This is a genomic window from Limosilactobacillus fastidiosus (assembly GCF_014145505.1).
Lineage (GTDB): Bacteria > Bacillota > Bacilli > Lactobacillales > Lactobacillaceae > Limosilactobacillus > Limosilactobacillus fastidiosus.
In genome coordinates this window covers 1-54,583 of the sequence record NZ_JACIUZ010000026.1, presented here as the reverse complement: position 1 = coordinate 54,583, position 54,583 = coordinate 1, and the positions used below count along the sequence as shown (strand labels likewise).

General features: G+C 38.7%; 61 protein-coding genes and 1 CRISPR repeat array. Of the genes, 2 read left to right on the top strand and 59 right to left on the bottom strand.

Annotated elements, in window-relative coordinates; genetic code table 11:
• Window positions 1–93: 93 nt before the first annotated feature.
• Window positions 94–1,425, top strand: a complete 1,332-nt coding sequence (locus tag H5R64_RS03470; RefSeq protein WP_182582845.1) for an ISL3 family transposase — start codon at window positions 94–96, stop codon at window positions 1,423–1,425.
• 266 nt (window positions 1,426–1,691) lie between these two features.
• Window positions 1,692–2,943: direct repeats of the CRISPR family, unit length 28 nt; unit sequence GGATCACCCCCATATATATGGGGAATAC.
• Window positions 2,944–2,972: 29 nt separating this feature from the next.
• Here the strand turns inward: H5R64_RS03470 and cas2e are convergent.
• From cas2e to rpsJ, 58 genes are all read right to left on the bottom strand, one after another.
• Window positions 2,973–3,839 carry a type I-E CRISPR-associated endoribonuclease Cas2e gene (gene cas2e, locus H5R64_RS03465; protein WP_182582843.1) on the bottom strand — a complete coding sequence of 289 codons (867 nt, stop codon included), beginning with the start codon at window positions 3,837–3,839 and terminating at the stop codon, window positions 2,973–2,975.
• The gene (gene cas1e / locus H5R64_RS03460; protein ID WP_182582841.1) at window positions 3,836–4,774 is read right to left on the bottom strand and encodes a type I-E CRISPR-associated endonuclease Cas1e; all 939 of its coding nucleotides are present in this window, start codon (window positions 4,772–4,774) and stop codon (window positions 3,836–3,838) included. Before cas1e ends, cas2e begins: the two co-directional genes overlap by 4 nt.
• Window positions 4,774–5,406: a type I-E CRISPR-associated protein Cas6/Cse3/CasE gene (gene cas6e / locus H5R64_RS03455; protein WP_182582839.1), complete on the bottom strand. Its 633-nt coding sequence runs from the start codon at window positions 5,404–5,406 to the stop codon at window positions 4,774–4,776. The genes cas1e and cas6e overlap by 1 nt, the downstream gene beginning before the upstream one ends.
• Before the next feature lie 11 nt (window positions 5,407–5,417).
• Complete coding sequence (gene cas5e, locus H5R64_RS03450) at window positions 5,418–6,119, bottom strand: type I-E CRISPR-associated protein Cas5/CasD (protein WP_325064702.1); 702 nt, start codon at window positions 6,117–6,119, stop codon at window positions 5,418–5,420.
• Window positions 6,097–7,188 carry a type I-E CRISPR-associated protein Cas7/Cse4/CasC gene (cas7e, locus tag H5R64_RS03445; protein WP_182582837.1) on the bottom strand — a complete coding sequence of 364 codons (1,092 nt, stop codon included), beginning with the start codon at window positions 7,186–7,188 and terminating at the stop codon, window positions 6,097–6,099. Before cas7e ends, cas5e begins: the two co-directional genes overlap by 23 nt.
• 11 nt (window positions 7,189–7,199) lie before the next feature.
• Window positions 7,200–7,784 (bottom strand): type I-E CRISPR-associated protein Cse2/CasB, encoded by a 585-nt coding sequence (gene casB / locus H5R64_RS03440; protein WP_182582835.1) that lies wholly within the window; start codon window positions 7,782–7,784, stop codon window positions 7,200–7,202.
• Window positions 7,785–7,797: 13 nt separating this feature from the next.
• Window positions 7,798–9,510, bottom strand: coding sequence for a type I-E CRISPR-associated protein Cse1/CasA (locus tag H5R64_RS03435; protein ID WP_231797914.1), 1,713 nt, complete (start codon window positions 9,508–9,510; stop codon window positions 7,798–7,800).
• A complete protein-coding gene (gene cas3 / locus H5R64_RS03430) occupies window positions 9,503–12,220 on the bottom strand; it encodes a CRISPR-associated helicase Cas3' (RefSeq protein WP_182582832.1) in 2,718 nt (905 codons plus the stop codon). The genes H5R64_RS03435 and cas3 overlap by 8 nt, the downstream gene beginning before the upstream one ends.
• A gap of 148 nt (window positions 12,221–12,368) precedes the next feature.
• Window positions 12,369–13,028 carry a type II toxin-antitoxin system PemK/MazF family toxin gene (locus H5R64_RS03425; protein ID WP_182582830.1) on the bottom strand — a complete coding sequence of 220 codons (660 nt, stop codon included), beginning with the start codon at window positions 13,026–13,028 and terminating at the stop codon, window positions 12,369–12,371.
• Window positions 13,029–13,633: 605 nt separating this feature from the next.
• A complete protein-coding gene (locus tag H5R64_RS03420) occupies window positions 13,634–14,785 on the bottom strand; it encodes a hypothetical protein (RefSeq protein WP_231797913.1) in 1,152 nt (383 codons plus the stop codon).
• 74 nt (window positions 14,786–14,859) lie between these two features.
• A complete protein-coding gene (locus tag H5R64_RS08610; RefSeq protein WP_231797912.1) occupies window positions 14,860–15,264 on the bottom strand; it encodes a hypothetical protein in 405 nt (134 codons plus the stop codon).
• 610 nt (window positions 15,265–15,874) lie between these two features.
• Window positions 15,875–17,245, bottom strand: a complete 1,371-nt coding sequence (rlmD, locus tag H5R64_RS03415) for a 23S rRNA (uracil(1939)-C(5))-methyltransferase RlmD (protein WP_182582828.1) — start codon at window positions 17,243–17,245, stop codon at window positions 15,875–15,877.
• A 95-nt stretch (window positions 17,246–17,340) separates the two neighbouring features.
• Entirely contained in the window at window positions 17,341–18,354 is a 1,014-nt protein-coding gene (locus H5R64_RS03410; RefSeq protein ID WP_182582826.1) for a diacylglycerol kinase, read from the bottom strand.
• Between the two features lie 15 nt (window positions 18,355–18,369).
• The gene (gatB, locus tag H5R64_RS03405; protein ID WP_182580911.1) at window positions 18,370–19,794 is read right to left on the bottom strand and encodes an Asp-tRNA(Asn)/Glu-tRNA(Gln) amidotransferase subunit GatB; all 1,425 of its coding nucleotides are present in this window, start codon (window positions 19,792–19,794) and stop codon (window positions 18,370–18,372) included.
• Between the two features lies 1 nt (window position 19,795).
• Window positions 19,796–21,268, bottom strand: a complete 1,473-nt coding sequence (gene gatA / locus H5R64_RS03400; RefSeq protein ID WP_182582824.1) for an Asp-tRNA(Asn)/Glu-tRNA(Gln) amidotransferase subunit GatA — start codon at window positions 21,266–21,268, stop codon at window positions 19,796–19,798.
• Window positions 21,268–21,585, bottom strand: coding sequence for an Asp-tRNA(Asn)/Glu-tRNA(Gln) amidotransferase subunit GatC (gatC, locus tag H5R64_RS03395; RefSeq protein ID WP_182580909.1), 318 nt, complete (start codon window positions 21,583–21,585; stop codon window positions 21,268–21,270). The genes gatA and gatC overlap by 1 nt, the downstream gene beginning before the upstream one ends.
• A 360-nt stretch (window positions 21,586–21,945) precedes the next feature.
• Window positions 21,946–23,061 (bottom strand): CamS family sex pheromone protein, encoded by a 1,116-nt coding sequence (locus tag H5R64_RS03390; protein ID WP_182582821.1) that lies wholly within the window; start codon window positions 23,059–23,061, stop codon window positions 21,946–21,948.
• Window positions 23,062–23,064: 3 nt separating this feature from the next.
• A complete protein-coding gene (gene ligA / locus H5R64_RS03385) occupies window positions 23,065–25,107 on the bottom strand; it encodes an NAD-dependent DNA ligase LigA (protein ID WP_182582820.1) in 2,043 nt (680 codons plus the stop codon).
• Between the two features lie 19 nt (window positions 25,108–25,126).
• Window positions 25,127–27,412 (bottom strand): DNA helicase PcrA, encoded by a 2,286-nt coding sequence (gene pcrA / locus H5R64_RS03380; protein WP_182582818.1) that lies wholly within the window; start codon window positions 27,410–27,412, stop codon window positions 25,127–25,129.
• A 135-nt stretch (window positions 27,413–27,547) separates the two neighbouring features.
• Window positions 27,548–28,735 (bottom strand): ATP-grasp domain-containing protein, encoded by a 1,188-nt coding sequence (locus tag H5R64_RS03375; RefSeq protein WP_182582816.1) that lies wholly within the window; start codon window positions 28,733–28,735, stop codon window positions 27,548–27,550.
• 24 nt (window positions 28,736–28,759) lie between these two features.
• Window positions 28,760–29,335, bottom strand: coding sequence for a xanthine phosphoribosyltransferase (locus H5R64_RS03370; protein WP_182582814.1), 576 nt, complete (start codon window positions 29,333–29,335; stop codon window positions 28,760–28,762).
• Between the two features lie 16 nt (window positions 29,336–29,351).
• A complete protein-coding gene (locus H5R64_RS03365) occupies window positions 29,352–29,987 on the bottom strand; it encodes a glycoside hydrolase family 73 protein (RefSeq protein ID WP_445666908.1) in 636 nt (211 codons plus the stop codon).
• 135 nt (window positions 29,988–30,122) lie between these two features.
• Window positions 30,123–30,896, bottom strand: a complete 774-nt coding sequence (locus tag H5R64_RS03360) for a (S)-acetoin forming diacetyl reductase (protein WP_182580902.1) — start codon at window positions 30,894–30,896, stop codon at window positions 30,123–30,125.
• Window positions 30,897–31,046: 150 nt separating this feature from the next.
• Window positions 31,047–31,448 (bottom strand): 30S ribosomal protein S9, encoded by a 402-nt coding sequence (gene rpsI / locus H5R64_RS03355; RefSeq protein WP_056974559.1) that lies wholly within the window; start codon window positions 31,446–31,448, stop codon window positions 31,047–31,049.
• A gap of 7 nt (window positions 31,449–31,455) precedes the next feature.
• Window positions 31,456–31,899, bottom strand: a complete 444-nt coding sequence (rplM, locus tag H5R64_RS03350; protein ID WP_182580901.1) for a 50S ribosomal protein L13 — start codon at window positions 31,897–31,899, stop codon at window positions 31,456–31,458.
• 105 nt (window positions 31,900–32,004) lie between these two features.
• Window positions 32,005–32,775, bottom strand: a complete 771-nt coding sequence (gene truA / locus H5R64_RS03345) for a tRNA pseudouridine(38-40) synthase TruA (protein WP_182582812.1) — start codon at window positions 32,773–32,775, stop codon at window positions 32,005–32,007.
• A gap of 18 nt (window positions 32,776–32,793) precedes the next feature.
• On the bottom strand, window positions 32,794–33,594 hold the full coding sequence (locus H5R64_RS03340; RefSeq protein WP_182582809.1) for an energy-coupling factor transporter transmembrane component T family protein: 801 nt from the start codon (window positions 33,592–33,594) through the stop codon (window positions 32,794–32,796).
• Complete coding sequence (locus tag H5R64_RS03335) at window positions 33,587–34,450, bottom strand: ATP-binding cassette domain-containing protein (RefSeq protein ID WP_182582807.1); 864 nt, start codon at window positions 34,448–34,450, stop codon at window positions 33,587–33,589. Before H5R64_RS03335 ends, H5R64_RS03340 begins: the two co-directional genes overlap by 8 nt.
• A complete protein-coding gene (locus tag H5R64_RS03330; RefSeq protein WP_182582805.1) occupies window positions 34,426–35,253 on the bottom strand; it encodes an energy-coupling factor transporter ATPase in 828 nt (275 codons plus the stop codon). The genes H5R64_RS03335 and H5R64_RS03330 overlap by 25 nt, the downstream gene beginning before the upstream one ends.
• A gap of 201 nt (window positions 35,254–35,454) precedes the next feature.
• Entirely contained in the window at window positions 35,455–35,838 is a 384-nt protein-coding gene (gene rplQ / locus H5R64_RS03325) for a 50S ribosomal protein L17 (RefSeq protein WP_003716678.1), read from the bottom strand.
• 34 nt (window positions 35,839–35,872) lie between these two features.
• Window positions 35,873–36,817 carry a DNA-directed RNA polymerase subunit alpha gene (locus H5R64_RS03320; RefSeq protein WP_182580895.1) on the bottom strand — a complete coding sequence of 315 codons (945 nt, stop codon included), beginning with the start codon at window positions 36,815–36,817 and terminating at the stop codon, window positions 35,873–35,875.
• 82 nt (window positions 36,818–36,899) lie between these two features.
• Window positions 36,900–37,289 carry a 30S ribosomal protein S11 gene (rpsK, locus tag H5R64_RS03315; protein WP_003716676.1) on the bottom strand — a complete coding sequence of 130 codons (390 nt, stop codon included), beginning with the start codon at window positions 37,287–37,289 and terminating at the stop codon, window positions 36,900–36,902.
• Window positions 37,290–37,323: 34 nt separating this feature from the next.
• Window positions 37,324–37,689 (bottom strand): 30S ribosomal protein S13, encoded by a 366-nt coding sequence (gene rpsM / locus H5R64_RS03310; RefSeq protein ID WP_003716675.1) that lies wholly within the window; start codon window positions 37,687–37,689, stop codon window positions 37,324–37,326.
• 31 nt (window positions 37,690–37,720) lie between these two features.
• Window positions 37,721–37,840: a 50S ribosomal protein L36 gene (rpmJ, locus tag H5R64_RS03305; protein WP_003714521.1), complete on the bottom strand. Its 120-nt coding sequence runs from the start codon at window positions 37,838–37,840 to the stop codon at window positions 37,721–37,723.
• 35 nt (window positions 37,841–37,875) lie between these two features.
• Complete coding sequence (gene infA, locus H5R64_RS03300; RefSeq protein WP_040530804.1) at window positions 37,876–38,094, bottom strand: translation initiation factor IF-1; 219 nt, start codon at window positions 38,092–38,094, stop codon at window positions 37,876–37,878.
• Between the two features lie 129 nt (window positions 38,095–38,223).
• The gene (locus tag H5R64_RS03295; RefSeq protein WP_308184654.1) at window positions 38,224–38,874 is read right to left on the bottom strand and encodes an adenylate kinase; all 651 of its coding nucleotides are present in this window, start codon (window positions 38,872–38,874) and stop codon (window positions 38,224–38,226) included.
• Between the two features lie 5 nt (window positions 38,875–38,879).
• Window positions 38,880–40,202, bottom strand: a complete 1,323-nt coding sequence (gene secY, locus H5R64_RS03290) for a preprotein translocase subunit SecY (protein ID WP_182582803.1) — start codon at window positions 40,200–40,202, stop codon at window positions 38,880–38,882.
• Window positions 40,203–40,637: a 50S ribosomal protein L15 gene (gene rplO / locus H5R64_RS03285; RefSeq protein ID WP_182582801.1), complete on the bottom strand. Its 435-nt coding sequence runs from the start codon at window positions 40,635–40,637 to the stop codon at window positions 40,203–40,205.
• Window positions 40,638–40,669: 32 nt separating this feature from the next.
• Window positions 40,670–40,852: a 50S ribosomal protein L30 gene (rpmD, locus tag H5R64_RS03280; RefSeq protein WP_003716670.1), complete on the bottom strand. Its 183-nt coding sequence runs from the start codon at window positions 40,850–40,852 to the stop codon at window positions 40,670–40,672.
• 14 nt (window positions 40,853–40,866) lie between these two features.
• On the bottom strand, window positions 40,867–41,376 hold the full coding sequence (gene rpsE / locus H5R64_RS03275) for a 30S ribosomal protein S5 (RefSeq protein ID WP_003716669.1): 510 nt from the start codon (window positions 41,374–41,376) through the stop codon (window positions 40,867–40,869).
• A gap of 22 nt (window positions 41,377–41,398) precedes the next feature.
• Window positions 41,399–41,755 (bottom strand): 50S ribosomal protein L18, encoded by a 357-nt coding sequence (rplR, locus tag H5R64_RS03270; protein ID WP_182580891.1) that lies wholly within the window; start codon window positions 41,753–41,755, stop codon window positions 41,399–41,401.
• 64 nt (window positions 41,756–41,819) lie between these two features.
• Window positions 41,820–42,356, bottom strand: coding sequence for a 50S ribosomal protein L6 (gene rplF, locus H5R64_RS03265; RefSeq protein ID WP_182580890.1), 537 nt, complete (start codon window positions 42,354–42,356; stop codon window positions 41,820–41,822).
• A gap of 29 nt (window positions 42,357–42,385) precedes the next feature.
• A complete protein-coding gene (rpsH, locus tag H5R64_RS03260; protein ID WP_182580889.1) occupies window positions 42,386–42,784 on the bottom strand; it encodes a 30S ribosomal protein S8 in 399 nt (132 codons plus the stop codon).
• 31 nt (window positions 42,785–42,815) lie between these two features.
• A complete protein-coding gene (locus H5R64_RS03255) occupies window positions 42,816–43,001 on the bottom strand; it encodes a type Z 30S ribosomal protein S14 (RefSeq protein WP_003716665.1) in 186 nt (61 codons plus the stop codon).
• Between the two features lie 15 nt (window positions 43,002–43,016).
• Window positions 43,017–43,559: a 50S ribosomal protein L5 gene (rplE, locus tag H5R64_RS03250; RefSeq protein WP_182580888.1), complete on the bottom strand. Its 543-nt coding sequence runs from the start codon at window positions 43,557–43,559 to the stop codon at window positions 43,017–43,019.
• Between the two features lie 30 nt (window positions 43,560–43,589).
• Window positions 43,590–43,898, bottom strand: coding sequence for a 50S ribosomal protein L24 (gene rplX, locus H5R64_RS03245; RefSeq protein ID WP_182582799.1), 309 nt, complete (start codon window positions 43,896–43,898; stop codon window positions 43,590–43,592).
• A 34-nt stretch (window positions 43,899–43,932) separates the two neighbouring features.
• The gene (gene rplN / locus H5R64_RS03240; protein WP_003716662.1) at window positions 43,933–44,301 is read right to left on the bottom strand and encodes a 50S ribosomal protein L14; all 369 of its coding nucleotides are present in this window, start codon (window positions 44,299–44,301) and stop codon (window positions 43,933–43,935) included.
• Window positions 44,302–44,365: 64 nt separating this feature from the next.
• Window positions 44,366–44,632 (bottom strand): 30S ribosomal protein S17, encoded by a 267-nt coding sequence (rpsQ, locus tag H5R64_RS03235; RefSeq protein ID WP_182582797.1) that lies wholly within the window; start codon window positions 44,630–44,632, stop codon window positions 44,366–44,368.
• A 25-nt stretch (window positions 44,633–44,657) separates the two neighbouring features.
• Window positions 44,658–44,864: a 50S ribosomal protein L29 gene (rpmC, locus tag H5R64_RS03230; RefSeq protein WP_003716660.1), complete on the bottom strand. Its 207-nt coding sequence runs from the start codon at window positions 44,862–44,864 to the stop codon at window positions 44,658–44,660.
• The gene (rplP, locus tag H5R64_RS03225) at window positions 44,854–45,288 is read right to left on the bottom strand and encodes a 50S ribosomal protein L16 (RefSeq protein WP_003716659.1); all 435 of its coding nucleotides are present in this window, start codon (window positions 45,286–45,288) and stop codon (window positions 44,854–44,856) included. The genes rpmC and rplP overlap by 11 nt, the downstream gene beginning before the upstream one ends.
• A gap of 2 nt (window positions 45,289–45,290) precedes the next feature.
• Window positions 45,291–45,950 (bottom strand): 30S ribosomal protein S3, encoded by a 660-nt coding sequence (rpsC, locus tag H5R64_RS03220; RefSeq protein ID WP_003716658.1) that lies wholly within the window; start codon window positions 45,948–45,950, stop codon window positions 45,291–45,293.
• A 12-nt stretch (window positions 45,951–45,962) separates the two neighbouring features.
• Window positions 45,963–46,310: a 50S ribosomal protein L22 gene (gene rplV, locus H5R64_RS03215; RefSeq protein WP_003664558.1), complete on the bottom strand. Its 348-nt coding sequence runs from the start codon at window positions 46,308–46,310 to the stop codon at window positions 45,963–45,965.
• A gap of 18 nt (window positions 46,311–46,328) precedes the next feature.
• Window positions 46,329–46,604, bottom strand: coding sequence for a 30S ribosomal protein S19 (gene rpsS / locus H5R64_RS03210; RefSeq protein WP_003716656.1), 276 nt, complete (start codon window positions 46,602–46,604; stop codon window positions 46,329–46,331).
• Between the two features lie 40 nt (window positions 46,605–46,644).
• A complete protein-coding gene (rplB, locus tag H5R64_RS03205; protein ID WP_182580887.1) occupies window positions 46,645–47,490 on the bottom strand; it encodes a 50S ribosomal protein L2 in 846 nt (281 codons plus the stop codon).
• A gap of 25 nt (window positions 47,491–47,515) precedes the next feature.
• Window positions 47,516–47,809: a 50S ribosomal protein L23 gene (gene rplW, locus H5R64_RS03200; RefSeq protein WP_003716654.1), complete on the bottom strand. Its 294-nt coding sequence runs from the start codon at window positions 47,807–47,809 to the stop codon at window positions 47,516–47,518.
• The gene (gene rplD, locus H5R64_RS03195; RefSeq protein ID WP_182580886.1) at window positions 47,809–48,432 is read right to left on the bottom strand and encodes a 50S ribosomal protein L4; all 624 of its coding nucleotides are present in this window, start codon (window positions 48,430–48,432) and stop codon (window positions 47,809–47,811) included. Before rplD ends, rplW begins: the two co-directional genes overlap by 1 nt.
• Window positions 48,433–48,454: 22 nt before the next feature.
• Window positions 48,455–49,117 carry a 50S ribosomal protein L3 gene (gene rplC / locus H5R64_RS03190; protein ID WP_182580885.1) on the bottom strand — a complete coding sequence of 221 codons (663 nt, stop codon included), beginning with the start codon at window positions 49,115–49,117 and terminating at the stop codon, window positions 48,455–48,457.
• Between the two features lie 43 nt (window positions 49,118–49,160).
• On the bottom strand, window positions 49,161–49,469 hold the full coding sequence (gene rpsJ / locus H5R64_RS03185; RefSeq protein ID WP_003716651.1) for a 30S ribosomal protein S10: 309 nt from the start codon (window positions 49,467–49,469) through the stop codon (window positions 49,161–49,163).
• A gap of 342 nt (window positions 49,470–49,811) precedes the next feature.
• Here rpsJ and H5R64_RS03180 point away from each other — a divergent pair, with 342 nt between their 5' ends.
• Window positions 49,812–52,700 (top strand): YfhO family protein, encoded by a 2,889-nt coding sequence (locus tag H5R64_RS03180; RefSeq protein WP_182582795.1) that lies wholly within the window; start codon window positions 49,812–49,814, stop codon window positions 52,698–52,700.
• Window positions 52,701–52,751: 51 nt separating this feature from the next.
• On the opposite strand, the gene H5R64_RS03175 is transcribed toward H5R64_RS03180, so the two are convergent.
• Complete coding sequence (locus tag H5R64_RS03175; protein ID WP_182582793.1) at window positions 52,752–54,077, bottom strand: uracil-xanthine permease family protein; 1,326 nt, start codon at window positions 54,075–54,077, stop codon at window positions 52,752–52,754.
• Window positions 54,078–54,583 lie beyond the last annotated feature (506 nt).

The following is a 54,583-nucleotide window of genomic DNA, read 5'->3' as shown; positions in this document are numbered from 1 at the left end:
ATTTAACATCGGTACTTATTTTTGTTTAAATTTAAAATAAAAAACGAAAGATGGCTCAGAACCCCGTCTTCGTTTAAGAAAGGACCATCTTTCATGAATTATTCTACCAAAATTGCTTTAGGAATTAAAGATTCTCACCTTGAATTGGATACAGCACATTTTAAAGATGCGATTGAAGATCAAGGCAACCAGATAATTGTTCACCTTGTCCAGTCTTATCCCTTACATTGCCCACGTTGCGGTCAATTAATGCTCAAGAATGGCTTTAAGCTGGTCAAAATATTGGGCCCCAGCTTGCACTATGAGCCGACCATTTGGTCAATTCGTAAACAAAAATACCTTTGTAAGCCATCACCGGACTGTCCACAAACGATTACCAAGGTGGCCAGAGTTAAAGACGTTAAGTATCGCCACCATATCAGTCAGGCCATTAACCTGCGAATTATGATGCAGCTAACCGCTAATGAATCGCAAACTGATATTGCTAAGGAACTCGGTATCTCTGATTGGACGGTCAGACGAGTGATCTTGAACCTCGACCAATCCTTCAAGCCTAACTACCACTGGCTACCACGACACATCGCTTTTGATGACTTTAAGTCTGGTCGCTTTGCGCCCAGTGGCATGAGTATGCTCTTAATGAACATTGAAAATCACCGCACTTTAGACATTATTTTGTCACGACGAAGTCGCTACTTACGTAATTACTTTCTGCGTTACGACCACTCGGCTCGTTTAGCAGTTCAGACCGTTACGGTTGACCTGTACACACCTTACCGTCATCTTATTCATGAATTGTTTCCGCATGCCATTATCATTGCCGACCACTTTCACGTGGTCGCACAAGCGTATCGGGCCTTGAATCAAATTCGTATCAAGGCTATGAATAGCGCCGGGAAAGGAACCCATCAGTGGCGAGCCCTTAAACACTTCTGGAAACTAATTTTAACCCCGGCAGGACTGCTTAAATATGATAACTATTGGTCACGACGCAATTTTGGTTACGCTCAACTTACCGACGTTGAAGTGGTCCATCGCTTACTATCTTTCAATGAGGATTTAAGTCAAACATATCGCTATTATCAGGAGCTAATTCTAGCTGTCAGTCATCGTGATCAAGGTGAATTGAACCAATTACTCAGCCAGAAGTGGACTACGCTACCCTGGCCACTCCAAAAGGTTCAACGAACCTTGCGCATTCATAAATTAGAGATTATTAATAGCTTCAAATATCAAACCTATACTAATGGTCCAGTAGAAGGGACAAATAACAAGATTAAAGTTATTAAACGAACCGCTTATGGTTTTCGTAACTTCTACAATTTTCGGGCTCGTATCCTGCTCGCCCTACCTAATTCATATATTGCCATCAACTGGAACCATAAAAGAACAGCTCATGCCAATTTCCAGACACGAGCTGCTTAAAAACTTATTCTATTTTCTTATCAGTACTTCTTGACGAAGAGCCAGTATAAAACATCAGCATGACTATCTTATTGATAATCATGCTGGTGTTTTAGGAACTTTGTAACATTCCTTTAAATAACATAAGTTAAATCCTTTGAGTCAGGCTCATCCCCACATACGTGAGGAATACAGAATCTTAGATGTTTGCTATGGCTCTCGGATGGGATCACCCCATATACATAGGGAATACTACATCGGTATCTAGCAAGACACTATATTGACCGGGATCACCCCCACATACATGGGGAATACACATCCTTAGTTGGATTAATCTTTGGTACCTTGGGATCACCCCCATATATATGGGGAATACTTTGGCGCTGTAGGCGAGAAAATAATACTTATAGGATCACCCCCATATATATGGGGAATACGGATTGATTCTGAATTTAGATAATCTACTTAAAGGATCACCCCCATATATATGGGGAATACCTATGTAGTGAACTATGACAACCAAGACCAATAGGATCACCCCCATATATATGGGGAATACTACCACCACCAGAATCACCGCCAGTGTTGTCTTGGGATCACCCCCATATATATGGGGAATACTTACCACCGTAATCAGGCTCTAGAGTGTAAGTGGGATCACCCCCATATATATGGGGAATACCTTATATAACAAATTTGACAACGCGTACGATGAGGATCACCCCCATATATATGGGGAATACTCCTTTTGATCTTGACGATAAGTCGTCCGTAACGGGATCACCCCCATATATATGGGGAATACGTTAAAGTATACCGGGTTAGATGTTCGTAAATAGGATCACCTCCATATATATGGGGAATACTTTGAAAATAAAAAATTTGGATTTACTGAATTAAGGATCACCCCCATATATATGGGGAATACTAAAATGTAGTCGACTGTGATATCGCCAACTTGGGATCACCCCCATATATATGGGGAATACTAAAATGTAGTCGACTGTGATATCGCCAACTTGGGATCACCCCCATATATATGGGGAATACCTTATATAACAAATTTGACAACGCGTACGATGAGGATCACCCCCATATATATGGGGAATACCGTTCTCGGTAATTCCCGAATAGCGATTAAAAGGGATCACCCCCATATATATGGGGAATACGGTTTCACTTTCACTCATTGCGCCATGTCCATGGGATCACCCCCATATATATGGGGAATACTTAGAAATTGCTAACCAAGATTTACAAGGATTAGGATCACCCCCATATATATGGGGAATACTGATTCAACGGGACAATCGTTCCCCACAACAAAGGATCACCCCCATATATATGGGGAATACTACCACCTACCCGGGCATAGCCGAAACAACGTAAGGATCACCCCCATATATATGGGGAATACTTATATACATTTATTCTACAAAGTCAATCTTAAGGATCACCCCCATATATATGGGGAATACGACTTTTTCTATTAAATTAACTTACAGCTATTAGGATCACCCCCATATATATGGGGAATACACTAAAAGATCCTTGCTAATAGAGTAATTCTAAATGGTAAATCCATATTTTTCAATGAGTTTCTTTGTTAATTCCATAGTAGCTTTTGCATCGGACAAAGAATTATGAGGATGCTCATTAATAATATTATACTGATTTAGAATTGTTGATAAGTGATAGTTATCACTAAATTTATTGACTTTCTTAACGTAAGGTAGCAAATCGATCATTTTATTATTTAACTGAATTAATCTATTCTTAACAATCGCAGTCCGTAAAAAACGTTCGTCAAAGGTAAGATTGTACCCCACGACTGGCATATCACTAATAAAGCTTTTTAAATCAATTATTGCATCTTTTATAAGTACACCTTTAGTATTTAAAAGATGGTCATTAAGTCCGGTTACTCTAGAGATATCCTCTGGTAACTTGTTGCCTTTTTCTAGCTTCACTAACCGGTAGAAAGTTTCAAAGTCCTTGTTCATCTTTACTGCACCAATAGAGATGATTTGATTATGAGAAGGAGTTAATCCTGTAGTTTCTATATCTAAAGATATAAATTGATGCTGTTTCTTACGGGGAATGATTCGAGCTTTGTGGTAACGATAGGCATTACTAAACCCTCTTCTTCTATTATCTTGCGATTTAAATAATGACTCCATTAATGGAATCCCATCAGAATCAATAATTTCTCTGTCACTCCGAGTAGTACGAAATATGTAGCCTAACTCATTATTAGTATTGTAAACAAGAGTTGCTTCGCCTTGACCGATATTCTTATTGATACGTTCCCATAAGTGTTCACGCACACGAGCATTAACATTACCAACATAAACCCCACTCTGGATCTCTTGACACCACTTAGTTAAATCACCACGTAATGACGCAGGTACTTTAGTAAGTGTAATTACTATCACAGTTGATCATCCCCGTGATATTGTACCCCAAACTTTTGTAGTCCCTTTCGATCATCCCATAAATGCATAGTATCAGCACTTATTTGATCATCAATATCTAGAATGTATTTTAAGTCTTGAACCATCTGAGTCAAAATTTTTCCGTTTGAAAAAGCATCTCTCATCTTTCTCCTGGTCCAATCAGCAATATCTTGGTTACCATGCTCTGCAGTCATCTGAAAGGCAACGGGGATTGAGTACTTTGCTTTATACAAATCTGCAAAATCATAGACGAACGATAAATCATGTCCAGTATGAACAAATCCCAATCCGGGAGATGCACCTAATGCAACAATGACACTACAACTTAGACCATATAGAGCTTGATGAGCAGCAGTCAGGGCCTTATTAATTGGTGTTGAAGCTTCAAAATTACTAACTTTGTATTCTCTTCGCTCCCAAGGAATATTGAATTTTTTAGACTGTTCTAAGTACACTCTACGGATACGTGCTCCCTCTTTACCTCGTAATTGCTGCATGGTCATTTTTGAAACATCTTCATTAGGAAAACGCATCTGATACATTTTTCGAGCAACTGCAACTCGTGTCCGACGATTAGAGACCAATTTAGCCTGCTGTTCCAGAAATCTAGATGAATGACTAAGTGACCGACCATGAGCATATTGGCGAACACCATGCTCGCCAACCCATACAACAGCCATTCCTGAATCACCAATTAGTTCCATAGCACGATGAGTGATATCTACCCCTGGACCAAGCATTAAAACATTTACCATCGCTGATGGGATAAAGACTGTGCCTCGTTGATCAGTCACTGTCACTGCGCTATCCTGACGATTAATTCTTGAATGTTCTAAATACAAGAAAGAAACACGGTCCTGAACCCGACCTAACTCATTTATTTCAGCTTTTGGCGCTCCATAATTATTTTTCATTATCTTATTCCAATCGGGATAACTGTAAGCATCCCCATACCATAAGCCTTTTCACGACCAATTCCATGTATCAACGTGTGGTTTATTTTCTCTGCATCTGTAACTTGAAGAACACCTTCGAAAGTTACCTGACTTAAACGAATACGTCGATGATGATATAGTACTAACCACTCGCGATTAACGATGTCGAAGTTTAACATCCCATTACCATTTTTCACAATACTAAAGCCCGCCAGGTTTGTTCTATCAAGTAACCACTTTTTCTGTTGTTCTACCGTAATATGCGGATAAACCTTATCATTAGTTCGATAAGTGGGATTTGCCGTCAAACGAAAACGCATTATCTCATTATTTTTAATCTGTTCTAAAAAAGGCTGATAATTTTTAGTTACTGCAGTGCCAGCAACACCATAGCGTTCTAACCTATCTAAATTTGGCTTATCAGAACTAACGATAAGCAAGAAACGTTTATCATGAAGGCGATCAATTCTCCAAAGATGCCGTAGTCTTTTACCTTGGTCAATTTCGATTGGAAAACTGTTTTCTACCCAATTATGATAAGCCCCTAAGTGCGTTAAATCCTTTACTTTTTGACGATTTTGATCATCAATCTCTACTCTTGATAAATACATAGCAACCTTCCTTAAATGTTCGCCATAATATCATGCTCAGTATTCTGATAAGATTTATTTAGTAATTTAACACGAATACTAGCAACAGACCGATAAACATGCCAACGGTGATTTTCATCAAAACTACCAATATTATCCTTAACAAAAGAGGTAAAATGACTTTTAACCAAATTAGCATCTGTTATTAATTCAGCAGAGTAGTAATCTTGGTGTACCCTTCTTTGATACCATTTAGCCGCTTGCCAAGGATAAGTCTTTAAAACAGATACGGGATCTGAATTTTCAAAGACTTGAGTATGTAATGGCCCTGCAGGTACATTTACTCTTCTACCTAAAAATAATTGAAATTTAGGATGGTGTAAGGCATTTTCAATTGTCATTATTTGCTGGTCATCACCACTAATAGCAGTTATAAAAACCGCATCTTGTAAGTAATCCTTGTACGAGAGACTTCGTTTATTATGTTTCTGATCATACTGAATAGTTTGAAAATCGGTTAATATTCTACCAGGCTGATCAATTCGTACTGCTATTATTAGCCGATTTAGTTGCAAAATTCGTGGATCATCTCGACGATAACCCAAAGCAGCAGCAATCATTCCTAACACAGCACTTTTAGAAGGATAATGATAACTAGTCCGTCGACTAAATGTTGCCTCGTTTCCATATGACTGCAATGGAGCTGCTAATTTAATCGTTAGTGTTCTCATCATCAACCCTCGTTTCAATAGTTTGGCTGATTTTCTTTAACATATCATTAATATTTTCAACCTGATTATTTAACTTAGAACCACAATTAGTTAGTACATAAGTAGCAAGGGGGGCATCAACAAATTTTTGTGTTTTTTGATATTCACTTTCCAAATTATCAACAGAGATTTGAATATAGCCGTTCCGAGATTTAACTGGTTCTTCAAAAGCAGAAACTAAATTAACCGGCGTATCTTCCCTAATAGTTACCATTACATATTGGGGCACCGTTCTATTCGCAAAACTATTCTGTTTACCAGTTGGCATTGACATGACAAAATCTTGAATAAACAACTGTAATCCCTTAATAGCAATTTCAGAATTACCTAGGTTGCGGATTAATTCGTTAACATTTACATTTGCATAACGATATAAAGTAGCAGAATCATATTCAATCGTTCCAATCATTGCTGAACCCGATTCATCGTTTTCCTTTGCATCATCAACCGCTGTATAGTAATCAAATTCCGGTACTATCTCATGAGTTGAAATAGCGTGGGCTACTTGACAAGAAGCATCAACATTTAAGGATGGATCATCAGCAACCATTCGTCCAAACAATGCCATATCTAATGAATGATCGCCCTGGAGAACCGTTTTAATCGCCTTAGAATCCAATTCATCATTAGATAATGCATATTTAGCTAATTTCTCAATTTGCCCTTTACTTACCATTAACAAAGCCTTGGTCCGGTTAGTCTTCTTATCTAACTTAATTTTAGCTTTACTTAGCACTTTTACTGCTATATCCAGTGCATCTTCTTCTGACAAATCACTATTTTGATTTTGCAGTGCCTTCGCCAATAATAATGGCACTCTGGTAGTTCTAATTCCTTCTAGCCATTCAGCATTCTCACTTTGCTTATTAAATTCCATTCTGATGGCTCGTTTCCAGCTTTGTGATGATACTCGCGATCGCGTTACCCCTCCATATATCGCAGTCTTTGGTGCTCCAGTATCATCTCTATTAATGTTTGACGAAGGAACAGATTGCAAAATATTGATGTCGACATATAAATTTTTAGAGTTCATAATTATTCTCCTCATTTTTCTGTAGTTTTCTTAGAATTCCAATAATATTGTTGACCCCACTTCAAGCAAACTTGACGTGATGAATCAGCACTTAGCTGAAAATAATAAAGATCTTGGGCAAGCTGGGCAAAATCAATTAACTCTGATCCAACATTCGCTTTGAGAATAGAAACTAAATGATAAATAGCATAAATAACACTACTTGAGTTTCCGTTCCCTAAGATAGTTTGCACTCGACGATCAAGTGCTTTTTTTATAGACTCATCTGCTCGAAGTGTAGATAGCACCTTAAATAGTTGCTGTCCCTGTTGATTTTCTCCATCTGGTTCGTAGGTTAAATGATCATTAGCCTGTTGGTAAATCGCAAAACAACGTAACGCCGCAAAAATAGCGTTTTCTGCATATGTTGGTTGGCCATTATGCGAGAGCTCTTCTTCGGTTAGGTTTGATAACATCAAAGGCCAAACAACTGACGCATTCTTGTTCATCATATTTCTGGAATTTCGTAACGCTGCTAAAACAGCTTTATTCGGCTGCCTATCTGTCCATATTTGATGAATAACACGAGCGGTCACCTGCTTAATTCGAGATTCCATATACAAACTCCTCCTATTTTAATGCTTTAACTAGTGATGATTTAAAAATACGGTATTGAACAAAAATATTGTTTTCTGTCCCATCCTCATTTTGTTTACCGCGTATTTCCTGTGGCGTTGCTTTCCTCATTAAATCATCGCTTACTCCTAATGAGATTTGTTTTAAAATACGTTTCCATTCATTCACCTGTTGATCACGATCATCATGATTAGTCAGTTGAGATAGCCACTCGTTAAATGGTCTATTTAATTGATTATAGAACTCAGCAGAAATTCTATTAGCAAAGGAGCCTGCATCGGCAACTCCTCGCAATTTACCAGCATTATTGGCAAAGTGCCAAACATACGCTCCAACCTTTTCAGTAAGTTCTATAGTATCTTCAATTCGACGTGGCCAGTAATTACGTTGCAATGAATTATCATCAAATAATACATCTGCATTAATCTGCATATCATCATAAAACTCAGCAGCAGGTGATTGTGATGTAGCATTACCATCATTAATTAAACCAACTGTCATTAAGTGAATCTTATCATTTAACCTTATGAATTTATTATGTTTTAACAACTTTAACCAGGTTACAATACCAGGCTCTAAATCGTCATTATTACTAATGGCAACATACTGTCCAAAATTCCGCCACATTGCTTTACCAAGTGAGTTTAGCCACCTTAAATTTGGCTTAGCTCCCTCACCCTTCTTTCCTGGTTTCCAGGTAGTCATTGGTTCAAGAAACGCATCTTGATTATCGAGTTTTGGCAACCCTGCACTAAAGATAATCGGTCGTTCACCATCCCATTCAATATGTATAATCCGTGACCAAACCGTATATAGCTGTGCTAAGTTTGTAGGAAATTGATTATTTTTCCGAAAGTGTACATATTCGTTAACAGATACTTCCCAGACAGGTTCTTGATTAATTAAGTCATCATCAAATAATTCTTTTTGAGGGACAAGTATCATATTTAACATTAGGGTATCGAACAAATTTTTGCCAACTGCAAAAACTGGATTCAGTCCATATAGCCATCCTCTCGAAACGCTAAATTTATCTTCAGATTTAACCTTAGTTTTATCTGTTACGGCAGTAAAATTTTGATAAGTAATTAACCACCGTGCTAAAGAATCTAATGAAATGTCGTTTTTATGTGCTGGAGAATTTGGTGAAAAGATATCTGGCTTATTATTACTTTCTGAAATTGTCCGATTAATCTGTTTGACGGCTACAGTTCCTTTACCTTTTTCAACACTCTTATTAGTTGGTACTAAATCGTCATATTGTTCCTTAGTAACTTGATAAAAGGGATTATCCTTATTTAGCAGATCAAACTTATCCTGATGATTATTTAAATACATGATTACTGCCTGAGAAAACTGCTTTGACTGATAAAGAATCTTCCAGGTACTCAGTAGCTCATCCTTAATCTGCTGTTCGTCTTCCGAAAAAGAATCATCATCAAAGGATACTGGACACATTGTCTTATCATCTATCTGTAGCCAATGGTATGGTTGATCATAAGCATCATAGCGTGAATAAACCGTTGTTAGAATAGCTAATAAGAACCGTAAAATAGCTAAATCTTGTGATCTCATTTCTCCGGCTAGTCTCTGGTATTGAGTAGCCTTTTCAAAGACTTGATTTAGTGAAACTGTTTGTTCCTGATTTTTCTCGTCAATAACTTTAATCCAAGGATCAGTTACGAGGTTAAATTGTTGTTCACTCATCTTGTTCATCCTTTTCATACATTAATCCTAGTTTTTTCGAATAATGAATTTTCCAGCCATTAAACTTAGCCTCAAAATGGCGGTCCAGCGGCAAAGCGATTGCTCCCTTAAGCCAAATGCTATCCTGCCAATTATGGTAGTATCGTTCTGTTAGCTGTTCGAGTCTATCAATTGACTTTGAAATATTAGGAGTAATTGCATTTGGTAATCTAATTAACTGTTGAGCAATAATATCCTCATCCACATCGTTTATGTTCCGGCCATCTAATAAATAATCCCCATCAGAAGCATGTTGTAATATCACCACTTCAATAGATTCCTTGATGTCCCGAACCGCAGCTTCTGCGCTAGCATCATCCTCAATATTTTGTTGAGAACGATCTAACCACCCATGAAGACTAGCTTTTGGATAAGGTGCTTCAATTTGATACACCTGCGCTTTTCGTTGCTCCTGTTTTTCGTAATTTTTTAATTCAACATATGGCTTTGTAATTTCAGCTATTTTTTGATCGTTCTCGGATTCATATACTTTCTGAACTAATGGTGATATATCCGTCGGTAATTGTATTTTGCTTGGTAAAAAATAATCAGTTTTCATTAACAAATACTTCGCATAAATCGACTCATTAGCGTCACCGTAATCACCAAAAGAATGAATACCTAAAATATAAGTAGTGGGTTCCGATAGTTGGCTAGGGCGAGTTATGTTATGCCGATGTAATCTTCCCATACGCTGTAATATCAAGTCCATTGGCGCTACATCTGTAAATAGGACATCAAAATCAATATCTAAAGATTGTTCAAGAACTTGAGTCCCAATAACTATCATTTTATCTGGTCGATTAGCATTTTTACCAATATTACTTTGTAATTTATCTTCCAATTTTGTTCTGTCTGGGGCCAGAAACGAAGAATGTAATGTAAGTGTCGGAATGTTTTCCGGAATAAGTTGTGATAATTTCTGGGCACGCTTAACAGTATTAACAATAATACCGGCAACTCCTCCGTTTTCAATGGACTCAACTACTTTACTTATTAATTCGTCATCGTCAACATCCAAGCGGACAATTTTATTTTTGTGTGGATTATTAGTTTTAGGAAATTCATCAAATTGGTGAACTGTTTTACCATCGAGATAAGTAAGCAATGGATATGATTGATTATCTTGCCACTTACCATCGCCTATCTTATGGCCATATTTTCCACGATAATAGGCAGCCATTAATGCCGCTCGTCTTTCCTTAGGTAAAGTAGCAGATAAAGCAATAACTGGAATGTGATAAGCGCCTAACCATTGAAGAGTTCTTTTTAAATATGAATTCATATATGAGTCGTACGCGTGAATTTCATCAATAATAACCACTTTACCACTTAAACCTAGGTGACGAAGAAAAAGGTGTTTCTGCTTAAGACTCATTAAGAGCACGTGATCGATTGTTCCAATAGTAAAATCAGCAAGCATTGATTTTTTACCGGAAAACCAGCTATTAATTACTACAGATTGTTGATCACCAACGTTTTCCGCACGTGGTAGATTTTTGTTCTCCTGATTAAACTGCGCTTTACCGTGCATTAATTTGATCGGTAAACTAGTGTTTTCTTCTTTGACAAGATCACCAACCCAATCATCGACTCGGCTAAACATTGCATTGCTAGTTGCTTGAGTTGGCAAGCCCATGAATACACCAGAAGTACCACTAGTTAATGATAATTGTTCAGCTGCTGTAAGGGCAATTTCAGTTTTACCAATTCCCATGGGGGCTTCGATAATAATCAGTCCAGGATCTGTAATTTTACCAATCACTTGTGACATTAACCGTTGGACACTTCGCGGTTTAAAGCCCCACCGTTTTTCATAATGCTCATCAATATTTATCACTGGTATTGGTGTCCAATGACCACTAATATCCCACGTCATAATTGCATTTTGAAATCTCTGTTTTAAATTAATATCGTCAATTGACTGATCTAGTCGAATCAGTGGGAACATTGGCCGAGATAGATCATTATTGAGAAATTCACTAGAAGCGATCCAGTCAGCCATGATCAATAAACCAGTCAGTAAAACAGCCTGTTCCTGATTAATTTTTGGAACATCTTGGAGTTGATTATAATCTGATTGTGATAAGCCATATTGAATAAGTTCTTTATGGACTTTTTCCCAATTATTTTGCACACTAGTATCATTATCAGATTGAAAATAATTGCTTGTATAATCGTATATTTGATCCTCATAATCAAAAAATTTCTCTGCTGGTTTCCCATGGTGAGCTCCAATAATCGAACCAATCGAGTCATTAAGCCCAAAGTTTTCCAATAACGTTTCTCCAGCGATTGCGTGTGGAGAATAGCGGCGTGAAGATGGTCTATAATCACTTAATTTAGTAAATCCATTACGAAGCAATTTTTCCATTAACTCATCATCTAATTGAAGATCACGGTTATAAGATGGCTTAGTTTGAAAAGCCGGTGTTGCTTTACCGATATCATGGAAGTATCCAATAAATTTAACTAGTTTCTGTGTGTCATCAGTAGATAAATTTTGCTGAATCACTGATTTTTGACTGTCATCCAGCCAAATATTATATAACCAATTAATAACGTTTTTAGCGTCCATTAAATGAGCCACTAATGGCAACCACAGTTCCTGGCCATCATTATTTTCCTTTTTAGCCCATAACGATTTAGCTCGATTAGATAATATTTTCATAAAGCTCGACTCCTGATAATTTTAAAGATAAAGGACGCCATTAGCTGTACAACTAATGGCGCCAAGGACTCAAGGTCCACGTAAAATTAAATTAAGGAGTCAAGCTCCCAGTACTTGTATTTTTACATAAATCGATATTCATGTCAATTTATTTATTCAAGTATAGTTTCATTAGTTCATGACTTATTTGTGCCATTTGCGCATTCGATAAACGAATCTTACCAGATGGATCATATTTATTTAACCGTTCTATACGTAGTTTACTTATGGTTGTAATGTCACTCAATCTGACATATGATTGCTTATTATATCTCTCGTAAAGTTTCACAACTTGATCAAGTTCTTGAATAGCTTTATCTATATTGTTAGAAGACTCAAAGTTCTGGTTACTAGTAGATTCTTTTGCTAATTTACTTAGCCTATCTTTCATATTTCCCAGCAAGATAGTAGTTTGATTAAAAATTTCACTTCCTAGAGAAAAGCGATTACTTTTTTGCTTAGAAGTTAATGGTAATACTGTTAAAGTTCTTTTTTGAGGAGCATCATGTTTATCAAGAACAATAGCAAAATGAATATTACTAAATTCACTTCCTAAATTGACACCAAAATTAACTCTTATAACTGTTCCTCTCTTAAAGGAGTAATATCTTTTAGGATTATGTCCCTTAGCTTCTTTCTCATAAGAATAAGATGTATTATCCAACCAACTAGGTAAAAACTGAAATTTTTGTTTATAATGATATGATGTTGGAACAGCAATATTTTTAAAGCGATCACAAGCCTGATCGATACGAGCATTTTTATTCAAGGAATTCCCTCATTTCTTAAATTCTAATAAATCATTACCATATAAGTACTTACCCTCATTTAGATGAGGAATACATATCTTCTTCTTAAAGTACGGGATCACCCTAATTTACATCAGGACTTTCTTATAGTACATTTATTATTTTAACATAGTTAATTGTAAAATTTAGGTATAACTATTAAATTAGCCTTCAATAATTCTAAAATGTTCTACAATTATTAGGCGAGGAAGCCTAGTAATTATAAATAACTGAGTGAATTAAATACTAACGGCTCATCATAATCAAAACTACTCTAAAGGATTTCTATTAAACAGTATCAGCTTTCAATAATTGAATCGACGAATTGCGATAAAATAGAATTTTACGTCTCTTATACCAACAAGGACGGATTGGGGACAACGAATTTAACTTAAAACAAATACGTCAAGAAAGCGAGAATGAAATGTGAATTCTTATAGTTTCTACACACTACACAAAACATAAAGACACATAATTTTATATTTATATAATACCTCGAATTTTTAAGTTACAATATCTCAGCTACGGGACGATTATGCAATTAAACCACATGATTTAATCTTTCTCCCTTTATTTTCCATCTCTCTTATTCACCATACAAGAATCGTTCTTTTATTATGTTTCTCACTATCTGTTCTGCAGTCAAATGAGGTTCGGGAGTATCCCTATTTCCATTTCTAATATCTAAAATACTTTGTTTATTTATAATTCCTTTATTCTCTAAACGATGTAAGAAATCATCGATATCTACCGTTGAAATTACATCATCTGCATAATCTACACCTACAACTTTTAGCTCACAATCATCAACTGACTTTATCATTACCCTATTAAAATTATGTTCACATAAATAACTGTAAATATTTTTAATGTTTTCGATATTTTTTGTAAGAAATTGCGTTAACGCTAAATTATACAGTGCAGTTATATTTATCATATAATTTCGTGCATACCTAGAAAATTCATTATTACCATTTTTCTGCAAATAAATTCTATCTGATTCATGTTTTTTTCTTATTACTTTATTATCTTTACAAATATCTATAACATTTAAATAGTATTCGACTCTATTTTCATTAAGATTTTCAACCATTTCGTTTATTATTTGCCTAGCTGTATGATTTCGTGGGTGTTGATCATAATTTCTAAGATTATAACAAAGTCTATACCCTAAATTAGTATCATAAATGTAAGTACAAATTCTTTTCCAACTCTCTTGAAACTCAGGCATATTATGTTTTAACCACTCTTCCTCAAGATAATCTAAGAACCTTTTTCCATCAACAAGAAATGCTCCTGCCACTGTATTTGGATTATTAGTATCATCATTAGATATAAAATTACTAATTAAATTTTTATATGAATAAGCAACTCTGTCATACATTTCATCTATATTCTCAAAAGTTCCTCTAATATTTTGAAATACCTTCATTTCTTTTCTATCTTCACTAGTAATATTTATTCTTCTACCATCCTCAGCATAATAAATATTCTTCTTAAACTTATATACTCTCTTAATCTCTTCTTTTATGTCGCCAGTTAAATTGTCCTTATCGTCATTAAAAATGTAGTCATCATATTTATCTTCAAAATTTTCTGGTAATTTTCTTCCTGTTTCTGCCTTATATTCTTCTAAGAAAGGATCAATTTTTAACTCTGTAGCATAGTTAACATCAATTAAATTAACCGTACTTTTCCAATCGTCACCTTCTGTTTTTTTACTATCTTCAATTGCCATATCACTAAAAATCTTACTCAATAATTGTTGTTGATTATTATCATCTGTGAATTCAAAACCAGCATTACAAAACCCTACATAATCGATTTTTCGATCTTTAAAGTAGGGTAATATACACCTCTCAAATATAAGCTTCTTACTTTGAGCTGTAGCTTTTGAAGAAAATAAATCGTAATCATCAAGGATAACAATTGAACTTTCTTTATTAATTTTAAAATCTTTACCATAACATCTGCAACTAAGAATAAATCACCCGATTCACTATCTGCCGCATCAACTATATTAGTAACCTCACCGTTTACCATAAAGCAGCGTGCTGAAGCTAATATTTTTTCATTACTATCTTCATTCATAATCTTGATATTTAGTACCGAGTTATATACACCACTATTAAACTCTACTGAGTTAAAATCTTTATTTTCCAAACTTAAATATGGTAATTCTTCTTTTATATATTTATCTGTAACTTTTACATCCATAAAACTCACTTATCCTTTTTAAATATCTTTTAGTAATGCAATCAGACTCTTAAAAATTCCAAAAGCATATCGATTTTCCACAAAAAAATTGACATTGCAATATGCAATTTTGTTTGGCTCGTTTCTCCTACTGTTCAAATAATTTAGAAGTGAATGAACCTTAAATCTTACCTAAAAAAAGGAAATTCAAGTATTATCTAAACTTTACATCATAATAAATATTTATATAACCTATTCTATATAATAACGCCAATTAAAAAAGCACTCCTCGTCTTAAACACATCAGTACTTTTCCTATGTTACGCACTATTAAGCAACGTAACGCCATTACTGGCAAAATTTTTTATTCATGTTAACCTTACCATTTTTCTATTATTTTTCCGGCACTGCCACACTCTCTACAGTTCGCCACTAACCAATCATTCGTCATTACGTTTCTTATTCTTGGGTAGCTATCGCATGGAGCATCACTAGCAGTCTCTTCGTCGCTTTAGCTCCTTGACAGTACTGTGATACTCTCCGCAGTTCGCGTCTTTCGAATCATTTCGTCTCAAGTTCCTCATTCTTCGGACATTATTGCGGGGAGCGTTCCTAAGCTTTCACGCTCCTGCTAGTCACGTTCAAGCAAAGTAACGCTCTCCACATGCGTCGTCTGTGGGAACTGATCCACCGGCTGAATTGGCTTAGTAACATGATAACCTTGTTCACCGAAACGTTGAATATCACGGACTAAGGTAGCCGGATTACAACTAACATAAATAACCTTCTTGGGCGCCATTTTGCCAGTGGCTTCAATTAACGATTCAGCAAGGCCTTTCCGTGGTGGATCAACGATCACAACATCTGGCTTCAACCCTGCTGCCTGCCATTTAGCAAATTGTTCTTCTGCCTTGCCGACAACAAACTTAGCGTTCTTGATGCCATTCCGTTTAGCATTATGCTTAGCGTCATCAATTGCCGCTGGAACGATTTCCACCCCGTAAACCTGCTTAGCGTGCTTAGCCACGGCAAGTGAGATTGTCCCAATTCCACAATAAGCGTCAATGACAGTTTGACTGCCATCTAAGCCAGCATTATCGATTGCTGTTTGGTATAAGCGCTCTGTTTGTTGTGGGTTAACCTGATAGAAGGATAATGGCGAAATTGCAAAGTCAATGCCAAGAAGCTGATCATGGATTTCATCGGCCCCCCACAAAGTCTTGTTTTTCTCACCAAGGAGACGGTTGGTCTTCTTATCGTTAATGTTTTGCACGATGCTCTTTACTTCGGGAACACCAGCAACAATTCCTTCCACAATCTGTTTTTCCATTGGTAGACGCTTGGTATTAGTTACTAACACCACCATCACTTCATGACTATAGTAACCCCGACGAACCATCACCGTCCGGATAACACCTTTTCCTGTTCGTTCATCATAGGGCTGGATGTGGTATTTCCGTAATAAGTCCCGAACAACGACAATTGCTTGGTCAATCTTGGGATCTTGAATATAGAAATCTTCAATGGGTACGAGATTATGACTTCCCCGTTTGTAAAAACCGGTCTCTAACTTTCCATGTATTGTTTTTACTGGTACCTGAGCCTTATTTCGATAATGGTATGGCTGCTCCATTCCCATCGTTGGCAATACCTTAATGTCGTCCAAGTGAGCCTTTTCTAATAATTCTGCAATTTGGTGTTGCTTGAACTTTAATTGAGCATCATATTTCAAGTGACCAAGCGGAGCAATCCCCGTTTGAATGTACTTCTTATTCTTAACATCAACTCGATCCGGACTTTTTGTTTGCCAATCCATTACCCGCCCCCAGGCAAAGTGACTAGCCACCTTTGTAATCCGCACCGTAATCTCCTCACCGGGCAAAGCATTGGGGACAAATACCGGAAAATCGTCAATCTTAACGACCCCGTTACCTTCATAAGTCAAATCAACTACCTTGGCAGGGTATTCTTCGTTTTTATGTACTGGAATGTTTAATTTCAAGCTTATTCCTCCATATATTTCACGTTACAAACTTCCACTATTATAGCAAAAGAAACGGCTAACTTCCCATTTTAGGATGCTAGCCGTTTAATTATTTAATTTTGCTCTTTTTCTTGATCCTGAATGTCATCAATACTTTTTACGAAGTCTTTTTCAACTCGCTTAAAATCATCAGACACCGTGATTGCATCATCAGGAATCTCATCTAAATTAGCAACAACTTCGATATGCTGCTTCAAATCATGGAATTCCATTGGTGCATCACCACCATATTCACCATCAAGGTTAACCATCAAGCGTTCATCCTTATTTAACGGAATTACTTCAATATCAGTTGCTTTAGCATAGATAATCCGTGGATCGTCCAAGTGCTTTCCTTGTAATGCTTTTGCCATCAAACTCAGCATATCGATCATGTTACTCTTCTTCACAATGATCATGGTAAACTTTCCGTCATCAAGAGAAGCATCGGGAACAATTTGTTCAAACCCACCAACTGAGTTTGTCAAAGCAATCATAAACATCGTTGCATTCCCCCGATATTCCTGATCGTCATACTTAATTTGCATTTCGATTGGCTTAATTCGTGGAATTAATTCGGCACCCTTGGCAAAATAAGCAGCGTAGCCAAAGAGTGATTTCATTTGGGACGGAACTTCATAGGTAAGTTCCGTCATCGTTCCTCCAGCAGCGATGTTCATGAAGTAATTCTTACCAGCCTTACCAACATCAATCTTGAATTTCTTATTCTTCTTCAAAATTAACTTAGCTGCCGCAATTGGATCATCACGTGGGATCCGTAACGCCCGTGCATAATCATTTGTTGTTCCAGCCGGGATAATCGCTAAGGTTGGTCGGTGTTTGAGCCCAGCAATTCCGTTAATTACTTCGTTGAGAGTCCCATCCCCACCAGCAGCAACAATCAAGTCAAAGCCATCCTTTGCTGCTCGGGTAGCTTCGTTTTTAGCAGAGTCCGGTGCAGGGGTAGTAGCGAATGCACTAGTTTCATAACCTGCTTTTTCATAGATTGAAAGAATATCTACAAGATCACTGCGGAACGTTTCACGACCAGATGTAGGATTATAAATTATCCGAGCACGTTTTCGCATGGTCATCCCTCCAAACTACTTAGCGTTCAATGACTTCATCAACAACTTCGTAACAACTTGTGGGTTAGCCTTCCCACGAGTTTGCTTCATGATTTGTCCCATCAGGTAACCAACAGCCCGATCCTTACCATTCTTAAAGTCTTCAATCGACTGTTCATTATTTGCTAGAACATCATCAACGATTGGTTGTAATTGAGCAGGATCAGATAATTGAACCAAGCCATGTTCCTTAGCATAGGCTTGTGGTTCCTCACCATCAAGGATTCCTTTGAAGACTTTCTTAGCCATCTTGGACGAAATAGTACCGTCTTCAATCAACTTAACCATTCCGGCAAGGTTAGCTGGAGTTAACTTAGTATCTGGCAAGTCAACCTGCTTATCATTCAAGTATGAGTTAACATCGTTCATCAAGTAGTTAGCAACCCGCTTTGGATCGCCACCGTCCTTAACAGCTTCTTCAAAGAAGTCGGACATTTCCTTAGTCTGAGTCAAAACCATGGCATCGTAATCGGTCAAGCCAAGATCGTTAACATAATGAGCACGACGTTCACCTGGCATTTCAGGCATCTCAGAATTAATTTCATCGATCCACTCTTGCTCAATATTCAAATCTGGAATATCTGGTTCTGGGAAGTAACGGTAATCATCGGAGCCTTCCTTAGTCCGCATTGAGATTGTTTCACCAGTTGCTTCATCGTAACGCCGTGTTTCTTGGGCAATGTGACCACCTGAAAGAAGAACGTTTTGGTGCCGCTTTTGTTCAAATTCCAATGCTTTCCGTACGTAGTTGAAGGAGTTGATGTTCTTCATTTCAGTCTTGGTACCAAACTTATCAGAACCAACAGGCCGGATAGAAATGTTAGTATCGACACGCATCGACCCTTCTTCCATCTTTACATCAGAAATTCCAGTAAATTGGATCCGTTGACGAAGAGCTTCCAAGTAGGCAACTGCTTCTTCAGGAGAAGCAATATCAGGCTTAGAAACAATTTCGATCAAAGGTGTTCCTTGACGGTTCAAGTCAACATATGAGTACTTACTGGTGTGAGTGTTCTTACCAGCATCTTCTTCAATGTGCATTTCCTTGATCCCAATCTTTTTCTTTTTCCCATCAACTTCAATTTCAATCCACCCATCATGAGCGATTGGCGTTTCAGATTGAGTAATTTGGTAAGCCTTGGGGTTATCTGGATAAAAATAGTTCTTACGGTCAAAGTGCATGTGGCGGGCAATTTGAGCGTGAAGTGCTAGTCCAGCCATGATTCCATCTCGGACAACACCCTTGTTCAAAGTTGGCAGAACACCAGGGTATCCCCAATCAATCACGTTAGTATTTCTGTTAGGTTGGTCACCGTATTCTACTGGTGATGGACTGTAAATTTTAGAATTCGTCTTCAATTCGACGTGGACTTCTAGCCCAATCGTTGTTTCAAAGTTCATCTTAGTTTTGACCTCCTAACTTAGGTGCCTTCTTGTGGGCATCAGTTGTTTGTTCAAAGACATAAGCAGTGTTATAAACCGTTTGTTCATCAAATGGCTTCCCAATAATTTGTAAACCAACAGGCATGCCGTTCTTAGAAGAGAAGCCTGCTGGGATAGACATTGCAGGAAGACCCGCCATGTTTACAGGAACAGTTAAAACATCATTCATGTACATCGTCTGTGGATCATTAATCTCAGCACCAATCTTAAATGCAGTTGAAGCACCAGTAGCACCAAGAATAACGTCATAATCCTTAAAGACATTTTCAAAGTCTTGGGCAATTAAGCGACGAACCTTAGCAGCCTTGTTGAAGTAAGCATCGTAGAATCCTGCTGAAAGGGAGAAAGTTCCCAACATAATCCGCCGCTTAACTTCTTCACCGAACCCTTCAGTCCGTGAACGAACGTAGACGTCTTCAATATTCTTAACATCTTCAGCACGGAAACCATAGCGAATTCCATCATACCGTTGAAGGTTTGAGGAAGCTTCAGATGAAGCTAAAATATAGTATGCAGGTACACCGTACTTAGTGTGTGGTAATGAAACTTCGTCAATGACAGCACCAAGTGATTCAAGGTGGGCAAGGGCGCTCTTAATTACTTCATGAACGTCATCGTTAATTCCTTCGAAGTATTCCTTAGGAACGGCAATCCGCAACCCCTTAACACTAGTATCATCATTCAATTGAGCTGCCCAGTTAGGAACCTCTTTCCTTGATGAAGTCATATCATGTTCATCATTACCACTAATCATTTGAGTCAATAATGCATTATCTTTAACAGTTCGGGTAAGCCACCCAACTTGGTCAAAGCTTGATCCGAAGGCAATAATTCCCCAACGAGATACACGACCATACGTTGGCTTCATTCCAACAATTCCGTTAAATGATGCTGGCATTCGAATTGAACCACCGGTATCAGTACCAAGGGCTCCAAGAACGTCACCAGCTGCAACTGCTGCAGCAGAACCACCTGAAGAACCACCAGGAACACGAGTAAGATCCCAAGGGTTATGAGTTGTGAAAAATGCGGAGTTTTCGGTTGATGAACCCATCGCAAATTCATCCAGGTTAGTCTTTCCGACATTAATAAAACCGTTATTATTTAACTTTTCCACAACCGTTGCATCATAAACGGGCTTGAATTTTTCCAGCATCTTAGAAGCTGCAGTCGTCTTCAATCCTTTAGTTAAGATGTTATCCTTAACTGCTAACGGAATTCCGGCAGTTAGTTGGTCATCGTTAATTCCTTGCTGATCAATCTCAGCAGCTTTCTTCATAGCTTCATCTTCGTTTAAGGTGATAAAGGCCTTCACTTGGTCTTCGTTTTCCTTAATGTGATCAAAGGTTTCCTTCGTTAATTCAGTTGCACTGATTTTCTTATTCTTTAAATCATCATGTAACTGACTTAAATCGGTTTGATAGAAATCCATTATTCGCCGTCCTCACTTTCATCGATGATTGCAGGAACCTTAATGTACCCATCATCAGTATCAGGAGCGTTATCAAGCAGTGCATCCGTCTCTTCCTTTGAACTCTTAACTGCCTTATCCTCACGCATAACGTTTTCCCGATCTGAAGCTGAAGTCATTGGTTCAACACCATCAGTATCAACATTAGTGAGGTCTTCAAACATATCAATAATGCTTCCTAATTGAGTGGTAAACTTGGTAAGTTCTTCATCTTTAAATTCCAACTTAGCAAGTTCAGCAACGTGTTCTACTTGTTGCTCAGTGATCTTACTGGCCATTCTCTCTACCTCTTTTCCAGTAATTATGGCTTAAATATAGTACATACATTTTATAATTTTAGCACAGAATAACAATGGTTTTCACTATTCGTTCCTAAATATTGGATGAAAAGAAAGTGTCTCATAATCATCGAAGAAATAGAACTTCAAGTTATGAAACACTTTCTTTTATTATGCAGTTGTGGAATACTCGCCTAATGTTCAAGACAACTAAGTCGAAAGCTACTCGTCAGGAACTTACTAGAACTAAAATTCTAGGCACTAAAACCAAAATCTGCTCCCCTAAGCTTCCTCAAGCGTATAACCTCCGACGATTCGCTCAGTGGACAACAATAGGTTTTAACGGGCTTGAACTCTCATTTAATACGAATCAAAGACGTGACTTTGGAATTTATCGGATCCAGAATTACGGTAAACAACAGCTTGCATTTCAGAACTGGATTGAATTTTAATATCAATTGGAATCCCACTTGGCAAGTACTTTCTTGCAGCTCGGGCAATGTATTGAGTAAAGCTGGTGATTTCAGTCTGACTATAGAATTGCGTAGTAATTGTAATATGTAACCCAGTTAATGAATTGCCATTGTACTGTGCCTGAGCTGTTACCCCGCTAAGGTTCGGGAAGAAACTCTGAACTTGACTCTTGAAGTTTGAGAAACTATCATTATCAGCTTGATCAGACTTTGTTTCTTGATCGGTACCATTAGCCTTGGGTAATACTGCAGTCCGGTAATCCAGCTTATGCCAACTACTAATCTTATTACCATTATTCTTGCTGTACGCAAAAAAGCTTCCACCAACAAGACTATCATCGGGTGCCTGCTTGTACAAGGCAATCACTATTGGAACATTTCGTAATGCTTCCTTTTTCCGTAAACGAGTTAAGACCTTCTGGGCAGCAATCTCACCTTGACGCTTAACCTCTTCATCACTAATGTTTTTAGTGAAATTTGGTCCATCAGTCTTCTTCTGGTAGTTATATTCAGAATTAATTCCAATCCCAATAGTAACACCATGAAGTTTCATTGAATTACCACTCTCTTGCATATAATCCTGCTCTTCAATTTGTTGGATATATTCGGGATTAGGATCACTCTTCTTCCCTTGGGCAGGATTAAGTCCTTCTGGATTGCTCTTACTCTTCCGACCTAACCAATTTTCAATTGTACTGGTATCAAGATATTGGCCCTCTTGGAAAATATAGTTTTTCGTTGAGAAAACCCGTTTGGAAACTTGGGTTAGCCCACTTTCAAAGCTTTTAAGGTTGTAAGGGTTACTATTTTGAGTAACGTTAACTCCTCGTGCCTTACTGGTTTTATAATGGCCACCCTTAATGACTCCCTGATACGTCCCACTTAAAGAACCAGTAGTACTGTAGTTCTTTGATGATTTTTGACCTAAACCGCATGAAGCCAAAACTAGCGTTGACATCAAAAGGGCAACCCCAACAGTTACTTTTTTTAATTTACTCTTCAACGTTTACTGTTCCTCCTTCATTGCCTGACTAAAGCGTTGTTCATCCCAGACATCAACCCCTAAATCTTGAGCCTTGCTAAGTTTACTTCCTGCTTTTTCACCGGCAATGACAATATCTGTCTTTTTAGAAACGCTCCCTGTTACCTTAGCTCCGTGTTCCTCAAGCCATTTCTTAACTTCACCACGAGTCATCTCTACCAGTTTTCCGGTTAAAACTACTCGCTTACCGTTCCATTCGCTTGATTCGTCAACTAAAGTAGTTGAACCAAGGTATTCAAAGTTAAGCCCAGATTGACGAAGTTCTTCGATTAACGACCGAACCTGATCATTAGCAAAATAGGTTTCAACACTTTCGCCAATTGTGGGACCAATCCCATCAACAGCGGAAACTTCCTCTGCACTTGCAGCCATCAATCGATCCAAATTACCAAATTGAGCCATAATTAGCCGAGCAGCTTTGGCACCCACATGGCGGATACCAAGGCCAAACAAAAGGCGTTCGACAGAATTATTACGACTATTATTGATCGAAGTCAATAGGTTTGTCGCTGATTTTTCGCCAAATTTATCTAAAGTTAATAATTGGTCTTCAGTTAATGCGTAAAGTCCAGCAACATCATGAATTAACTTCTTATCCCATAACTGTTCGATTATCTTCGGGCCTAAGCCTCCAATATCCATCGCATTTCGTGACGCAAAGTGAGCTAATCCTTCTTTAATTTGTTCTGGGCACATTGGGTTAATACAACGAAGTGCTACCTCATCATCAAGGTGAACAAGCTCTGAATCACATGCTGGGCAGTTTATTGGAATTTGATACGGTTCACTATCTGCAGGCCGTTTACTCAAGTCTACCTTAGAGATTTCTGGAATGATATCACCAGCTTTGTGAAGGTATACTGTATCACCTAGCCGAACATCCTTTTCTTTCAAATAATCAGGGTTATGAAGGGAAGCCCGACTCACTGTTGTTCCAGCTAGTTGAACTGGATCCATCACTGCTGTTGGCGTAACGTTGCCGGTCCGGCCAACTGTCCATTCAATATCCCGAACAACCGTTGCCTGCTCTTCTGGTGGAAACTTATAGGCAATTTCCCAACGAGGCACCTTAACAGTGTTACCAAGGGCCTCCTCGGTTTCAAGGTCGTTAACCTTTTCAACAATCCCATCAATACCATAAGCTAGCTGATCGCGCTTAGTCGTATATTCTTTAATATAATCCTCAATTTCTTGCCGGTTATGAACAACCCGATTATTTGGATTAACCTTAAAGCCAAGTTCACGCATTTTATCTAACGCTTCTGCCTGAGTTGTAACACCAATTTTTTGATATTCCGGAACATAGTACATAAATGTGTCTAAATCACGGTTAGCCGTTACCTTTGGGTCTAACTGCCGTAAACTACCAGCTGCCGCATTCCGGGGATTAGCAAAGACCGGTTGTCCATCCGCTTCTCGTTGAGCATTTAATTTAGCAAACGATTGTTTAGGCATATAACACTCTCCCCGGAATTCAACGGAAAGTGGCTCGGGTAATTCTTGAGGAACAGACTTAATTGTCTTAACGTTCTCGGTAACGTCCTCACCGATATCTCCATTCCCCCGGGTGGAACCCTGAATTAATTTTCCGTTCTCATAAACAAGGGATAATGAAAGACCATCAATTTTTAGTTCCAGGTTATATTCTGGTTCGACATCAACATCACGGTTTTCCTGTTGTCGTTGATTAAAGTCCATCAATTCATCAACGGAGAAGACATCCCCCATGGATAGCATCGGAATTTCATGCCGAATCTTTGTTAATTGACTTTCTGCTTCACCACCGACCCGTTGTGTTGGCGAATCAGGTGTTTGAAGTTCAGGAAAGCGTTGCTCGATCTGCACAAGTCGTTGATATTGCCGATCATAAACGTAATCTTCAACCGTTGGATTATCTTGTTCGTAATATTCCTTTCCCCATTGAGTAAGTTGCTCACGTAATGGGCCAATTTCTTTTTTTGCTTGTTCCACCGTTAATTGCTCCACTGGGGTTAATTGATTATCCATTTTATTGGCCTCACTTTGATTAGTTAGTAACCTTCTTAATTGGCGCAAAACTAGCTAAAAGACGCTTGACACCTTGTTGGGGAAATGCAATATCTAATTCCTTGTCATTGCCGGTTCCACTAACCTTTACAACAGTTCCTTCTCCCCACTTCTTATGGGTTACTTTGTCACCAGTCTTCCATGAAACTTGGTCAGCACCTGTTCCCGTATTAGTTACTGGTTTAACTCGCTTCCCGGCACTCCGATATTGACGACGTTGCTTTTGTTCACGATAAGTAATCGCAGTTGCTGCCTCACCACCAAAAGGAAGTTTTTGCCCACTAAGAGTGTTACTAGTCCGGTCGTTTTCAAATTCAAGCAAGTCAGGATTAATTTCTTCTACAAACCGCGATGGTTGATTTCGTTGAATTCGACCATACAGTAACCGAGAGAAAGCATTTGTTAAGTACAGTTTCCTCTTTGCCCGGGTAATCCCAACATATGCTAGCCGTCGTTCTTCTTCCAGTTCATCGTCTTCCATGATTGCTCGAGAAAGTGGGAAGATCCCTTCCTCCATCCCCACTAGAAAAACAACTGGGAATTCAAGCCCTTTAGCCGCATGAAGTGTCATTAAAGTTACGGCTGGTGCCTGTTCATCAACATCATCCTGATCAGAAACTAAGGCTAAATCAGCAAGAAAATTAGTAATCTTTTGGATATTATCACTATCGTCATCCTTGTGATGTTCATCATACTCCTGAGTAACTGATTTGAATTCATCAAGATTTTCCCGGCGTGCTTGGGATTCAAGACTCTTATCTTGTTCAAGAGCTTTATTATAACCACTCTTCTCCAAAATCTCCTCAGTTAATTCAGTTATGTTTAAGAATTCAGCCTGCTTTTTCAAATTCCGCATTAATTGACCAAATTCATCAATCTTCACTCGCGTTCGTGTTGAGATATTATTTGCCACATCAACGTTTTCTGCTGCTTCAAGAAGTGACCAGTTATTATCATTAGCAAAATCTCGTAAATGCTCAACACTAGTCATCCCAATGCCCCGCTTAGGAGTATTGACAACCCGTTCAAAACTCATTGAGTCCTGAGGATTAACGATTAATGTCAGGTAGGCAAGAATGTCACGGATTTCCTTCCGGTCATAGAACTTATGCCCACCAACCATGGTGTAAGGAACACTACTCTTAAGGAAGGTTTCTTCGATCATCCGTGACTGTGCGTTTGTCCGGTAAAGGATCGCAAAATCATTATACTTATAATTTTTCTTTTCCCGTTCTTCTTTAATCTTTGAAACGATAAATTGGGCTTCATCATGCTCATTCTGCGCTCGGTAGTAAGAAATTTGATCTCCTTTACCATTTTCCGTCCATAACTTCTTCTTCTTCCGGTAAACGTTGTTGTCGATCACTTCATTAGCAGCGTCCAAAATTGTTTGAGTTGATCGATAGTTTTGTTCCAACATTACTGTATGAGCTTGAGGATAATCATGTTCAAAATTCAAAATATTATTCATGTTGGCACCACGCCAGCCATAAATACTCTGATCAGCATCCCCGACGACACAGAGATTTTTGTAACCCTGAGCTAACATATTAACCAACTTATATTGGGCATCATTAGTATCCTGGTATTCATCAACATGGATATAGTGGAAATTATCCTGATAAAATTCAAGCGTTTCTTGATCCCTTTCAAAGAGTTCAATCGTCTTCATAATCAGATCATCAAAGTCAAGAGACTGGTTAGCCTCTAATTCACGCTGATAAAGTTTGTACGCACGGGCAACCATGTTTTCAAACATGCTATTAGCTTCTTTTGAATAATCATCCGGTGTTTGCAAAGCGTTCTTAGCGTTGGAGATTGCACCTAGAATACTGCGAGGATCGAATTTCTTAGTATCAATATTTAATTCCGCACAAATCCGCTTCATCAATGTTCGCTGTTCACTAGTATCAGCAATTGTGAAGGCACGGTTGTAACCTAATTTTTCAATATCCCGACGTAAAATTCGCACACACAAGGCGTGAAAAGTAGAAACCCAAATATCACGGGCACTTTCACCCAGAAGTTTTCCAACACGTTCTTGCATTTCTCGTGCGGCCTTATTTGTAAAGGTGATCGCTAAAATATTCCATGGAAGAACACCTTTTTCTTCGATTAGGTACGCAATCCGATGAGTTAACACTCGCGTCTTACCTGAACCAGCACCGGCCATTACTAAGAGTGGTCCCTCCGTTGTTAGGACTGCTTCGGTTTGCTTATCATTCATGCCGTCTAAAAGTGCTTGACTATTCACGCCTTTTTCCATCCTCTCTAAATTTCAATCGGCTCATATTATACCAAATTTTCACCGTCTTTTGGTCCTTTAACGAACATATGTTGCAAAATAAAAAAACTGAACCAAAGACTTTTCAGTGAGCAGTCTTAGCTCAGTTTTAGCAAATTATTCTTCTTGCTCTTCGTCAATTGACTTAGATGCTTCTTCAGTATCAGAAGTTGGTAATGGTTTATTCCAAACTTCTGTATCATCGACCTGATTCCGTAATGCTTCCAGATCAGCATCCCCGGTAACCCAAACAAAGCCAAGGATCCCTTCCGGATCATCGGTATTTGAATTATTAAAGAAACGAAACTTCCAGTTATTTTTCAATAACCATTGTCGCTTGATTGCAATCGCCTGATAGTTACGAATAATCATCAATAAGGCAGTCTGTAATTGGCGAATAACATGGAGGGGCATTCCAACGCTTGCCCGTAATTGTTGTTCATATTGATCGACGTTAGTCGTGTTATCGTAGACATTTGCGATTGACGTTAAGCCTAGCTCAATATTCTTTACATAAAGCGTTCCAGTTGAGGTCACATAAAAGTTCACGGAAAAGACCCCCGTATATTGGAGAGATGCGGCAACACTCTTAATGATCCGTTGCATTTCCTCTAACATATCGTCGTTTACTTTGGCAGGAGAAGCAACTGAGATTAGTTTCCGATCTTCCGTATACTCTAGCTGAGCTAACGGAAAGATCTCAACGTCATCTTTCGTACATGCTGCTGTCAATGTATATTCAGAAGTATGATCAATCCATGATTCAAGGAGATACGTTCCCGTATCGATAAAGTCTGCAGCCCGCGTTATATCTGATGATCGTTTAATCATCATTGATTGTTCACCAATTCCCCGTTGAATTGGCTTCAAAAGAGCAGGATAACCAATTGAATCAATTGATTGATAAACATCATCCAACCCAACAACAGTAACGTAAGGAGCAATATTAATGTTAATTTGATCCAAAAATGCCCTTTCCATTAATCGATCCTGAACAATCTCTAGGCCGTTAATACCTTGAGGAATCGCAGCATACTGTCCAAGAAAACGAATTACAGTTGAATCAATATTTGGTGTTTGATAGATAATTGCATCACAGGCTTCACCAAACTCAGTTAACTTTTGCTTATCATTATAAGCACCATCAATAGTGAAATCAGCCATTTTAGTAATATCTGGTTGAGAATGATCGACATAAACACCAACATTAAAGCCAGCTTTTTTAGTAGCAGCAATCATTGCTACCCCGTTTCGGTTAATACCAATAATCCCTAAAGTACTGCCAGGAAAAATTGTACTACTCATTTGGTTCCCCTCTCCATATTATAATTAATCTTCCATAAAGGTTACTTTACCATCCGTTAATGATTTAATCCGCGCCAATGATTCAACGCGAATACCACGAGCCTTTAACTCTTGGGCTCCTGGTTGGAAACTTTTTTCGATCACAATCCCAGCACCAGCAACATCAACCCCTGCTTGATCGGCGATCTCCAACATTCCTTCAACTGCTTGACCATTAGCCAAGAAATCATCAATCATTAGAATTCTATCGTTTGGATCAACATACTTTTTAGAAATAGAAATTCTGTTGGTCGTTTTTTTAGTGTATGAATATACATCAGCGGTATACATATTCTGATTAAGGGTTAAACTCTTATGTTTTCGTGCAAAAATTACCGGAACCTCAAGGGCAAGCCCAGTCATTACTGCCGGAGCAATGCCAGAGGACTCAACTGTCCAAACTTTAGTAATGCCTTCATCAGCAAATAACTGAGCAAATTCTTGACCCACCTTAAACATCAATTCTGGATCAACTTGATGATTAAGAAAAGCATCAACCTTTAACACATTACCAGGAAGAATCGTTCCGTATTGCTTAATTTTTTCTTGCAATTCTTTCATAATGTACCCCTCTTGATTATTTATCATAATTATATAACTTATATGTTTGAATGACTGAAATAAGTTTTCGTGCGTAATTTGGATCAGTTGCATAACCAGATTGTTGTAATCCTTTTGCAGCTTCTTCATAATTATCAGCTTTAACAACCCGATCATAATTTTGACGGTTCATATCCGTCCCTTGAAGCATTAACCGGGTATGATCCTTAATTGAATCATTCCAACTATTATAAACGCGGAACCGATCCTTAATAACAATCCATTTACCGCCAACATATTCTTTAGTCGTCATGACTTTCGAATTAGCACCGGTTCCTTTAATCCCAAAAAGATTATGGTACTCGGTAGACAATTTACTTGTTCCCCAATTGGATTCCAGGATTGCTTGGGCAATTGTAATAGATGCATACACATGATACGTATTCTGCATTGCTTGAGCCTCCGGAGCAACTTGTTTAATAAACAACTCTTTTGCTTCACGATCACGTTTCAAGGCAGCCTGTTCAATCCGTTGTTGATTCCAAATTCGGTAAAAATGGTGACCAACGTAAACACCTAAGAATATAATAACAATGACTAATAACCAAACGAAAATATTCCCCTGTGCTCTTTTCTTTCTCATTTTTTTCCGGCGCCGTTTTGCCAAAATCATGCCTCCCTTATTTCCTACTAACTATTGATTGTAGCAAAATAAGTTTTGTTTGGGAGAATATTTTATCATTTTAAATTTAAAATACAAAAGGAATTGGAATACTCCAACCCCCTTAATAAATTTTATTCAAATATTCTAATGGAACTGCATCCCACCATCAACAATGATTGTTTGACCAGTAATGTAGTTTGAATCAGGTCCAGCTAAGAAACCAACCACATTAGCAACATCTTCTGGTTCAGAGAGACGCTTCAACGCAATGTCCTTAGCAAATGTTTGCATTCCCCATTCATCGCTCTTACCAGCATTTTTTCCTACTTGGTGAGCAATATCAAACATCATTGGTGTCTTAACAATGCCAGGAGCATAAGCATTAACAGTGATTCCTTCGTCAGCTAAGTCACGAGCTGCAACTTGAGTAATCCCACGAATAGCAAACTTAGTACCAGAATAAAGGGCAAGGTTTGGATTACCAACAACCCCAGCTTGTGAGGTAGCATTGATAATCTTTCCACCATGACCTAACTTCTTAAATGCCTTATGAGCAGCTTGAATTCCCCAAAGAACACCACCCACATTTACACCATAAACCTTTTCAAATTGTTCTGGAGTAATGGTATCAATTGGTGTAGTTGGGCCAAGACCAGCATTATTGACAATAACATTTAAGTCGCCAAAATGATCAACAGTCTTTTCAACTGCTGCAAATACGGCGTCACGGTCCGAAACATCCGCAACAAGTGGTAATACTTCGCCACCCTTTTCTTCAAGTTCCTTAGCTGTTTGCTGTAACTTATCTTCTTCCAAAGCAACTAGGGCAACAGCAAAACCATCGTTAACTAAGCGTTCTACAATTGCCTTGCCGATTCCTTGACTACCACCGGTAACTAAAGCAACTCTTTTTGCCATAATTCATGCCTCCTACAATTTGCAATTGTTTATAACAATTTTATTATACGTCTTTTAATCGAAAGAAAAAAGAAATTTGCATACTTAATTGTATAAAAAAAGAAGCTGGATGAAATCCAACTTCTCTTTTGGAAGCGATAAATCGAAATATTAACGCTTACTAAATTGAGCAGCCTTACGAGCCTTCTTAAGACCTGGCTTACGACGTTCCTTCATACGAGGGTCACGAGTCAATAGACCAGCCTTCTTTAATGCGTCACGGAAGTCAGGGTCAACAGCAAGCAATGCACGGGCGATACCGTGACGTACTGCACCTGCTTGACCAGAGAAACCTCCACCATTAACGTTAGCTAAAACATCGTATTGACCATCAGTCTTGGTTACGTTAAATGGTTGATTAACGATAGCACGTAAGTTGGCAAATGGAATGTAGTCTTCAATTGCCTTGCCGTTCATTGTAATCTTACCAGAACCTGGTACTAAGCGAACACGCGCAGTAGCGTCTTTACGCCGACCAGTACCACTGTATTGAACTTGTTGAGCCAATTCCATTCCCTCCTTAAATTAAGTTAGTAATATCAAGTGCTTCAGGCTTTTGTGCTGCATGACTGTGATCTTCACCAGCGTAGACATGAAGCTTCAAGCCCATCTTGTGACCAAGAGAGTTGTGTGGAAGCATACCCTTAATAGAGTGTTCCAATAACTTTTCTGGTTCCTTAGCACGAAAGTCACCGGCAGTCCGTTGCTTCAAACCACCAGGGTAGTCTGAGTGACGGTAGTACATCTTTTGAGATGCCTTCTTACCAGTTAACTTAACTTGCGCAGCATTGATAACGATAACGTAATCACCAGTATCAACGTGTGGAGTGTATGTTGGCTTGTTCTTACCACGCAAAATGGATGCTACAGCAGATGAAAGACGACCCATTGGGACATCCTTAGCATCGACAACGTACCACTTGCGATCAACTTCACCAGGTTTTGCGATGTATGTCGTTCTCACGATTAAGTCCTCCAATTTTGTTTTTCTTTTACATATAATAGTGTACCGAGTTATTAGATGGAAAAGAAATACCAAGTGCTAGTATACCTTGTTACTAGCACTTCGTCAAATACTTTCCTGAGCATTCCCGTAATCTACAGAAACTAAATAAAGACCACTTGCAGGTGCCGTCATTCGGGCCTCTGTTCGATCCTTAGCTGCTAAAACCCGTTTAACATCATCAACTGGTCGCTGTTTACTTCCAATCTCTAAAAGAAATGCAACCATGATCCGAATCTGATTATACAAAAAACCATTCCCTGTAAAATCAAAAACAACTTCATTTCTTAATTCATCACGCCTAACATTAATCGCATAAATTGTCCTTACGTTACTTTTAGCCTGACTTCCTGACGCTACGAAACTGGTAAAATCATGTTCACCGATAAAGTCGTTGGAAGCTTTTCGCATTAAATTTAGGTCCAATGGATATTTAAAATGGGCTGTGTAATTTCTCTTAAACGGATTAACAAATTCCCCCTGATCTACCCGATAGCGATAGGTTTTATCGTGAGCACTATAACGGGCATGAAAGTTACTATCCACTAACTCTGCCTTTTTTATTAAAATATCGAGTGGCAAAATACTATTTAATGCCTTTCGCATTGATTCATTACTTAAATGATACGGAATATCAAAATGAGCTACTTGGTTTAAAGCATGAACCCCCGCATCCGTTCTTCCAGAACCAATTACAGGAATTGCAGGAGTAGGATGCTTAGCAATTTTATTAACCGCATTTTTCAACACCTGTTCAACTGTTCGTTTATGAGGCTGAATCTGAAAACCAGAGAAATTTGCCCCATCATATGCAAACGTTATTTTGTAGCGATACACAATCAAAAACCTTCCTCACTAAATTAAGTTTAATATACCAATTCCAACATCAACCACTACCATTAAGAGTAATGCAAAGTTATCCCCCTTGTGCCACCGTAATTGTTGATATTGAGTACGCTGACGATCAAGCGAATAACCACGAGCTTCCATTGCAATTGCAAGGTCTTCAGAATGTTGGAGTGAATTTACAAATAATGGAATCACGACCGTCAACAGATGTTTTAACCTTGTTATTAAATTGCCCTGGTGAAAATCCATTCCTCGTGAACGTTGTGCATCCATAATTACTTTAATATCAGCCATAATCGTGGGTACAAACCTTAATGCAATTGATAACATCAGTGAAGTTTTGTCTACTGGAATTTTCAACCATTTAAGAGGATAAATTAACCATGAAAATGCACTTGCCAACTGAAGCGTCGGTGTAGTAGCAGTTAAGACAGTAGACGCAGTAATAATTACAGTGAATCGATAAAAAATCAAAAAAGCATTTTTAATTCCATCACTGGTAACTGACATCCAACCAAAGTCCCAGTACACCTGTCCACCACTACTAAACAAGACCTGGAGACAAACCGTAATTAAAATAACAATTAAAAATGGCTTCAATCCTTTCCAGTACATCCTTAGAGGTACACGACTCACAACTAGTACTGCTAATAAAACTAACGAAACCCAGATAGCGGGCAATAAGTGGTTAGCAAAAAAAACACTAATTACATACCAAAAGCAAAGAATCAGCTTGGTTCTTGCATCTAAACGATGAATGGGCGAACTAAGTGGAACATAGCTTCCAAAAACAACCATGTTACTCATTAGCACTACCTCCATTTTTTAACTGCTTAATAAGCTCAATTGATAATTCATCAATTGACAATGGCAAACCATTTAATCCTATTTCTTGGGAAATCTGAATGCTTTTAGGCGCCAATAATTTACTCTTTTTTAACAAGCTTTTACTCTTAAAAAAGTCCTGTGGGCTACCATCAAATGTGATTTTCCCATTATGAAGAGCTACGATTTGTGTTACCAGAGAAGTAATCATTTCTAAATAATGTGTAATCATAATAATAGTGACGCCACGTTGATTTAACTTTGTAAGGATATTTAGAAGCTGTTTAATCGATAATGAATCTAATCCTACAGCAGGCTCATCCAAAATTAGCACTTCCGGATTCATCGCCAACACTCCAGCAATTGCTGTGCGTCGCTTTTGACCACCAGACAAAGAAAAAGGCGAAACATTAAGTACACTAGGATCCAATTGAACCGTTTCTAAAGCCATTATAACCGCCTCATCAATTTTAGATTGATTCCATCCAAGATTACGAGGGCCAAATTCTAAATCCTCACGAACAGTTTGAGCAAATAATTGACGCTCTGGAAACTGAAAAACAAAGCCAATATTTTGTCGAAAATTTTCCTGCTCTTTTTTAGAAGTTTGACTATTAAGAAAACGATTATTAACAATAATTTGACCTGATGTAGGGCGTATTAAAGCATCAATTAAATTTACTAAAGTAGATTTGCCACTACCTGTCTGCCCTACTAAGACGGTAAATGAACCATCGGCAATTTTTAAATTAATATTGCTCAAGGCCTGATATTCCATGGGAGTTGCCGGTTGATAGGTAAAACTAACATTTTTTAATTCAATTTTTGTTTTAGCCATCTAACCATTTCCTCCGTTCTTAAATATTTATCAGGCACCCTAATTCCTGCACCAATTAATTTTTCTCTTATTTGTTCACCAGCTGCCGGAGTTAGTTGAAGTTCTTTTAATAATTTACGGTTTGATAAAACTCTCTCAGTAACATCATTTGCCAATACCTTACCTTGATCAAGAACTAAAATGTGATCGGCTAACTCGGCCTCATTTAAATCATGAGTGATCATAATAATCGTATAATGACCATCATCGTGAAGCTTTCTTAATAGCTTCATGATTGATTCTCTCCCCATTGGATCAAGCATACTCGTAGCCTCATCTAAAACAATTATTGGGGTTCTAACCGCTAAAACACCAGCAATTGCAATCCGCTGCTTTTGACCACCAGAAAGATCGGAAATTAAACTGTTTTCATACTTTGTCATTCCAACTGTTGCTAAAGCATGTTTAATTTTCATTGGCATTCGTTCAGGTGCAATATTATAATTTTCCAAACCAAAAGCAACATCCTCGGCAACCGTCGAACCAACAAATTGATTTTCTGGATTCTGAAATACCATTCCAACAAGCTTATGAACTTCTTCTAAATTTTGTTCATTTACTGCTAAATTACCAATTGTAATTTGCCCCTTATTAGGCAGAAGAAGTCCATCAAGAAGCTGCATAATAGTACTTTTGCCACTTCCATTATGACCAATAATACCAATCCATTTATTAGTAGGTAAATTAAAGGATTGATCATCTATCATTAATGTTCTAGAATTCGGATATTTAAATGTAACATGGTTAAAATTAATTTCTCGCATCTTTTTTATCCTTTACATTAATATTTACTATTTTAACAGAGAAATTAAAATAATTTAAAATAAAAAATCACTTACCAAAGAAGTGCACGGTTTCCCGCATTCAAGCTAGACTAGGGATAATAATCCCACCATCGTAACGCTCTATACTTCAGTGATAGTGATTCTTTATTACGTATTAATAAACCTTGATTAACGAAAATGTTAGTCAACGAATTCCAAAATAACCATCTTAGCACCGTCACCACGACGAGGCATAGTCTTCAAAATCCGTGTGTAACCACCATTACGTTCAGCATACTTAGGTGCCAATTCTTCAAATAAGTTTTGAAGAGCAGATTGGATCCGAATATTGTCGCCATCTTCCTTAACATCAGCAACAACGTTCCGAACAAAAGCAGCTGCCTTACGACGTGAAGCTAAATCGCCACGCTTTGCAAGGGTAATCATTTGGTCAGCAGTCTTACGAACTTCCTTAGCACGAGCCTCAGTAGTAGTAATACGACCATTAACAATTAAATCAGTAGTTAAATCACGTAATAAAGCCTTACGTTGTGAACTTGTACGTCCTAATTTACGGTAACTCATGAAGTTGTCCCTCCTTTTCCATTGGTTTGATTAATTAATCATCTTGACGGAATGAAACGCCGAGATCGTTTAATTTTAACTTAATTTCTTCAAGTGACTTTTGGCCTAAGTTCCGAACTTTCATCATGTCAGCTTCAGTCCGATCGGATAATTCCTTAACAGTGTTAATACCCGCACGCTTAAGACAATTGTAAGAACGAACAGAAAGATCTAATTCTTCAATCGTCATTTCAAGCATCTTTTCTTTATGGGTTTCTTCCTTTTCAACCATTACTTGAGCATTCTGAGCTTCTTCAGTAAGGTTAACAAACATTGCCAAGTGTTCAGTTAAAATTTTTGCACCTAAGCTAACAGCTTCAGTCGGTGTTAATGAACCATCAGTCCATACATCTAAGGTTAGTTTATCGTAATCATTACGTTGGCCAACCCGAGCGTTTTCAACTGTGTAGTTAACACGTTCAATCGGGGTATAAATGGAGTCGATCGGCAATACACCAATTGCAAGATCATCCATTCGAGCTTTGTTATCATTTGCAGAAAGATATCCACGCCCCTTATCGGCGGTCATCTTGATGTGTAATTCGGCACCATCTGCAACGGTAGCAATATACAAGTCAGGATTAAGAACCTTAACGTCACTATCGCCTTGAATATCACCGGCGGTAACCTCAGCAGGACCCTTAACATCAATTTCAAGATCCTTTTGTTCTTCTGAATCAAGTTTCAGGGAAACCTTCTTCAAGTTCAAAATGATTTGAGTTACATCTTCAGTAACACCTTCAACAGTACTGAATTCATGTAAAACCCCATCAATTTGAATACTAGTGATAGCAGCACCAGGTAAGGATGCTAGTAAAACTCTTCTTAAGGAATTACCAAGCGTAGTTCCATAACCACGTTCGAGTGGTTCAACAACGAACTTACCGTAGCTATCAGTTTCTTCAACCTTGTGAATGTTTGGCTTTTCAAATTCGATCATTCTATCTCTGTACCCCTTTCAAACGCAGTTCGTATTTTAGACTAAAAGTCCATTGGTGGATTCGTAACTCCAGCAATGTCAATTAAACACGACGACGCTTTGGAGGACGAGAACCATTATGAGGAACTGGAGTTACATCACGAATAGCAGTAACTTCCAAACCAGTGGCTTGAAGAGCACGGATAGCTGATTCACGACCAGAACCTGGACCCTTAACTTCAACTTCGACAGTCTTCATACCGTGTTCCATAGCTTGCTTTGCGGCAGCTTCAGAAGCCATTTGGGCAGCAAAAGGAGTTGACTTCCGTGAACCCTTAAAGCCTAATACACCAGCTGATGACCAAGCAACAGCGTTACCTTGAACATCGGTAATCATGATCAAAGTGTTATTAAATGTTGAGTGAATGTGAGCAACACCAGTTTCAACATTCTTTTTTGCACGACGCTTACGCGTACCTTTTTTGGTTGCCATATTAAGTACTAACCTCCTTTATATTAAAATAAAATTACTTTTTCTTGTTAGCAATAGTAACTGCCTTACCCTTACGAGTACGAGCATTGTTTTTAGTGTGTTGACCACGAACTGGTAAACCACGACGGTGACGCATTCCACGGTATGAACCAATTTCTTGAAGCCGTTTGATGTTCAAAGTAACTTCACGACGTAAGTCACCTTCCACTTGGTATTGGTCAACTTGAGTACGGATTTGTTCTTCTTGTTCAGGAGTCAAATCACGAACCCGGATATCCTCTGAAACACCAGCATCCTTCAAAATCTTTTGAGCACGAGTGTTACCGATTCCGTAAATGTATGTTAAGCCGATTACGATTCGCTTGTCACGAGGTAAATCGACACCTGCGATACGAGCCATTTATTTACACCTCCATCCTTATTTAAATAAATTACTTGCCTTGGCGTTGCTTGTGCTTAGGATTAGCAGAGCAAATAACCATAACACGTCCATGACGCTTTACGATCTTGCAGTGTTCGCACATCCGCTTGACTGATGGTCTTACTTTCATTTTATTAATCCTCCTAGAGAGTTACTGTTTAATTTCTACTTAAACCGGAAAGTGATTCGACCCTTGGTCAAATCATATGGTGACATTTCTACTTTAACACGATCACCTGGTAAAATCTTAATATAATGCATACGAATCTTACCAGAAACGTGGGCTAAAATTTCTGCACCATTTTCCAATTCAACTTTAAACATCGCATTAGGTAAGGTTTCAGTAATCTTACCTTCAACTTCAATCACATCGGCTTTTGCCACAATTGGTTCCTCCTTGCATAACCAAGAAATGACGTAAAAACGGTGGGAAATAATTATATTTCCCACTGTAAGCTATATAAACCTTACAAAGTTTAGCATAACTATGTAAACTTCGCAAGGTTTAACAGCTTAAAGGTTATCTAATACCTTCTTAACATCTTCATAAACCTTGTCAATATCTTGTTGACCATCGATTGTGTACAAAACACCTTTCTTTTGGTAGTAGTCTACCAGTGGTGTATTTAACTTAATGTTAACATCTAACCGATTTTTTACGGTCTCAGGTTTATCATCATCACGTTGGTAAAAATCATGATGACCACAAACATCACAAGTACCTTCAACCTTAGGTGGGTTGTAAAGACGGTGATAAGTTGCACCACAATTACGACAGATAAATCGACCACTTAGTCGTTCTACCAATACATCTGGTTCGACGTGAATATTGATAACAGCATCTAGTTGTCGATTACTTTCCGCCAACATCTTATCCAAAGCAGCTGCTTGATTAAGATTACGTGGGAAGCCATCTAACATGAAGCCAGTTTTCGTATCATCTTTTGAAAGTCGCTCCTTAACGATACCATTGGTAACTTCATCAGGAACAAGTTCTCCTTTATCAATGTACTTCTTAGCTTCAATTCCCATTGGCGTTTCATTCTTAATTGCTGCACGGAAAATATCTCCCGTAGAAATATGAGGAATATCAAAATCCTCAACAATCTTTTGGGCTTGAGTACCCTTACCGGCACCAGGTAAACCCATTAAAACAAGATTCATTGTCATTATAATTCTCCCCCTTCAGGTCTAGGTTCACGAATAAATCCAATATATTCACGTTTCATTGTTAAACCAGTTAATTGACGAACAACATCAAGAGCAATTTGAACAATGATTAGTAAACTTGTACCACCTAATCCAATTGACTGGCTTAGGTTCCATACATTGCTGGCAACTAATGGAATTAACGAGATTAACCCTAAGAAAAGTGAACCAACAGTGCTTAACCGCATTAATAATGCTGAAATATATTGCTGAGTACCCTTTCCAGGACGAACACCTGAAATGTAACTCCCTTGTTTCTGCAAATTTTCCGCAAGTTTTTCTGGATTAACTTGAACAAAGGCGTAGAAGAAGGTAAATACAACAATTAAGAAAACGTATAATGTAATTCCTGGTCCAGATTGCATATTGAAAATCGTAGATAATACTTGGTACCAGGTATCTCCACCATGATTTTGTTGAAATGCCATTAAGATTGTTTGTGGTGTAGAAATAAACGAACCAGCAAAAATAACTGGAATAACACCAGAAACATTAATCTTTAATGGCAAATAACTACTAGCAGGTGAAGTTGTAGTCCGCCGAGTATACTGAATTGGTAAGCGTCGTTCCGCTTGTTGTACCCAAGTAACAAATGCAACGATAATAATTAATGCAATTGCCACTAATGCAACAAAGCCAATCCCCATCCAAAGGCCTGATCCAGATTCACCAGCAATTTGATCCTGCCAAAGTTGATAAATACCACCTGGCATTTGGGCAACAATACCAGCAAAGATCAACATAGAAACACCGTTTCCTAATCCACGCTCAGTAATCATATCCCCCATCCAAGTAGCGAACATTGTACCAGCCGTAAGAATTAATCCAATGGTTAAGTACGTTATTGGGGTTGGATGATTGACAAGCTTGATTGAACTTAAGGCATTAAAACCTGCAGTTATACCAATCGACTGAATGAATCCAAGAACAATTGTTAGCCACCGGGTTGCTTTATTCAATTTTCGCCGACCAACTTCACCTTGTTTACTCCATTCAACAAATCGTGGAACAATATCCATTTGCAGTAATTGAACAACAATTTGTGCGGTGATATATGGAGAAACACCCATTGCGAATAATGAGTAATTTTCAAGCCCACCACCACTAAAAGTATTCAGGATTGAAGCCAATCCAGTCGATGAAATTTCCTGCAAAGCAGCAGCATTAACCCCAGGAACTGTGATCGCCGCCCCAATCCGGTAAACAATTAATACAAATAAAGTAAAGAATATTTTTTTTCGAATATCCTTAACTTTAAATGCATTTTTGACGGCTGTAAACAATTACATCACCTCAGTTTTACCGCCAGCAGCTTCGATAGCTGATACTGCTGAAGCAGAAAACTTATTAGCTTTTACTGTTAACTTCTTAGTAAGCTTTCCACTACCAAGAACCTTAACACCGCTCTTTAAATTCTTAACAATACCGCTTTCCATCAATAATTGTGGAGTAACTTCAGTACCATCTTCGAACCGATCCAAAGTACTTAAGTTAACAATAGCGTATTCCTTACGGTTAATATTAGTGAAACCACGCTTTGGAATTTGCCGATAAAGTGGCATTTGGCCCCCTTCAAAGCCCAAACGTGTTTTACCATGAGCCTTTTGACCCTTGGTACCACGTCCAGACGTAAAACCATGACCAGATGAAAGGCCACGACCCTTACGAAGACGCTTTGAACGAGAACCTGCAGCAGGTTTTAATTCGTTTAACTTCATTTAGTAGGCACCTCCTTATTATTTAGTTGTAATTACTTAACTTCTTCAATAGAAACTAAGTGAGCAATCTTAAAGATTTGGCCACGTGTTGCAGCGTTATCTGGCAAAATAACAGAGCTGTTAATTTTACCAAGCCCCAATGCCTTCACAGTCCGACGTTGAGTAGGCTGACGGTGGGCAACACTGTGGATTAAAGTAACTTTAACTTGAGCCATAATTAGTGCCCTCCTTATTCTGCTAAGTGGTCTACAGAAACGCCACGAAGTTTAGCAACTTCTTCAGCGCTCTTTAATTGCTTCAAACCTTCAAATGTTGCACGAACAACGTTAACAGGAGTGTTTGAACCAAGACGCTTTGAAGTAACATCGGCTACACCGGCAAGATCCATAACGTTACGAACCGCACCACCGGCAGCAACCCCAGAACCTTCAACGGCAGGCTTCAACATAATCTTTCCACCACCGTATGTTCCGATAACTTCGTGCGGAATAGTAGTACCAACGATAGGAACAGTAATCAGGTTCTTTTCAGCAGCAGCTTGAGCCTTACGGATAGCTTCTGGAACTTCTTGAGCCTTACCAGTACCAAAACCAACATGGCCCTTACGATCGCCGACAATAACTAAAGCGGCAAAACGCATCCGACGACCACCCTTGACAACCTTGGTAATACGGTTAATGGCAACAACTTGATCGTCTAAGTCCAACTTTGCTGGATCAATGAATTCTGATGATGTCATTGCAGGTTATTCCTCCTTTTCCTTAGAATTTAAGTCCGTTTTCACGAGCAGCTTCAGCTAATGCTTGAACACGACCATGGTAAAGATATCCACCACGATCAAAAACAACATTAGTGATGTTCTTAGCAGTAGCACGTTTGGCAATTAATTCACCAACACCACTAGCTTGTTCTGTCTTGCTCTTTCCACTAACTTCACTGTCAATTGTGGAGGCACTTGCGAGCGTCACACCCTTTACGTCATCAATTAATTGAGCGTAAATGTTTTTGTTTGAACGATAAACACTTAAGCGTGGGCGCTCCGCAGTACCAGAAATCTTACCGCGAACGCGCATATGACGACGTTGACGGATCTTGTTCTTATCTGGTTTAGAAATCACAACAGTCACCTCTTAATATAAAATTTAGTTTAATTTGCAGATAATAACTAAGTAGTAAAAAATATTACTTACCAGTCTTACCTTCCTTACGAATAATGTGTTCGTTTTCGTAACGAATACCCTTACCCTTGTATGGTTCAGGTGAACGAACGGCACGAACTAAGGCAGCAAAATCACCAAGATGTTGCTTGTTGATTGAGCTTAATTCAATAGTTGTGTTGTCAGGAACCTTAATATCAACATCTTCTGGCTTGTCCATTTCAACTGGTTGGGAGTAACCAACAGTTAAAATAAGCTTGTTACCCTTAAATTGAGCACGGTAACCAACACCGACAAGCTTCAAGGTCTTACTAAATCCATTAACAACACCTTCAACCATGTTATTGACATTTGCACGGGTAGTCCCGTGAATCATTTTAACTTGGTTGCTGTCATCATCACGATCAAATTTTACAACGTTACCTTCAACGCTCATCTTGATCAATGGTGAAATTTCACGACTCAAAGTACCCTTAGGTCCCTTTACAGTCACAACATTACCTTGTTGGGAAATTTCTACGCCTTCTGGTAGATCAATTTCCTTGTAACCAATACGACTCATGCTTGCACCTCCTAACTTAATTTATTTAATTACCAAATGTAGGCGATAACTTCGCCACCAATTTTCTTGGCGCGAGCAACCTTGTCAGTCACAACACCTTCAGATGTTGAGATGATGGCAATCCCTAATCCGTTGAGAACCTTTGGCACTGCGTCAGACTTAACGTATGTACGAAGACCAGGCTTAGAAATCCGCTTTAATCCGGAAATAACCCGTTGACCATCGTTACCATACTTTAAGAAGACACGAATGATGCCTTGCTTGTTATCGTCAACGTATTCAACATCGCGAATGAAACCTTCATTCTTTAAGATTTCAGCGATGTCCTTCTTCATCTTTGATGCAGGTGCTTCTACTGATTCGTGTTGAGCCATATTAGCGTTACGAATACGAGTTAAGAAATCTGCGATTGGATCACTCATAGACATCGATGTTTTCCTCCTTTTGTCGGTGATTTGTTTACCAGCTAGCCTTCTTTAAACCAGGAATTTGTCCCTTGTGGGCAAGTTCTCGCAAGCAAAGCCGGCATAAGTGGAATTTACGGTAAACTGAGTGCGGACGTCCACAACGTGCACAGCGCGTGTATTCACGACTTGAGAACTTAGCTGGACGGTTGCACTTAGCAATCATTGATTTTTTAGCCAATTTGTGGAACCTCCTTTATTTAGCGAACGGCATACCAAGTTGAGCCAATAGTTCGTGTGATTCTTCATCAGTTTGTGCAGTTGTAACAATAACAACATCCAAACCACGAACACGGTTAACCTTATCAAAATCAATTTCAGGGAAAATTAATTGTTCACGGATACCCAAAGTATAGTTACCACGGCCATCAAATGACTTATTGCTTACACCATGGAAATCACGAACACGAGGTAATGAAACATTAATCAACTTATCCAAGAAATCATACATGCGTTCACCACGTAAAGTGACCTTGGCACCGATTGACATACCTTCACGAAGACGGAATCCAGCAATTGACTTCTTAGCCTTAGTAATTAAAGGCTTTTGACCAGAAATCAATCCTAATTCTTCAACGGCTTCATCAAGGTTCTTTGAGTTGGTAGTAGCATCACCAACACCCATATTCAAGACAATCTTGTTAATCTTAGGCGCTTGCATAATTGATGAATAGTTAAACTTTTCAATCAATGCTGGACGGATTTCATTTTCGTACTTAGCTTTTAAACGATTTTCCATTAGAAGTTATTCCTCCTTTCGTAATTAATTTTAGTCGATAGTCTTGCCAGATTTCTTGGCAAAACGAACCTTCTTACCATCAACGAACTTGAAACCAACACGGGTTGGTTCGTTAGTAGAAGGATCAATCAGCATAACATTTGAAGCACTGATAGCAGCTTCAGTGTCAACAACCCCACCATTAGGGTTTGAGTTACTTGGCTTTTGGTGTTTCTTAACCATGTTAATGCCTTCAACGATCACACGGTTAGCAGAAGCAATGGTCTTCTTAACAGTACCTTCTTTGCCCTTGTCCTTACCGGCGATAACGCGAACTTTGTCACCTGTTTTAATGAACATGTTGATAGTGCACCTCCTTATTTTTGGGTAAATCTTACAGAACTTCTGGAGCTAATGAAACGATCTTCATGAAGTCATCTCCACGAAGTTCACGAGCAATTGGGCCAAAAATACGGGTACCCTTAGGGCTCTTATCGTTGTTAATCAAAACAGCGGCGTTTTCATCAAACTTGATGTATGAACCATCCTTACGGTGTAGACCTTGCTTAGTCCGTACTACAACAGCCTTAACAACGTCACCCTTTTTGACAACGCCACCTGGTGTTGCCTGTTTTACAGTAGCAACAATAATATCACCAATATTACCTGTTTTTACTCGGGAACCACCTAAAATCTTGATTACTAAGATTTCACGGGCACCGGAGTTATCAGCGACCTTCAACCGACTTTCTTGTTGAATCACGGTTAATGTCCTCCTTCCATCTTTGAATAAGAATTAGAATACGAAATTTAGAGTTATCTGCTAATTAAAGGGTAGCAGCCTTTTCGACAATCTTTACAAGACGGAAACGCTTCTTTGCTGATAATGGACGTGTTTCCATGATTTGTACAGTGTCGCCAGTCTTAGCTTCGTTGTTTTCGTCGTGTGCATAGTATTTCTTTGAGTACTTAACACGCTTACCGTAAATTGGTGCACTCTTATAAGTGTTAATCACAACGGTGATAGTCTTATCCATTTTATCGGAAACAACGCGGCCTTGATAAACCTTACGTGCATTACGTTCTTCACTCATGCGCTAATCCTCCTTTTCGTATTCTTTATTTATTTAATTCTTGTTGACGAAGAACTGTCTTAACCCGGGCAATGTCTTTGCGTACTTGCTTAAGACTTGCAGTGTTTTCCAATTGGCCGGTTGCTAATTGGAAACGTAAGTTAAATAATTGCTCCTTCAGTTCCTTTTCACGGTCAAGTAGCTTCTCAGTGGTTAATCCATTCAGTTCTTGTACGTAATCTTTACTTTTCATTAGATTGTCCACCTACTTCCTCACGTTTTACGATCTTAGTGCGAACTGGCAACTTGTGACCGGCAAGACGTAAAGCTTCACGAGCAGTTTCTTCAGATACACCTGCTACTTCAAACATTACCTTGCCACGCTTAACTGGGGCAACCCAACCTTCTGGGGCACCCTTACCATTACCCATCCGGACACCAACACCTTTGCTAGTGTAGGAAAGTTGAGGGAAGATCTTAATCCAAACCTTACCACCACGCTTCATGTAACGGGTAATAGCAATACGAGCAGCTTCAATTTGACGGTTACTGATCCAGTGGGAATCCAATGCTTGTAAACCGAATTCACCAAATGAAACAGTCTTACCACCCTTAGCTTCACCACGCATGTGGCCACGTTGAACCTTACGGTGCTTAACTCGCTTAGGTACTAGCATGTTTACTTCCCTCCTTCTTCATCATTGTTCTTCTTGGTTGGTAAAACTTCACCACGGTAGATCCAAGTCTTTACACCAAGAACACCGTATGTAGTGTTAGCTTCATCCCAAGAGTAATCAATGTCAGCACGTAATGTGTGCAAAGGAACAGTACCGTCAGAGTATGATTCAACCCGTGACATATCAGCACCATTCAAACGGCCAGCAACTTGAGTCTTAATACCCTTAGCACCAGCACGCATTGCACGTTGCATAGCACCACGCATTGCACGACGGAATGCGATACGTGCTTCTAATTGACGAGCGATACTTTCACCAACAAGGTGAGCATCTAAGTCTGGCTTCTTGATTTCCACAATGTTAATGTGGACACGTTTACCAGTTAACTTGTTTAATTCTTTACGAAGTGCTTCAACTTCTGAACCACCCTTACCAATAACCATACCAGGCTTGGCAGTATGAATTGAAACGTTTACGCGGTTAGCAGCACGTTCAATTTCAACGGTTGATACTGAGGCATCAGCAAGTCGCTTTTCAATGTACTTACGGATCCGAAGGTCTTCGTTTAAGTAGTTAGCAAAATCTTTTTCTGCGTACCACTTAGCAGTCCAGTCGCGAATGACCCCAACACGAAAACCATTAGGATTGATCTTTTGACCCACTATTCATTCCTCCTATCGTTCTGTAACAACCACTGTGATGTGACTAGTCCGCTTATTAATTGGTGAAGCGGAACCCTTGGCACGTGGACGGAACCGCTTAAGGGTTGGTCCTTCGTTTGCAAATGCTTCGCTAACTACAAGTGAAGCACGATCCAAGTCAAAGTTATTTTCAGCGTTTGCAACAGCAGATTTTAATACTTTTTCAACATCTGAAGCGGCACCACGAGGAGTGAACTTCAGAATAGCAAATGCTTCAGCAACGCTCTTACCACGAATAGCGTCTAAAACAAGACGAACCTTTCGTGCAGAAACACGAACCATCTTAGCAGTTGCCTTAGCGGATGTAATGTTTTCAGCCATGTCTATCGTTCACCCTCCTTACTTAGTTGCCTTGTCATCAGTTGCGTGACCATGGAATGTACGTGTTGGAACAAATTCACCAAGCTTGTGACCAACCATGTCTTCTTGTACGTAAACTGGCACATGCTTACGACCATCATATACGGCGAAAGTATAACCGATAAAACTTGGGAAAATTGTTGAACGACGTGACCATGTCTTGATGACAGTTTTCTTATCAGAACCTTCTTGTTCCTTAACCTTCTTTAATAGAGAAGCGTCAGCGAAAGGTCCTTTCTTCAAACTACGACCCATTTAGTGTACCTCCTCTCGGGTATTTGAGTGATATTTAATCTTAACGAGTATGTGGACCGCGCTTCCGGCCACGAACAATAAACTTGTTTGAACGAGCTTTGTGTGAACGAGTCTTCTTACCAGCGGTCTTCTTACCCCATGGAGACAGAGGAGATGGTAAACCAACAGGTTGCTTACCTTCACCACCACCATGAGGGTGATCATTAGGGTTCATAACAGAACCACGAACGTGTGGACGTTGACCAGCATAACGAGTACGACCAGCCTTACCCTTAATAAGCAATGCATGTTCATCATTACCAACAGTACCGATAGTAGCACGGCAAGTTGCAAGAACCATCCGAACTTCACCAGATGATAGGCGAACAAGTACATACTTTTCTTCCTTACCAAGCAATTGAGCAGAAGTACCAGCTGAACGAGCTAATTGACCACCCTTACCCGGCTTTAATTCAATATTGTGAATAACAGTACCAACTGGGATGTTCTTCAAAGGAAGAGCATTACCAACCTTGATATCAGCTTCTGGACCAGACTGAACAGTCATCCCAACCTTAAGACCCTTAGGCGCTAAGATGTATGACTTAGTACCATCAGCATAAACAAGTAAAGCAATATTAGCAGTCCGGTTTGGATCATATTCGATTGCCTTTACAGTTGCAGGTACATCATCCTTAATCCGCTTAAAGTCAATGATACGGTATTGACGCTTTACACCACCACCACGGTGACGAACAGTAATGTGACCGTAACTGTTACGACCAGCCTTGTGCTTCAAAGGAGCCAATAATGACTTTTCTGGAGCTGACTTTGTAATTTCAGCAAAGTCATAACCGTTCATATTACGGCGACCGTTAGTAGTAGGTTTGTACTTACGAATTCCCACTATGTTTTCCTCCTTTTTCTAATGATTAGTTTTCACTGTCGTTAAACAGTTTAATTTCATTTGAGTCGGCAGATAAAGTAACAATAGCCTTACGACGACGCTTAGTGTAACCAACGTAACGGCCTTGACGCTTCTTCTTACCCTTTAAGTTCATGATGTTTACCTTAACAACCTTAACACCAAAGATTTCTTCAACAGCATTCTTTACTTGTGTCTTAGTTGCTCGTAAATCAACATCGAATGTGTAACGCTTGTCGTCCATACCAGCCATTGAAGCTTCGGTAACTACTGGACGTAAGATAACTTCGCGTGCTTCCATTATGCGAGCACCTCCTCTACTTGAGAAAGAGCTGACTTAGTGATGACGATCTTTTGACTGTCAACAACACTTAAAATGTTAACACCAGCTGGTGTAACAACAGTGGCATTTGCCAAGTTGCGAGCAGACAAAGCAGCGTTCTTGTCATCATCAGTAACAACAACCAGTACCTTTTCGGCAACCTTAAGGTTATCCATAACTCCTGCAAATTCCTTAGTCTTTGGTGCATCAAAGTTTAATGCATCAACAACAACCAATGCGTTGTCGAGAACCTTTTGAGAAAGGGCAGACTTAATAGCAAGTTGACGAACCTTGCGAGGAAGGCTGTACTTGTAAGAACGTGGAGTAGGTCCGAAGACAATACCACCACCACGGAATTGTGGTGAACGGATTGAACCTTGACGAGCACGACCAGTACCCTTTTGACGCCATGGCTTCTTACCACCACCGCTAACAGCTGAACGGTTCTTTACGGCATGTGTACCTTGACGCATTGCAGCACGTTGACGAAGAATAGCTTCGAATTCAGCATTTTCATTTGGTTCAACACCAAAAATGTCAGCATTCAAATCGATAGTACCGTTTTGGCTACCATCTTGCTTGTACAAATTAACGCTAGTCATTATTAACTTCCTCCTTTCTTAATTATTTGTTATGTTGCTTGCTCAGGCTCTTCTTAGTATTAGCCTTCACAGAGTTCTTAATTGTAACGTATGATTTATTAGCACCAGGAACGTTACCCTTAATTAAAAGAACATTGTTATCAAGATCAACCTTAACAACTTCAAGATGTTGCATAGTGACTGTCTTGCCACCCATACGACCTGGTAACTTCATACCCTTGAAGACACGGTTAATAATTGGTCCTAATGAACCTGGACGACGGTGGTAACGGGAACCGTGTGACATAGGTCCACGTCTTTGGTTGTCCTTGTGAATGTTACCTTGGTAACCATGACCCTTTGTAACACCCGTAACGTCGACAGTTTCACCTTCATTGAAGACATCAGCCTTAACTTCGTCTCCAACCTTGATGTCATCCCCTAATTCAGCGTCACGGATTTCACCGATGAAGCGCTTAGGGGTCGTGTTTGCTTTTGCTGCATGACCTTGTTCAGGCTTGTTGCTCAAGATTTCGCGTTTGTCATCAAAACCAAGTTGAACAGCGTTGTAACCATCGTTTTCAACAGTCTTGATTTGCATAACAACGTTTGGTGTTACGTCAATAACAGTAACTGGTACCAATTCACCGTTGTCAGTAAAAACTTGAGTCATCCCAACTTTTTTACCTAAGATTCCTTTGGCCATGAGTACACCTCCTAATAAAATTTAGTTTAATTTAGAATAATAATTACAATTTAATTTCGATATCAACACCACTTGGAAGATCGAGCTTCATAAGTGAATCAACAGTCTTTGGTGTTGGATCAACGATATCAATCAAACGCTTGTGAGTGCGCATTTCAAATTGTTCCCGAGACTTCTTAAACTTGTGTGGTGAACGGAGAACAGTGTAGATAGTCCGTTCAGTTGGTAACGGGATAGGACCTGAAATTTGAGCACCTGTACGCTTTGCAGTTTCAACAATCTTGTCTGCTGATTGATCAAGGATACGGTGTTCATAAGCCTTTAACCGAATACGAATCTTTTGTTTTGCCATTATATTCCCTCCTTCGTCAGATTTAAAATTTGACTAGCTCCGCGGAAATTACCGCCACATCCTGTGGCAAAGCGGCCGGGTGTGTCGCAACCTTCCGCATCATCGCTTCGCAGCTCAATTCATTTGGGGTATATCAAAAATCTCCCTAGAACTCAAGCACCTATCCATAATACTAAAGAATGATTGTTATATCAACCTTTTTAGGAAATTAATTTCAAGTTTTTCTTTACAAATTGATTGCAGTCCTGAAATTTTCTCGCAATATTTTCTCTGTTTTTGACGTGTTTGTTCCAACAAATGCTAAAATATGATCATTGTACAATCATTTTTAAGGAGTCAGTTATGGATTTTTCGTTTAAGAAAAGATCAGTAAAAAAGCTGTACCTTGAATACACAGTCCTTTTTCTTTTTCTTGCACTATGTATTTTTGGTACATATCTAATAACTGGTCATAGTTTTATCTGGAGTAAAGATGCATTAAATCAGCATCTTCCCCTATTAGCTAAATATCGTGAAGCAGTCATTAACTTCTTCCACCATCCAGGAACTTTAAATTTTTGGTCTTGGCAATTTGGGATCGGTTCTGATACTTTTCAAGTTTTTTCTTACTATAATATAGGGGACGTTTTTTCATACTTAGCATTACTTTTCCCAGCGCATAAAATAACTCGCGCCTACCAATTTATTAGTATCGTTCGAATGTATTGCGTTGGCTTGGCTTTTGTCTATTTCGCTCAGCATTTTAAGTTTAGGAATACAACCATCCTTGCAGGAACAACTGCTTACTTGGTAAATTCATTTCTGTTATATGCATGTGTTGCTCAGCCGTTCTTCACAACCCCCTTTATTCTTTTTCCTTTAATAGTTGTTCAAATTGAACGAATTTTGCAGGGTGGCTCAGCATGGCCATTAGCTGGTGCCTTTACCTGGATGCTAATTAGTAATTACTATTTAGCGTTTATTCTCGGTATTGGCTCACTGATCTACCTCATTCTGCGAGTTACCACTAAATACCGCAAAACCCTTAGTTACCTTCACGCTCTTATCAAGCTTGCTTTTGCCACTATCACAAGTCTGCTCTTATCAGCAATTATGTGGATTCCTGAACTAATTGCTGTTAGGCATTCCACAAGACTTGGTGCACAATTCGCAAATGGTCTAAAAGTATATCCTCTTTACTATTACCTTTTTTTGCCTAAACAACTAATTAATGGAGATCAATGGTCGTTTATGTTCTGGAGCGCTTTAGGGATTGTTTCAATTGGCTTCATCGCTCTGGTATATGTTTACATCCACGCTAAAAAGTACCCATTAATAACAATCAGTTTAGGTCTCGCCCTCCTCATGCTCCTAATTCCTGCAGTTGGAGCTACCTTTAACGGGATGATGGCTGCTTCAAATCGTTGGACACTTCTTATTTATCTCCCACTATCAACGGCAATCTGTTTATTGGTAGAAAACGCTCATTGCATTTCTCACCATTCATTAAAGATTATTTCCTTTGCAACCGGGATTTATGTAGCTATCCTGCTTCTTACATTTCTTTTTGAGAACGAAAATGATATTGTTATCCCACTTCTTTTTCTTCTAACTTCCTTACTTCTTCTCTGGCTTATTAGTTTTCACCGTCTTACTCATCCTCAATTATGGCTTTTGAGTATTATTGTTCTAAACGCTGGGTTCAATGCAATTTATGCATCGTTCCCTTACAACGGTGATTTCAGCACTAAAATGCTCAGCCGAGGTCAATACCAACGCATGATGGCAATGCGGTACGGGGGGCTTGATCAAGGATTAGACCGAACACCTTCTTACCGAGTTTCCACAATTAGTGAAAATCAAATTATTGACGTTCCAACCATCGATAACGATCTCACCTCTGGTCTTCATAATATTGACTCATACTATTCATTACAAAATCAATACTTAGGCAACTTTAGTACGAGCTTACAAAATAACCAGTATCAAACTAACGTCCCCCTTCGCCAGGTAGACGATCGAACTGTCTTAAATAACTTCTTAGGCGTTAAATACCTCTTCGTTCAAAGTAACGGTGAAAATGCTACAAAGATTCCTGAAGGGTACCTCTTAGATCAATCATCCCAACCAATTATTAACTATGACTCTGGCCAACCTAGTGATATTCAGGATAAAAAGGATTTTATCCCTACCCAAACAAATCGCTATAAAACTAATAATGAATTCCCCCTAATTTATTGGCAGGGTAGCTATATTAGTCAAAAACGTTACCAAAAATTATCCCCAACTGAAAAAGAACGGGCACTCGCAAGTGGGGTTGTTGTTAACCAAGAAAAGGTTACTAAGGGAATGGAACAGGCAAATCTCGATAATCATGTCTATCAATTAAGGAGTAACCTGATCTCAAATCGCTTAAATAAGGTTAATCCCAAGCACTTGAAATATACAGATAGTGAAGAGAAGTATTATATTGAACTTCCCCAGCTAACTAATTCAACTCTCCGTCGAAAGCTTCGTGGCTCCGAACTTCATATTGAATTCAGCCAAATCAAGTTCACACCTTTCTCAATGAAAGAACAGATTAAGTATGAACAACAACATTTACAACAAATGGCTACTAATCCAGGAAGTATAGTTAACTATAAGTACAATCAATATCGGTACTGGCGCTACCACATTCTTAATGGTTCACCTGATATCAGTTTTAAGATTAACGTTGGTAGTCGCTTTGGAACTGCAACCATTAATCAACCAAAGCAAAGTACCTTATCTTTCTTTAAACAGGTTAAAAAAACAACGTTGAATATTGGCTACTACAATGGTGGTCTTCCTGATAAATTATCATTTCAGCCAACGAAACTTGGTACTTATCGGCTAAAGTATCAAGTAGTCGCCGAAAAGCTTGATAATCATTATCATAAGCAAGTAGCAACGATTCAACAGCATCGCTTACGTAAGCTTAAATTTAGTCCGAATAAGGTTCAAGGGACAATTAGCACGAATAAGAAGGGAATATTGACATCCTCAATTCCATACTCAAGTGGTTGGCATGCTTCAGTAAACGGCAAAACTGTCAAAACCGTCAGAACAAACCAAGCGTTCTTGGGAATTCCCCTTTCTGCTGGAACTCACCGGATAACTTTTAACTATCAATTGCCTGGTTTCCGTACGGGGATCGTCATTAGTATCATCGGCCTAATTTGGACTATTTTAGCCGCTATACTGTCATTAATCTTCAACAAAAATAAGTAAAAATTCAAAACCTTCCTTAACGTTATTACGCTAGGGAAGGTTTTTTACCAACTAAATTTTAGCCTGTTTTGGCATCAAAAGATTAAGAACAATTGCTGTAATTGCAGCCATCGCAACTGGAGACCCTAAAAGGTACTGAATCATTTGTGGCGCACTATGAACAACTTTTTGAGGAATTAATACCAAAGCAATCGTAATTACAATTGGTAGTCCAATGATGTAAAGATCGCTTTCCCGAACCTGTAAGTTTCGAATAACATTTAGTCCGTTTAGCATAATTGTTACTGTAATAATTGCAAAGACTCCTCCGATTACTGGTGCTGGAATAGCAGCTAGAAAGGCAGAAAGTTTTGTACAAAAACCCAGAATTACAAACCATACACCAGCCGCGACAAAGACAACTTTACTTGCTACTCCAGTAATTGAAATAATTCCCGCATTCGTGGAATATCCAGTAACCGGTGTTGAGCCCGTAATTGTAGCAATTAAGCAACTAAGACCTTCACCAATAATCCCTCGATTCCATTGCTTATCGGTAATTTCATGGTTTGTTACAGCCCCCATTGCAAACCAAGTTCCTGTCGTTTCAGTAGTTAAAATTGCATAAATAATGATAAACGTAAAAATTGCGGTCATATCGAAGTGGATCCCCCAATGAAAGATTGTTCGTTGAGGAAAACTAAACCATGGAGCGGCCGCAACTGATGAAGCATCAAATCGTCCCATTGAAGCACTAATTGCAGTCCCTGCTAACAAAGCAATAACAATTGACCCCGTCTTAAATAACTTTTGAACTTTAGGAAAACGGATACTAATTGCGACACATACAATCAAAATGGCAGCTGTAATTCCTGCTAACTCCATGTTCTGGTAAACGTCACCCTTAGCTTCAAAAATATTGTCATTCAAAGCGGAAGGAAGCAACGATAACCCAACACAGGTAATTATTGTTCCACCAACGACCGCTGGAACTAAACGGTTAATAATTTTTTGGAAAAAGCCACTTAATCCCAAAAGAATTAAAAGAATTGCCCCAACCAACAATGCTCCCATTAGCGTTGCCATTCCACCACCATGAAGACCGCCACTTGCAAGAACCACTCCTGCGGCCGCAGTTAAAGGAACAAATGATGGTCCCTGAGATACAGGCATTTTCATAAAGTACGCGGTTTGTAAAATTGTGCCAATTCCACAGGCTAGGAACGTTGCTTGAAGTAACCCAGTAGAATCAGCAGCTCCCATTGTTAACATTCCAGCCAAAATAATTGGCGGAACATAGACGTCCATTGCCAAAACGTGTTGTAACCCAAGCAAAATTGCTTCACCAGTAGGAATCTTTTCATCTGGTCCAATCAATAATTGTGCTTTCTCATCCATTAAAGCATCCTCCTAATCTCTTCCGTATACTTTCTTCCCTGCAACATAAACACTTTGAATATCCTGTTGTTCCGTCTGATACATTATCATCAGGGGATAATGTTCGGCTAATGGTCCTACTTTGATCAATACAGATTAAAGTATCTTGATAAACTTCTACCTCATTAATGTCCTTAGAAGTATAGTAAGTCCCATAAATAACTAGGTTCTCCATCAAACGATTTCCTTTCACTAAATTTGTATCATTAGATTAACACGAACTTTTCCCTTTGTAAATGATTAATCATTCGTTTTTAAATAATAAAAAAGAAAAGAGCTTAAAGACAAATTTGTCTGGGTATACACTATCTGGTATTGATGAAAAATCAATACCAGTTTTTTGTACACAAAAAAGGACAACTGTTGCCCTCGTGTTGTACAATCAATTCACCACAAAAATCATGTAAAGAAGGTTATACAGATGTCCCTAAATAATTCTATCCTAAATCTCCTCGGAATTGAAGACC

Bases quoted from the DNA above. Each gene is read 5' to 3' on its own strand.
- rpsM (WP_003716675.1), bottom strand. From the start codon at position 37,689: ATGGCTCGTATCGCAGGTGTCGATTTACCTCGTGACAAGCGAATCGTA.
- H5R64_RS03320 (WP_182580895.1), bottom strand. From the start codon at position 36,817: ATGATCGAATTTGAAAAGCCAAACATTCACAAGGTTGAAGAAACTGAT.
- ligA (WP_182582820.1), bottom strand. From the start codon at position 25,107: ATGGATAATCAATTAACCCCAGTGGAGCAATTAACGGTGGAACAAGCA.
- H5R64_RS03360 (WP_182580902.1), bottom strand. From the start codon at position 30,896: ATGGCAAAAAGAGTTGCTTTAGTTACCGGTGGTAGTCAAGGAATCGGC.
- gatC (WP_182580909.1), bottom strand. From the start codon at position 21,585: ATGGCCAGTAAGATCACTGAGCAACAAGTAGAACACGTTGCTGAACTT.
- pcrA (WP_182582818.1), bottom strand. From the start codon at position 27,412: ATGGAAAAAGGCGTGAATAGTCAAGCACTTTTAGACGGCATGAATGAT.
- rpsE (WP_003716669.1), bottom strand. From the start codon at position 41,376: ATGACATCATCAGAATTCATTGATCCAGCAAAGTTGGACTTAGACGAT.
- H5R64_RS03470 (WP_182582845.1), top strand. From the start codon at position 94: ATGAATTATTCTACCAAAATTGCTTTAGGAATTAAAGATTCTCACCTT.
- rplX (WP_182582799.1), bottom strand. From the start codon at position 43,898: ATGTTCATTAAAACAGGTGACAAAGTTCGCGTTATCGCCGGTAAGGAC.
- cas3 (WP_182582832.1), bottom strand. From the start codon at position 12,220: ATGAAAATATTATCTAATCGAGCTAAATCGTTATGGGCTAAAAAGGAA.
- cas6e (WP_182582839.1), bottom strand. From the start codon at position 5,406: ATGTATTTATCAAGAGTAGAGATTGATGATCAAAATCGTCAAAAAGTA.
- gatB (WP_182580911.1), bottom strand. From the start codon at position 19,794: ATGAACTTTGAAACAACGATTGGGCTAGAAGTCCACGTCGAATTGAAG.
- rpsH (WP_182580889.1), bottom strand. From the start codon at position 42,784: ATGTCTATGAGTGATCCAATCGCAGATTTCTTAACTCGTATTCGTAAC.
- rpmD (WP_003716670.1), bottom strand. From the start codon at position 40,852: ATGGCTCAAGTTAAAGTTACTTTAATCCACAGTGTTGCCCACCGTCAG.
- rplE (WP_182580888.1), bottom strand. From the start codon at position 43,559: ATGGAAAATCGTTTAAAAGCTAAGTACGAAAATGAAATCCGTCCAGCA.
- rpsS (WP_003716656.1), bottom strand. From the start codon at position 46,604: ATGGGTCGTAGTTTGAAGAAAGGACCTTTCGCTGACGCTTCTCTATTA.
- rplO (WP_182582801.1), bottom strand. From the start codon at position 40,637: ATGAAGTTAAACGAATTAAAACCTGCTGCAGGTTCTCGTTCAAAGCGT.
- rpmJ (WP_003714521.1), bottom strand. From the start codon at position 37,840: ATGAAAGTAAGACCATCAGTCAAGCGGATGTGCGAACACTGCAAGATC.
- H5R64_RS03335 (WP_182582807.1), bottom strand. From the start codon at position 34,450: ATGGCTAAAACAAAAATTGAATTAAAAAATGTTAGTTTTACCTATCAA.
- H5R64_RS03370 (WP_182582814.1), bottom strand. From the start codon at position 29,335: ATGAAAGAATTGCAAGAAAAAATTAAGCAATACGGAACGATTCTTCCT.
- H5R64_RS03435 (WP_231797914.1), bottom strand. From the start codon at position 9,510: ATGAGTGAACAACAATTTAACCTCGTAACTGATCCTTGGATTAAAGTT.
- H5R64_RS03330 (WP_182582805.1), bottom strand. From the start codon at position 35,253: ATGCGAGAAATTAATTTTAACCATGTTACATTTAAATATCCGAATTCT.
- gatA (WP_182582824.1), bottom strand. From the start codon at position 21,268: ATGGATTTCTATCAAACCGATTTAAGTCAGTTACATGATGATTTAAAG.
- rplD (WP_182580886.1), bottom strand. From the start codon at position 48,432: ATGACTAGCGTTAATTTGTACAAGCAAGATGGTAGCCAAAACGGTACT.
- H5R64_RS08610 (WP_231797912.1), bottom strand. From the start codon at position 15,264: ATGGATGTAAAAGTTACAGATAAATATATAAAAGAAGAATTACCATAT.
- cas5e (WP_325064702.1), bottom strand. From the start codon at position 6,119: ATGATGAGAACACTAACGATTAAATTAGCAGCTCCATTGCAGTCATAT.
- rpsI (WP_056974559.1), bottom strand. From the start codon at position 31,448: ATGGAATTGGCTCAACAAGTTCAATACAGTGGTACTGGTCGGCGTAAA.
- rplW (WP_003716654.1), bottom strand. From the start codon at position 47,809: ATGGAAGCACGCGAAGTTATCTTACGTCCAGTAGTTACCGAAGCTTCA.
- rplV (WP_003664558.1), bottom strand. From the start codon at position 46,310: ATGGCTGAAAACATTACATCCGCTAAGGCAACTGCTAAGATGGTTCGT.
- H5R64_RS03375 (WP_182582816.1), bottom strand. From the start codon at position 28,735: ATGAGTAGTACAATTTTTCCTGGCAGTACTTTAGGGATTATTGGTATT.
- casB (WP_182582835.1), bottom strand. From the start codon at position 7,784: ATGGAATCTCGAATTAAGCAGGTGACCGCTCGTGTTATTCATCAAATA.
- H5R64_RS03420 (WP_231797913.1), bottom strand. From the start codon at position 14,785: ATGGCAATTGAAGATAGTAAAAAAACAGAAGGTGACGATTGGAAAAGT.
- rpsQ (WP_182582797.1), bottom strand. From the start codon at position 44,632: ATGAGTGAAGAACGTAATGCACGTAAGGTTTATCAAGGCCGCGTTGTT.
- rplQ (WP_003716678.1), bottom strand. From the start codon at position 35,838: ATGAGTTACCGTAAATTAGGACGTACAAGTTCACAACGTAAGGCTTTA.
- rplF (WP_182580890.1), bottom strand. From the start codon at position 42,356: ATGAGTCGTATTGGTTACAAGGAAATTGATCTACCAGAAGGCGTAGAA.
- rpsK (WP_003716676.1), bottom strand. From the start codon at position 37,289: ATGGCAACCAAAAAAGGTACGCGTAAGCGTCGTGCAAAAAAGAATGTT.
- rplP (WP_003716659.1), bottom strand. From the start codon at position 45,288: ATGCTAGTACCTAAGCGAGTTAAGCACCGTAAGGTTCAACGTGGCCAC.
- H5R64_RS03365 (WP_445666908.1), bottom strand. From the start codon at position 29,987: ATGATTTTGGCAAAACGGCGCCGGAAAAAAATGAGAAAGAAAAGAGCA.
- rplC (WP_182580885.1), bottom strand. From the start codon at position 49,117: ATGGCCAAAGGAATCTTAGGTAAAAAAGTTGGGATGACTCAAGTTTTT.
- rpsJ (WP_003716651.1), bottom strand. From the start codon at position 49,469: ATGGCAAAACAAAAGATTCGTATTCGGTTAAAGGCTTATGAACACCGT.
- H5R64_RS03410 (WP_182582826.1), bottom strand. From the start codon at position 18,354: ATGCGAAAACGTGCTCGGATAATTTATAATCCTACATCTGGTCGTGAA.
- H5R64_RS03180 (WP_182582795.1), top strand. From the start codon at position 49,812: ATGGATTTTTCGTTTAAGAAAAGATCAGTAAAAAAGCTGTACCTTGAA.
- cas7e (WP_182582837.1), bottom strand. From the start codon at position 7,188: ATGAACTCTAAAAATTTATATGTCGACATCAATATTTTGCAATCTGTT.
- cas1e (WP_182582841.1), bottom strand. From the start codon at position 4,774: ATGAAAAATAATTATGGAGCGCCAAAAGCTGAAATAAATGAGTTAGGT.
- H5R64_RS03175 (WP_182582793.1), bottom strand. From the start codon at position 54,077: ATGGATGAGAAAGCACAATTATTGATTGGACCAGATGAAAAGATTCCT.
- H5R64_RS03295 (WP_308184654.1), bottom strand. From the start codon at position 38,874: ATGAATCTTGTTTTAATGGGTTTACCTGGTGCCGGTAAGGGTACTCAA.
- rpmC (WP_003716660.1), bottom strand. From the start codon at position 44,864: ATGAAAAGTAAAGATTACGTACAAGAACTGAATGGATTAACCACTGAG.
- H5R64_RS03340 (WP_182582809.1), bottom strand. From the start codon at position 33,594: ATGAGTAACATGGTTGTTTTTGGAAGCTATGTTCCACTTAGTTCGCCC.